We start from the raw sequence: 55,345 nt of genomic DNA, 5'->3' as shown, positions 1-55,345 counted from the left end.
GGCCAGCGGTCTGCTCTCGGGCCGGTACCCGTCCGCCACCGTCTTCGGCGCGGACGACCACCGCACCTACAACCGGCGCGGCGAGTCCTTCGACGTCGGCGAGACCTTCTCGGGCGTGGACTACACGACCGGCCTCGAGGCGGTGGAACGGCTGCGTCCACTGGTCCCGGAAGACGCGACACTGGCTCAGTTCGCCCTGCGCTGGATCATCGACCAGCAGGCGGTGACCGTCGTCATCCCCGGCGCCCGCAACGCCGACCAGGCCCACACGAACGCCGCCACCGCCGCACTGTCACCGCTGGACCAGGCCACGCACCAGGCCGTCCAAGAGGTCTACGACGAACTGATCCGCCCGTAGATCCACCACCGGTGGTGACCGTCCGGCCGACCACCCGCCAGTGGCCGGCCGCGAGACGGACTGTGGAGGCCGTGGCGGGAATCGAACCCGCGTAACTCCCCGCGAGCGGAGCTCGCTGATGGATGCAGCGCAGGCGAGTCCCCAAGCCACTCGGGCACACGGCCGTTCGGTTCTTCTTTGTGGAGGCCGTGGCGGGAATCGAACCCACGTAACTCGCTTTGCAGGCGAGTCCCTAAACCACTCGGGCACACGGCCGTTCATCAGTTCCGTGGGGCTGCGCCCTTCCGAACTGCGTGGAACGACCGTATGGCGAGGGAGGAAGGGGATCCAAGGGAAGCGGCCGGCCTGCAATGGGACTGCCATACGCCGTTCATGAACGGGGGGTGGCCGGGGGGTGGTCGGGCGGTTGGCTTACGACCAAGGGACCAGGGGCGGGCCCGTCTCCGGACAGGGGTCAATGTCAGTTGTGCGCCTTACTCTGGCGGGCATGGCCGTCCTCGAACCTCGCGACACCGGTGTCGCCGACGCATCCGGCAAGTCCCGTCCGCCGTCCTCCGACGAGACCGTGCTCGGCCGGTCGTACCGGGCGCTGAGTGTCGGGATCGTCTCCGTCGTGTTGTTGGTCGCCTTCGAGGCGACCGCGGTGGGGACGGCGATGCCGGTGGCGGCGCGGGAGCTGGACGGGGTGTCCTTGTACGCCTTCGCGTTCTCGGGGTACTTCACGACCAGTCTGTTAGGGATGGTGCTGGCGGGACAGTGGTCGGACCGGCGGGGTCCGCTCGGGGCGTTGACCAGCGGTATCGCCACCTTTGTCGCAGGACTTCTGCTCTCCGGGACCGCCGGGGTCATGTGGCTGTTCATCCTCGGGAGGGCCGTGCAGGGGCTCGGGGGCGGGCTGGTGATCGTCGCGCTGTATGTCGTGGTCGGGCGGGCGTATCCGGAGCGGTTGCGGCCGGCGATCATGGCGGCCTTCGCGGCGAGCTGGGTCGTGCCGTCCGTCGTGGGGCCGCTTGCCTCCGGGGCGGTGACCGAGCATCTGGGATGGCGGTGGGTGTTCGTCGGGATACCCGTCCTCGTCGTGTTCCCGCTGGCCCTCGCGCTGCCGCAGATACGGCGGCGGGCCGGGGGACCGGTCGACGACGGGGCCGCGGGTGCCTCCTTCGACCGGCGCCGTATCCGCCTCGCCCTCGGGATCTCCCTGGGCGCCGGGCTCCTGCAGTACGCCGCCCAGGATCTGCGGCCCCTCTCCCTCCTCCCCGCCGCCGCGGGCGTCGCGCTGCTCGTGCCGGCCGTTCTCGGACTCCTGCCCCGCGGCACCTACCGGGCGGCCCGTGGGCTGCCGTCGGTCGTGCTGTTGCGCGGTGTCGCCGCCGGTTCCTTCATCGCCGCCGAGTCCTTCGTGCCGCTGATGCTGGTCACCCAGCGCGGCCTCAGCCCGACCCTCGCCGGGTTCTCGCTCGCGGCCAGCGGGGCGACCTGGGCGCTGGGTTCGTGGGTGCAGTCCCGGCCGCGGGTGGAGCCGTACCGGGAGCGGCTGATGACCGTCGGGATGGTGCTCGTGGCGGCCGCCATCGCCGCCGTGCCGAGTGTGCTGATCGACGCGGTGCCCGCCTGGACGGTGGCCGTCGCCTGGGGCTTCGGCTGCTTCGGGATGGGCCTGGTCATCTCCTCCACCAGCGTGCTCCTGCTGCAGCTCTCCGCTCCCGAGGAGGCCGGCACCAACTCCGCCGCCCTCCAGATCTCCGACGGACTCTCCAACGCCCTGCTGCTGGCCGCGGGAGGTGCCGCCTTCGCCGCCCTGGGCGGGGGGAGCGTGACCCATACGGCCACCGGAGCCTCCGGTTCGCACCCGGCCGCCTTCGCCGTGGTGTTCCTGCCGATGGCGGGAGTCGCGTTGGTGGGGGCTTGGGTGACGACGAGGCTGAGGTCAGTAGCCAGGTGACACCGAGTGGTACCACGTAGTACCGTCGAACCATGGCTGGACTGAACCTGCGTTTCACGGACGAGGAACTCGACGCCCTGCGTGAGCGTGCGGCGGCCGAGGGGCGCAGCATGCAGGCATTCGCGCACGATGCCGTGATGGGGGCCATCAACGAGCACTCGCGGTTGTTCAACGAGGCCGCGGAACACGTGCTGAAGGCCAGTGCGGAGCTGAACCGCAGGCTGGCCTGATGTATTACCTGACGCTCCCTGAGCTGCTGAACCTCGCGCAGCGACTCGGGGCGGACGAGGTGCGCGACTACGGCCTGCTGGACTCGGCGCTGGCGCGCCCCCGGTCGAGCGTGTTCGGCCAGGACGCCTATCCGGACGTATGGCAGAAGGCCGCGGCGCTGATGGAGTCCCTGGCGCGCAATCACGCGCTCGTCGACGGCAACAAGCGCATCGCCTGGTACGCGACCTGGGTCTTCCTGCACCTGAACGGACACCCGCTGGACCCCGACTTCGATGTGGACGAGGCCGAGAGATTCGTGTTGGACGTCTGTCAGGGCGCCCTGGACGTGCCCAAGATCGCGTCGCAGCTGCCGCGCTTCGCGCGCTGAGTCGGTGTCCGCGCTTTCCCTGTGACGTGGGTCCCACCCGGCCGTGACCCGGCCCCGTTCGCGCGTTGACGGGTCCGGGCCGCCGGTAGGGTGGCCCGGTTGTCATACGTAGCCGAAGCAGCCGAGCCGCCCGCCCGTCATCCACCACCGCCCTACCTGACGCGCTCTGCGCGGCCCCTTTGATTCGACCCCCGTACGGAGACCGTGACTACCACCGCCGCCTCGTCCTCACACCACCTCTCTCCCGCCTTCCCCGGCCGCGCCCCCTGGGGTACCGCCAGCAAGCTGCGTGCCTGGCAGCAGGGGGCGATGGAGAAGTACATCCAGGAGCAGCCGCGCGACTTCCTCGCCGTCGCCACCCCCGGCGCCGGCAAGACGACCTTCGCGCTGACGCTCGCCTCCTGGCTGCTGCACCACCACGTCGTGCAGCAGGTGACCGTGGTCGCGCCCACCGAGCACCTGAAGAAGCAGTGGGCGGAGGCGGCCGCGCGCATAGGGATCCGGCTGGACCCCGAGTACAGCGCGGGCCCGCTCAGCAAGGACTACCACGGTGTCGCCGTGACGTACGCGGGCGTCGGCGTGCGGCCGATGCTGCACCGCAACCGCAGCGAGCAGCGCAAGACGCTCGTCATCCTCGACGAGATCCACCATGCCGGTGACTCCAAGTCGTGGGGTGAGGCCTGCCTGGAGGCGTTCGAGCCGGCCACGCGGCGGCTCGCGCTCACCGGTACGCCCTTCCGGTCCGACACCAACCCCATCCCGTTCGTGACGTACGAGGAGGGGAACGACGGGATCCGGCGGTCGGCCGCGGACTACACGTACGGGTACGGGAACGCGCTGGCCGACCACGTCGTCCGGCCCGTCATCTTCCTCTCCTACAGCGGCAACATGCGCTGGCGGACCAAGGCCGGCGACGAGATCGCCGCGCGGCTCGGCGAGCCGATGACGAAGGACGCGATCAGCCAGGCGTGGCGTACGGCCCTGGATCCGCGCGGCGAGTGGATGCCGAGCGTGCTGCGCGCCGCCGACCAGCGGCTGACGGAGGTCAGGAAGTCGATCCCGGACGCGGGCGCCCTCGTCATCGCCTCCGACCAGGACTCCGCGCGCGCGTACGCCAAGCTGATCCGGGAGATCACCGGGACCAAGGCGACCCTCGTCCTCTCCGACGACGCCGGCGCGTCCAACCGGATCGACGAGTTCAGCAACAACACCGACCGGTGGATGGTCGCGGTGCGGATGGTGTCGGAGGGCGTCGACGTACCGCGGCTCGCGGTCGGGGTGTACGCGACGACGATCTCGACGCCGTTGTTCTTCGCGCAGGCCGTCGGACGTTTCGTACGGTCCCGGCGGCGCGGCGAGACCGCGTCCGTCTTTCTCCCCACCGTGCCCGACCTGCTCGGCTTCGCCAACGAGATGGAGCGCGAGCGGGACCACGTCCTCGACAAGCCCAAGAAGGACGGGGGCGAGGAGGACCCGTACGCCGAGTCCGAGAAGGAGATGGAGGAGGCGAACCGGGAGCAGGACGAGGACACCGGTGAGCAGGACATGCTGCCCTTCGAGGCGCTGGAGTCCGACGCCGTCTTCGACCGGGTCATGTACAACGGGGCCGAGTTCGGCATGCAGGCCCACCCCGGGAGCGAGGAGGAGCAGGACTACCTCGGCATCCCCGGCCTGCTGGAGCCCGAGCAGGTCCAGCTCCTGCTGCAGAAGCGACAGGCCAAGCAGATCGCGCACAGCAAGAAGAAGCCGGACACGGAAGCCGATCTGCTGGAGCTGCCCGCCGAGCGGCGGCCGGTGGTCTCGCACAAGGAGCTGATGGAGCTGCGCCGGCAGCTCAACACGATGGTCGGCGCGTACGTTCACCAGAGCGGCAAGCCGCACGGGGTGATCCACACCGAGCTGCGGCGGGTGTGCGGGGGGCCGCCGAGCGCGGAGGCGACGGCGGGGCAGCTGCGGCAGCGGATCGCCAAGGTGCAGGAGTGGGCGACCCGGATGAAGTGACGGGGTCTGCGTTGCGGTGACGGGGTCTGCGTTGCGGTGACGGGCTCTTTGCCGGGCGTTCGCCGGCTCCGGTCTCCCGGCAGGGGCGCGTGTCCTCGTGGTCGGTCTGTTCACGCGCCGTACATATCGACGCAAAAGACAGGTAGTCCATACCGGCCAGTGACCGGATTCTGGACGGAGCCTTCCGCTCAGCGAACCTGCTTCGCTACTGTCCCGCTACGCACACGCCCCGTGGCAGCGCCGCCGCGGAGCGCAGCCGTGAAGCGACTGGGCCCGGACACGCCGGGCCCATCTGTCGATCGGCGGCCTCTGAAGCGCGTCACTGACGGGACTCGGTGACGCATCCGCCGCGAGGGGGCAGCCGACCTCACCACTTAAGGAGTGGGCGTCGTGACCGCGGAGACCTCCCAGACGCTCGATCGAGGACTGAGGGTCCTCAAGCTGCTGGCCGACACCGACCACGGGCTGACCGTCACCGAGCTTTCCCACAAACTGGGCGTGAACCGGACCGTCGTGTACCGGTTGCTCGCCACGCTGGAGCAGCACGCACTCGTACGGCGTGATCTGGGCGGGCGAGCCCGGGTCGGCCTGGGAGTGCTGAGGCTGGGCCGCCAAGTGCATCCGCTGGTGCGGGAGGCGGCGTTGCCCGCGCTGCGGTCGCTGGCCGAGGACATAGGGGCGACCGCGCATCTGACGCTCGTCGACGGAGCCGAGGCGTTGGCCGTCGCCGTGGTGGAGCCGACATGGACGGACTACCACGTGGCGTACCGGGCCGGGTTCCGGCATCCGCTGGAACGGGGGGCCGCGGGCAAGGCGATTCTCGCTGCGCGGCAGCGGTCGTTGGACGACCCCGGGTACACGCTGACGCACGGGGAGCTGGAGGCGGGGGCGAGCGGGGCTGCGGCTCCGCTGCTGGGGGTGACGGGGGTCGAGGGCAGCGTGGGTGTCGTGATGCTGGCGGACGCCGTCCCGGAGAGGGTGGGGCAGCGAGTGGTGGACGCGGCACGGGAGGTTGCGGAGGCGCTGAGGTGAGCGCCGTGGGTTGAGCGGTGGGTGTCGAGCGGTGCGGGTTGAGCGGTGAAGGTGGGGCGTTGCGGAATGCCGCCGCGCCCATCCGTGCCGCCCTGGTATCCGACCGTCTCGTACCCGAGGCGACCTTCACCTTCCTCTTCGATCGCAGGACATACGACTCGGACAGCGCGGCTGAGCCCTCTTGCCGCGCCCGCCGCCTCCCGTGCCGTGTGCTGGTCACCGTCGGCCGGGGCGACCCCTCGCGTTAGATTGACCCCGTGCTCTCTCGCCTCACGCGTCCCCAGGTCCTCGCTGTCTGTGCTCTGCCCTTTGCCGGGCTGGTCGCGAGCGCCGTGTTCGCGCCGTTGCCGTTCTCGGTGGCGTACCCGGGGACGACGGCGGATGTGCTCGGGGCGTACAAGGGGACGCCCGTCATCACGATCTCCGGCGCGCCCAGCCGGGACACCACCGGGCAGCTGCGGATGACGACCATCGTGGCGACCGGCCCGGACGCGCATGTCTCGCTGGGGGATGTGATCGACGGATGGTTCAAGACCGACCAGGCGGTCATGCCGCGGGACTCGGTGTACCCCAGCGGGGAGAGCACCAAGGAGATCGAGCGGCACAACACCGAGCAGATGAAGAAGTCCCAGGACGCCGCGACCGAGGCCGCGCTGGCGTACCTCGACCGGGACGACGAGAACATCAAGGTCACGCTGAAGCTGGCCGACGTCGGCGGCCCCAGCGCCGGGCTGCTGTTCTCGCTGGGGATCATCGACAAGCTCGACGGCGACGGCAGCGGCGGTGACCTCACGGGCGGTCGTACCGTCGCCGGGACGGGGACCATCGACGCCCAGGGCAGGGTCGGCGCCGTCGGCGGTGTCGCTCTGAAGACGCAGGCCGCCCGGCGGGACGGCGCCACCGTCTTCCTCGTACCGAAGGACGAGTGCTCCGAGGCCAAGGCCGAGCTGCCCAAGGGTCTGCGCCTGATCCCGGTGACCACCCTCCAGGGCGCCGTCGACTCCCTGGTCGCCCTGGAGACGGGCAAGGGCTCCGTACCCGCCTGCTGAAGCCGGCCTGCCGAAACCGCCTCGCTGCACGCATCCCGACGTACGCGGCGTCGAACAGCAGGGCCAGGACGATGATCCCGTGCGTGCCCGCGAGGACCTGGTGGAGCGCGTTCCCGCTGTCCGGCGAGGCGATGCCGCGGAAGATCTCGTTGCCGAGGCCGGGCCCGGAGGCGTAGGCGGCGACGGCGGCGGCACCCGTCGGCATCTGCGGGGATCGTGGAGGTCCCGGTGGTGGCGAGGCTTCTCGCTCTACGCCCTTTCCTGCTTCTCCGCCGCCTGCTCCACCAGCGGGATGATCCGCAGCGGAACGGCGTTCTCCATCACGATCGCGGTGGAGGCCCGGACGATCCCGTCAAAGCCGACAACCCGGTCGATGACCCGCTGGAGATCGGCGTTGGAGCGGGCCACCAGCCGGCACAGCATGTCCCCGCTGCCGGTGGTGGTGTGCAGCTCCAGCACCTCCGGGACGGTCGCCAGGTGCGCCCGTACGTCGGCCCCTTGCCCCTGCCGGATCTGGAGCGTGGCGAACGCGGTGACCGGGTAGCCGAGGGCCGCCGGATCCACCTCCGGCCCGAACCCGCGGATGACTCCGTTCGACTGAAGCCGGTCGAGCCGCGCCTGCACCGTCCCCCGCGCGACCCCCAGCCGCCGGGACATCTCCAGGACGCCGATGCGCGGCTCCCGCGCCAGCAGCACGATGATCCGCCCGTCCAGATGATCGATCGCCACGCCCGCCTCCGAGATGGTCACCCTGTACAGAAAGGCCGTCGATGCCCCCGTGGCGCTGAACAGATTGCCCAGCGCTCAGGCGAAGTGTTGCGCACCTTGCCGGGCGGAGCGAGGCTTCCGCTATGACGCAGACCACACACCACACTCCCGACACCGCCCGGCAGGCCGACCCCTTCCCGGTCAAGGGAATGGACGCGGTCGTCTTCGCCGTGGGCAACGCCAAGCAGGCGGCGCACTACTACTCCACCGCCTTCGGCATGAAGCTGGTCGCCTACTCCGGACCGGAGACCGGCAGCCGCGAGACCGCCGCCTACGTCCTCGAGAACGGCTCCGCCCGCTTCGTCCTCACCTCCGTCATCAAGCCCGCCACCACCTGGGGACACTTCCTGGCCCAGCATGTGGCCGAGCACGGCGACGGCGTGATCGACCTCGCCATCGAGGTCCCGGACGCGCGCGCCGCGTACGCCTACGCCGTCGAGCACGGCGCCCGCTCGGTCGCCGAGCCGTACGAGCTGAAGGACGAGCACGGCACGGTGGTGCTGGCCGCGATCGCCACGTACGGCGAGACCCGCCACACGCTGGTCGACCGCTCCGGCTACGACGGCCCGTACCTGCCGGGCTTCGTACCCGCGAGGCCCCTCGTGGAGCCGCCCGCCCAGCGCACCTTCCAGGCCATCGACCACTGCGTCGGCAACGTCGAACTCGGCCGGATGAACGAGTGGGTCGGCTTCTACAACAAGGTCATGGGCTTCACGAACATGAAGGAGTTCGTGGGCGACGACATCGCCACCGAGTACAGCGCCCTGATGTCGAAGGTCGTCGCGGACGGCACGCTCAAGGTCAAGTTCCCGATCAACGAGCCCGCCATCGCCAAGAAGAAGTCCCAGATCGACGAGTACCTGGAGTTCTACGGCGGCGCGGGCGTGCAGCACATCGCGCTGAACACGAACGACATCGTGCAGACGGTACGGACGATGCGCGCGGCGGGCGTCGAGTTCCTCGCCACGCCCGACTCCTACTACGACACCCTCGGCGAGTGGGTCGGCGACACCCGCGTGCCCGTGGAGACCCTGCGCGAGCTGAAGATCCTCGCCGACCGCGACGAGGACGGCTATCTGCTGCAGATCTTCACCAAGCCGGTCCAGGACCGTCCGACCGTCTTCTTCGAACTCATCGAACGGCATGGCTCGATGGGCTTCGGCAAGGGCAACTTCAAGGCCCTGTTCGAAGCGATCGAGCGGGAGCAGGCCAAGCGCGGCAACCTCTAGGACGGCACGTCCTTCATCGCCGGCTCGCCCAGCTGCGTCAGCGCCGCCCGGGCCCGGGGCACGTGCAGCGGGGAGAAGTGCGGGTTGATCCGCAGCGCCTCCTGAAGGTGCCGCCGGGCCGGCCCGTACCGCTTCAGCCCGAACTCGATCATGCCCAGGTGGTAGGAGTACGGCGCGCTGCGCACCCCGCCGCCCTTCGCCCGGTCGGTGGCGATCGCGGCGAACTTCAGCGCCTCCTTGTCCTGGCCGGCCCGGTGCAGCGCCCATCCCAGCGCGTCCGCGACCGCGATCCCCGGCTGCCGCCGCCACTCGGCGCGCAGCCGCCGGACCGCGGTCTGCGGATCGCCGTGGTCGGCCTCGAACTGGCCGAGCAGCAGCTCCTGGTCGACTCCGCCGGCCGTGTCGAGCCGCACCCGCTCGCGCAGCAGGTCGTACTGCACACGGGCCTTCTGGGTCATCCTCAGCGACTCGTACAGCTCGCCCAGCTCCAGCACGTACTGCGGCAGGGGCTGGCCGGCGAGCGCGGCCTGGTACGCGCTCAGCGCCTCCGAGCTGCGCCCGAGGGCCGCCAGCGTCCGCCCCCGCCCGGCCTGCGCGGCCCGCTGGTCGGGGTCGAGATGCACCGCCTGCTGGAAGTGGCGCAGGGCGGTCCTCAGGTCGCCGCGCTCCCAGGCGAGCTGCCCGGCCCGCTCCCGCCAGGCCGCCTCCTCGGCGGGCGTGGACGCCCCGGCCGCCGCGTCCGACAGCGCCGCCGCCGCGTCCTCACGCCAGCCCTGCTCCCAGTAGACGGCCGCCGCCCGCCCCAGCACCGCCGGGCCCGAGTGCAGCTTCATCAACGTGTCCAGCGCGGCGCGGGCCTTCTTGTAGTCGCCGAGCCCGGTGTAGGCGTCGATGAGCAGCGGATACGTCGTCCACCGCTTCGGCGCCAGTTCGCGCGCGGCCTCGGCCCAGTCGCGGGCCGCCGGGAAGTCGCGGCGCGCGTTGGCGAGGGCGGCCAGGCCGTCGAGGGCCTCGGCGTTGCCCCGGGGGCGCACGTCCAGCGAGGTGCGCAGGGCCCGCTCGGCCCTGGGGTAGCGGACGGCGTCGGCGGTGCGCCGGCCCTGCTCGACGTAGGCCGCGCCGAGGACCGCCCAGGACTGGGCGTCCCGGGGGTGCTTGCGCAGATGGGTCTCGCGCTCGTCGATCAGCGACACCAGGTCGGGCAGTGCGGCCGCCACCCCGGTCCTGACCGCGGCGTGCGCCTGCGCCCCCGGGGCCGGTCCGGGCGGCGCCGGCCTCCTCGCCGGCTGTTCGCCGGGCAGGACGGGCAGGAACAGGAGGACCCCGCCCAGCACCAGGCATCCGCCCAGCACACCGACGAGCACCCGGCGGCGCAGCCGGGAGCGGGCCCCTTCGCTCGGGGCGGGCGTCTGCGGCCGGTCGTCCGCGGCCGTGGTCTCCGTAGCGCTCTCCATGGCGCTTACTGTGCGACAGTACGACGACCGCGCCCCGGCATCCGCCGGGTGCCGCAGACGGGGTTCACACCGATGGCCCCGGGTGCGACGCTGTGATCATGAGCCGTATCGAAGCGCCCCGCGACGAGGAGACCGGCAACCTCCTGGACCGCCTGCTCGACGGCCTGCCCGCCGAGGCGGTCCTCACCGACCCCGACGTCACGGCCTCGTACGCCAACGACATGGCGAGCTTCTGCCCGGCCGGCACCCCGGCCGTGGTCGTGCTGCCGCGCACGGTCGAACAGGTCCAGCACGTCATGCGCACCGCCACCGAGCTGCGCGTCCCGGTGGTCCCCCAGGGCGCCCGCACCGGCCTGTCGGGCGCCGCCAACGCCTCCGACGGCTGCGTCGTGCTCTCCCTGACGAAGATGGACCGGATCCTCGAGATCAGCCCGGTCGACCGCATCGCCGTCGTCGAGCCCGGGGTCGTCAACGCGGTGCTCTCCCGCGCGGTCGGCGAGCACGGCCTGTACTACCCGCCCGACCCCTCCAGCTGGGAGATGTGCACGATCGGCGGCAACATCGGCACCGCCTCCGGCGGCCTGTGCTGCGTGAAGTACGGGGTGACGGCCGAGTACGTCCTCGGCCTCGACGTCGTCCTCGCCGACGGCCGCCTGATGACCACCGGCCGCCGCACCGCCAAGGGCGTCGCCGGGTACGACCTGACCCGTCTGTTCGTCGGCTCCGAGGGCTCGCTCGGCATCATCGTCCGGGCCGTCCTGGCGCTGAAGCCCCAGCCGCCCCAGCAGCTCGTGCTGGCCGCCGAGTTCGCGTCCGGCGCCGCCGCCTGCGACGCGGTCTGCGGCATCATGGCCGGCGGGCACGTGCCGTCCCTCCTCGAACTCATGGACCGTACGACGGTGAAGGCCGTCAACGACCTCACTCACATGGGCCTCCCCGAGACCACCGAGGCCCTTCTGCTCGCCGCGTTCGACACCACGGACCCGGCCGCCGACCTCGCCGCCGTCGGCGCGCTGTGCGAGGCGGCCGGCGCCACCCGGGTCGTCCCGGCCGACGACGCGGCCGAGTCCGAACTGCTCCTCCAGGCGCGGCGCTCCTCGCTCGTCGCTCTGGAGGCCGTCAAGGGCACGACGATGATCGACGACGTGTGCGTGCCCCGCTCGAGGCTCGGCGAGATGCTCGACGGGGTCGAGCGCATCGCCGAGAAGCACCAGCTGACCATCGGCGTCGTCGCCCACGCGGGCGACGGCAACACCCACCCCACCGTCTGCTTCGACGCCCAGGACCCCGACGAGTGCCGCCGCGCCCGCGAGTCCTTCGACGAGATCATGGCCCTCGGCCTGGAACTCGGCGGCACCATCACCGGCGAGCACGGCGTGGGCGTGCTGAAGAAGGAGTGGCTGGCGCGCGAGATCGGCCCGGTGGGCGTGGAGATGCAGCGGGCCGTCAAGCAGGTCTTCGACCCGCTGGGCATCCTCAACCCGGGCAAGCTCTTCTGATGCTCCGTGACGGCTCACTCCCCGTCCGTGGACTCGTCCGACAGCCACGGGTCGCGCAGCCACAGGTCGTCCGCCGGGGTCGGGGTGAGCAGGTCGGCCAGGACGTCGTCGAGGCCGAGCCGCTCGGCCTCGGTCCCCGGGGGCACCGCCCGCAGCGTCCGCTCCAGCCAGGCCGACACCTGGGCCGCGGGCGCCTCCAGCAGCGCGTCACCGGCGGGTGAACTCAGCGCGATCAGCACGACGCCGCGCCCGTCCACCTTCGTCGGCCACACGCGCACGTCCCCGTGCCCGCACGGCCGGAACACCCCCTCCACCAGCAGCTCGCGGGCGAACGTCCAGTCGACGGGCTGCTCGGAGTTGATGTGGAAGGTGATGTGCACGGCGAAGGGGTCGTCGCTGCGGTAGGCGAGCCGCGCCGGCACCGGGATGCTGCGTTCCGGCGACAGGACGAGCCGGAGCTCCAGCTCGCGTTCCACCACGGTGGGGTGCATGTCCGTTCTCCTCTCGGTACTGATCCGTACGGATGGGAGAGCGGGGTCCCGCCGTGAGCATTACGCGGTTCCGAGAACTTTTTTTGCCGGGCGGTCCGAACGTGTGAAGGAGGTGCACGCGGTTGCCCGGAAAGGGGTGGGTACGGCGGGACTGGCGGTGGGGGTTGCGCTCGTCTGATAGATGTGGAGGCCCCCATCCCACCCCCGAGCAGATACGGGACGACGGACATGAGCGCCCCAACCCCGGCCCCCGGCGACGACAGGCCCCGCGAAGGGTATTACCCGGACCCGTCCATTCCTGGATACGTCCGGTACTGGAACGGCGCCGCCTGGGTGCCGGGCACGAGCCGCCCGGCGCCGTCCGGCGGCGAATCGCTCGCGCCCCCGCCCGGCGACGGGCCGGCGGGCGGCTCGGCGTCCGTCGAGGAGACCGGCCCGCACTTCTTCGACGAGGACCCTGCCCCGGCGCAGCAGTACGGCAGCCGCCCCGAACCGGCGTCGGCGTGGGGCGCCGACCGCTCCCAGCAGTCCGGCTTCGGCGGCGACCAGGACCGCAGGGTGTCCTGGGGGAACCCGCAGGGCCAGGACCCGCGGGTGCAGGTCCCGCCGGACGGGCAGTCCCCGCCGGACGGACAGTCCCCGACGGCCGACGGCACGGCGACGGCCCCTCCGGCGGAGCGGGAGCCGGATTCCGGCCCTGGTGACGAGTCCGGGGGCACGTTCGTCTTCCGCCGCCCGACGGCCGGATCCGCCTCCGGAACCACCCCGTCCGCCGCTTCCGGCCCCGGTGGCCCCAACCCCGACCCCGGCACCGTGACCTTCCGTGCGCCGGTCCCGCGCACACCCCGCCAGGGCGGGGCACCGGGGGCGCAGCCCGGGAGCACGGGCGCACCGTCGGCGGCCGGCCAGGGAACGCCGGGGGCCCCGGCGACGGCCGGGACCTCCGGGACGCCCGGTTCCGGTGCACCGGGTGCCGCCGGTGCGGGCGCGGGCACGGGGGCGCAGGGCTCGGCCGGGGCCCTCGGCGGCTCCGGTGCGGCAGCGTTCGGCGGGCCGGGCGGGGCCGGTTTCGCCGCCCAGGGGCCGGTCGGCTCGGCGGGCGCCGGTGGCGGTGCCGCTTCGGGCGGCGGTTTCGGTGCCGAGGGTTCGGCCGGTGCGGCGGGCCCGGGTGCCGCCGCCGCTTCCGGGCAGCCCGGTTTCCCCGCGCAGGGTCCGCTCGGTTCGGCCGGCTCGGGTGGCGGTGCCGGGAGCGCGGAGCCCGGTTTCGGTGCCGCCCCTGCCTCCGGGCAGCCCGGTCTCCCCGCCCAGGGGCCCGTCGGCGCCCCCGCCTCCGGTGCCCCCGCTCCCGCAGCCGGTTTCGGTGCCCCGGCCTCCGCCAAGCCCGGTTTCGGTGCCGGCAAGGCCGCCGCCGAGCGCGCGGCCGCCCAGCCCGCCCAGTCCGTCCAGCCCGCCGCCCAGGCGTCCGCCCCCGCCCTCCCCGGCGCCCCACAGGCCACCCCGGGCGTCCCGGGCGTCCCCCAGCAGTCCGGCGTCCCCCAGTCCCGACCGGAGGCGGCCGCGGCCGCCTCCGCCATGCCCATGAGCACCGGCCTCGGCGGCGGTCAGCAGTCCTGGGCGCAGCAGGTGCACCAGCTGGCGGCGAACGGCGACGACCAGCCCGTCGCGCCCTGGAAGCCGCCGGTCGAGGACGTGTTCCAGGCCGCCGCCCGGCGTCAGGCGGCGGCCCGCCCCGCCGGGCTCGGCAAGCGGCTGGCCGCCCGCCTCGTGGACACCCTCGTCCTCGGCGCCGTCACCTCCGCCGCCGCCTTCCCGCTGGGCACGAGGGCCGTCGAGCACGTCAACGACAAGATCGACGCGGCCAAGCTCAGCGGAGAGACCGTCACCGTCTGGCTGCTGGACGGCACGACCTCGGCGTACCTCGGCATCGTCCTCGCCGTCCTGCTGCTCTTCGGGGTCGTGTACGAGGCGCTGCCGACCGCCAAGTGGGGGCGCACGCTGGGCAAGAAGCTGTTCGGGATCGAGGTGCGCGACATCGAGGGCCACGAGCCGCCGTCCTTCGGCGCGGCGCTGCGCCGCTGGCTCGTCTACATCGTGCCCGGGCTGCTCGCCGTCGGTGTCGTGGGTGTCCTGTGGGGCCTGTTCGACCGGCCGTGGCGCCAGTGCTGGCACGACAAGGCGGCGCACACGTTCGTGGCGGGCTGACCGGCTACCGGCCCGTACCGCAAGCGGCCCACGTGATTTCGTCCCCCGGACGGCCGCTCGCCGGATGCGGAGCCGCGCGGTTCGCGGTCGACTCGGGCCATGACGACCGAACCGCCCCCCGGTTCCGGCGGCGAGCCGCCGGAGGACGATCCGTTCAGGAAGCAGCCCCCGCAGCAGCCCCCGTACGGTCAGGGGCCGGGCTCGTCGGGCTGGCAGGCCGCACCGGGCCCGCAAGGCCCGCAGGGACCGCCGTACGACAGCTCGTACGGCGGCGCGGGCGCCCAGCCACCGCCGTACGGAGGCGGCCCCTACGGGGGTGACCCGTACGGCGGCTATCCGGCCGATCCGCTCGCGGGCATGCCCCCGCTGGCCGACAGCGGCAAGCGGACGCTGGCGAGGATCATCGACATGGTCATGGTGGCCGTCGTCGTCTGGCTGCTGACGTGGGCCTTCCGGGTGAACGAGTACGGGATGGACGGCGAGCGGGTCGAGGTCGGCAAGTCGCTCGCGCAGTCCCTGGTGGCCGCCGTCCTCTACGTCGCCTACGACACCGTCATGACCGCCAGGTCCGGGCAGACGCTGGGCAAGAAGTGGCTGGGCATGCGGGTGGCCAACCTCGACAACGGCTCCACGCCCTCGGTGCAGACCTCGCTGGTCCGGGCGCTGGTGCTGTGGCTGCCGTTCGCGTTCTGCTGCGCCTGTCTGTGGACGGCGATCTGCGGCGGCTGGAGCTTCTTCGACAAGCCCTACAAGCAGGGCCTGCACGACAAGGCCGCCAAGACGGTGGTGGTCAGCACCACCTGACGCACCGACAGCACGACGGCAGCACGACGGAGGGCCCGCGCCGTGTCAGGCGGGGCCCTCCGTCGTGTCGTTCAGGGTGCCGACGGTTCCCGGACCGGCTCCGGCGCCGCGGCGACCGAGGCGGGGACGGGCTGCTCGTCCACGGCGGAGCGTGCCACGACGACGGGGGCGCGCCTGGGCGCCGGGACCGTCAGGGCGACGAGTACGCCGAGGGCGACCGCGGTGATGGTGATGACCGCGATGAGGGAGCCCGAACTCGTCTGTGACAGCAGCAGCATGGCGAGCGTCGAGAAGATGACGGTGCAGGAACCGTACGTGAGCTGTGCGACAGTCGGACGAGGCATGGCAATCGTGTCCTCGGAAGCGGGGGCGGTCTCGACTCTATTCGCCTGCATGCCCGAGTGGAACGAGCGGTAAGCGTGAGCTGACACACGGTGCCGGTGCACAGGGGGCGCACGGAGTCATGACGTCCACTCCGTGGACGGGACCGCGCGCCCGTCACGTTACAGTCACGCGTCCGCAATGCGAACGCCACTCCCCAATAATGCGTTGACCTGTCCAAGTCAAGGTCTGTCTTTTCTTCTGAACCAGTAGTCAAATGACGGCACTTGACTACACGCGTATAACCGCGCGCGGACATCCCTTGACATGGATCCCCCTTCCGCGCGGCCAGGGGCGCGTTAGGGGAGGCAATCAAGTGACCAGCAAATCCTGGACGTTCAGGACGGCCGCCACGGTCGTCGCCCTCGCGGCGGCCTCGGCGACGTTCTCGGCGTTCGCCGTGGCCCAGGCCGCCGACACCGCGCCGGCGAAGGCCCCGGCCGCGGACCGGCAGGACCCGCAGCCGGCCGAGGCCCACGAGCACGACTTCGACGGGCCGCTCAGCAAGACGCAGGAGGCGCAGCGCAAGGAGGCCCTCGAGCAGGTCATATCCGGCGAGGCCACGGTCGAGGAGCGGGACGGCTCCAAGGTCGTCGAGCTCGACAGCCGCAAGGGCGACAGCAAGTACGTCGAACTCGGCCGCGAGAAGACCGACAAGATCTTCACGATCCTCGTCGAGTTCGGCGACCAGGTGGACCCCCGCTACGGCGGCACCCCGGGCCCGCTGCACAACCAGATAGCCCAGCCGGACCGCACCCAGAACAACAGCACGGCCTGGCAGGCGGACTACGACCAGAAGCACTTCGAGGACCTGTACTTCGGCACCGGCAAGGACGTCGAGTCCCTCAAGAAGTACTACGAGAAGCAGTCCTCGGGCCGCTACTCGGTCGAGGGCGAGGTGACCGACTGGGTCAAGGTCCCTTACAACGAGGCCCGTTACGGCCACAACGACGCCACCACCGGCGCCTGGTACGCGGTGCAGGACGGCGTCAACGCCTGGGTCGCCGAGCGCAAGGCCGCCGGTGCCACCCCCGCCGAGATCAAGGCGGAGCTCGCCGAGTTCGACCAGTGGGACCGCTACGACTTCGACGGCGACGGCGACTTCAACGAGTCCGACGGCTACATCGACCACTTCCAGATCGTGCACGCCGGCGAGGACGAGTCCGCCGGCGGCGGCGCCCAGGGCGCGGACGCGATCTGGGCCCACCGCTGGTACGCCTTCGGCACCGACGCCGGCTCCACCGGCCCCGACGGCAACAAGCTCGGCGGCGCGCAGATCGGCGACAGCGGCATCTGGGTCGGCGACTACACCATCCAGCCGGAGAACGGCGGCCTCGGCGTCTTCGCCCACGAGTACGGCCACGACCTCGGTCTGCCCGACGAGTACGACACCTCCGGCGGCGGCGAGAACTCCACCGGCTTCTGGACGCTGATGTCCTCCGGTTCCTGGCTCGGCACCGGCAAGGAGTCCATCGGCGACCTGCCCGGCGACATGAACGCCTGGGACAAGCTGCAGCTCGGCTGGCTCGACTACGACGTCGCCAAGGCGGGCGTGAAGTCCACCCACAAGCTGGGCGTGGCGGAGTACAACACCACGAACCCGCAGGCCCTGATCGTCGAGCTGCCGCAGAAGACGGTCAGCACGGACGTCGTCGTCCCGGCGCAGGGCGCCACACAGTGGTGGAGCGGCAGCGGCGACGACCTGCGCAACACCCTGACCCGCTCGGTGGACCTGACCGGCAAGTCCTCGGCGTCGCTGTCCCTCGACGGCTGGTGGGACATCGAGACCGACTACGACTACCTCTACACCGAGGTCTCCACCGACGGCACCAACTGGACGCCGATCGACGGCAAGCTGGCCGACGGCTCCGCCATCCCGCGTGACGGCAGCGGCAAGCCCGCCCTCACCGGCACGGTCGACGCCTACCAGGAGCTGACGTTCCCGCTGGACGCCTACGCGGGCCAGAAGATCGGCCTGCGCTTCCGCTACGCCACCGACGGCGGCGTGGCCCAGAAGGGCTTCGCGGCCGACCGGATCACCGTGACGGCGGACGGCGCGACCCTGTTCGCCGACGACGCCGAGTCCGCGGACGCGGCCTGGACCGCCAACGGCTTCTCCCGCATCGGCGCGGCCATCACGGACGACTACGCCCAGTACTACATCGCCGAGAACCGCCAGTACGTCTCGTACGACAAGACCCTCAAGGTCGGCCCGTACAACTACGGCTTCTCCACGACCCGTCCGGACTGGGTGGAGCACTACCCGTACCAGAACGGCCTGTTGATCTGGAAGTGGGACACCTCCCAGCCGGACGACAACACCAGCCAGCACCCGGGTGAGGGCCTGATCCTCCCGATCGACTCGCACCCGACCCCGCTGAAGTGGTCCGACGGCACGCTGATGCGCAACCGCATCCAGTCCTTCGACTCCACCTTCAGCTGGTACCCGACCGACGCGATCACGCTGCACAACGCCGACGTCGCCACGAAGATCAAGGCCCGTCCGGGCGTTCCGGTCTTCGACGACGGCAAGTCGAGCTACTACGACGCGTCGACCCCGCTGGCCGGTGTCAAGGTCACTGACACCAACACCTCCATCAAGATCGCCAATGAGCCCCTGAGCGGCTCGACGATCACGGTGAAGGTCGGACCGTCGGCGAAGTAGTCGACGTTTCCGCAGGTCAAACGTGCATCGGCGGTGACCCCCTGGCGGGTCGCCGCCGATCGTGTTTAGGTGCCTCCTGTGCTCTTCTTATTGACAGGCTCATTGACAGCAGCATCGACACCGAGACACACGGGGGAGTGACCACATGGCCGCAGGAGGCTTCTGCAAGCTGCCGGACGGCATGGTGGTGGTGGCATTGAACCTGCCCAGCCCCACCGCCGAGGCCGGCGTCGGGGTGCGCGTCCTCGTCCTCGCCCAGAACCGCGCCCGAGCCCTGACCAGGCTCCGCAACCTGGGTCTGCGCGCCGTCTACCTCCGCGGCAACGCGGCCCCGCCCACGCCGGACGAGATCACAGCGGTCCTGCACCACCCCGACGGCCTGATATGGCGCACGGCCCCGGACAACGGTGTCGTCGCGACGGTCCCGGAGCTGTGGCGCCCGATCAGGTCGCTGCTGCGCAGACCGGCGGCGCAGGCGTAGGGGCCGTCCCCGGCCGGACGCGCGGGCCGGTCAGTCGTAGAAGAACAGCTCGAGATCCTCGACGGACCCGGGGCCGGTCAGGAAGGCCTCGGCCCGGGCGATCTCGTCCTCGGGCGGCGGCCCGTCCTCGCGGAGCCGCCGCATCCACAGCTCGCCCTGCTCGCCGATCGCGTAGATGCCCGACAGCAGCTCGGCCATGCCCGCGGGACGCGGCGGCCCGTGCCCGACCACGGGGTGCAGCCGCCGCCCGCCCGCCCGGGCGGCCAGCCGGAGCACACCGGCCCAGTTGGCGATCCGGCCGATGCGGACATGCCACGAGTCGCCGGTGAACGGGGGCAGCCGGCCGTCGTGCAGGGCGTTGGTGGCGGCCCTGATGTCCGCCATCACCTGCCGCTCCACGGCGTCCCGCACCCAGCGCCCTTCCTGGGCGTCCTCGATGGCGGCGGACCACCACTCCCAGGCGCCGTCGAGCCGGTCGGCGAAGGTGCTCATGAGGTGCCCGTGCGTACGGTTCCGGGCGCCTACTGAACGACCGGCTTGCCGGACAGTTCCACGCCGGCCTCTCTCATCTCCTCGATCGCCCGCTCGGTCGTCTCCTGGGCCACGCCGGCGGTCAGGTCGAGGAGGACCTGGGTGCGGAAGCCCTCGCGGGCCGCGTCCAGGGCGGTGGCCCGGACACAGTGGTCGGTGGCGATGCCCACGACGTCGACCTCGTCGATCTCCCGGGCGCGCAGCCAGTCGCCCAGGGCCACGCCGTTCTCGTCGGCGCCCTCGAAGCCGCTGTAGGCGGCTGCGTAGGCGCCCTTGTCGAAGACGGCGTCGATGGCGCCGGAGGCGACCGCCGGGGCGAAGTTCGGGTGGAAGCCCACGCCCTCGGTGCCGGCGACACAGTGCGCGGGCCAGGAGTGGACGTAGTCGGGATTGTCGGCGAAGTGGCCGCCGGGGGCGATGTGGTGGTCGCGGGTGGCCACGACATGCCGGTATCCGGCGGGGGCCTGCCCGATCAGCTCGGTGATCGCGGCGGCCACGTCGGCACCCCCGGCCACCGCGAGGCTGCCCCCTTCGCAGAAGTCGTTCTGCACGTCAACGACGATCAAGGCGCGGCGCATGGTGGGTGTCCTTCGACTATGGGTGAAACTACGAGCCTAGAGACTTCGGCGGCGGTACGGGAGGGGGCATCGCGGGGCGTGACGGGCGTGCGGGTCGGCACGCGTCCTAGTTACCCGAGCGCCCCTGTACATACTCCGTCGGAATGACGGGTTCCCCGCGCGAGAGCTGTGTCGCGGACAGCGGCAGACCGGCCCGGGCGGCGATGTGCCGGTCGCGGACGACGTCCAGGGGCTCGCGGGCCACTATCTCGCCGCCCTTGACCAGCTCCACCAGCAGCTGACGGTCGGCCAGCGCGTCGGGGACCGGGCCCGTGCCGACGACCTCGGCCTCCGCCACGCCGTCCGCGTCCAGGCGCCGCGCGGCCCACTTGCGGCCGCCGATGGAGGTCTTGCCGCCCGTCGACTTCTTCGCCACCGGCACCAGCGGCCCCTTCGGACCGGCGGACTCGGCGCGGGCGACCAGCTTGTAGACCATCGAACAGGTCGGGTGCCCGGAGCCGGTCACCAGCTGGGTGCCGACGCCGTACGCGTCCACGGGGGCCGCCGCCAGCGAGGCGATGGCGTACTCGTCGAGGTCCGAGGTGACGATGATCCGCGTGCCGGCCGCGCCCAGCTCGTCGAGCTGCTGGCGCACCCGGTGGGCGACGAGCAGCAGGTCGCCCGAGTCGATGCGCACCGCGCCCAGCTCGGGCCCGGCGATGTCCACCGCCGTCCGGACCGCCTCGGCGACGTCGTACGTGTCCACGAGGAGGGTGGTGCCACGGCCCAGCGAGTTCACCTGGGCCTGGAAGGCGTCGCGCTCGGTGTCGTGCAGGAGCGTGAAGGCGTGGGCGGAGGTGCCGACGGTCGGGATGCCGTAGCGGAAGCCGGCCGCCAGGTCGGAGGTGGTGGCGAAACCGCCGACGTACGCGGCGCGGGAGGCGGCCACCGCGGACAGCTCGTGCGTGCGGCGGGCGCCCATCTCGATCAGCGGGCGCTCCCCGGCGGCGGAGGCCATCCGGGAGGCGGCCGCGGCGATCGCCGAGTCGTGGTTGAGGATCGACAGGATCACGGTCTCCAGGAGCACGCACTCGGCGAAGGAGCCCTCGACCCGCATGATCGGCGAGCCCGGGAAGTACACCTCACCCTCCGGATAGCCCCAGATGTCACCCGAGAAGCGGTACGCGCCGAGCCAGTCCAGCGTCTCCTCGTCGACGATCTTCCGCTCGCGCAGGAAGCCCAGGACACCCGCGTCGAAACGGAAGTTCTCCACGGCGTCCAGGACGCGGCCGGTGCCCGCCACCACGCCGTAGCGCCGCCCCTCCGGCAGCCGCCGGGTGAAGACCTCGAACACGCTGCGCCGCCCGGCGGTACCCGCCTTCAGCGCGGCCTGCAGCATCGTCAACTCGTACTGGTCCGTGAACAGTGCCGTCGAGGGGACGTCCACGGGCAACCCAAGGTCCGCTACGTTCACGAAAGCCCTCCTCGCCATGACTCTCCGGTACCCCAGCGACGGCCGGGGGTCCGGGGGTTGTCCCCCCGTGCATGCGGTATGACGACAGATCGTACTCCCTTTTCGTCGGTGTGACGATTTCCGCGATGCGTGGCAGCATGGGCCCTGTGACGTCACCCGCTCCCGTAGAGATCGAACGCACCGAGTCGGCGGAGGAGGTCTTCGCCGTACCCGAGCCGGACGTCCCCTGGGTCACCATCGTCCACAACGACCCGGTCAACCTCATGAGCTATGTGACGTACGTCTTCCAGACGTACTTCGGCTACTCCAAGGACAAGGCCACCAAGCTCATGCTCGATGTCCACCACAAGGGCCGGGCGGTCGTCTCCAGCGGTACCCGCGAGGAGATGGAACGCGACGTGCAGGCGATGCACGGCTACGGTCTGTGGGCCACCCTCCAGCAGGACCGGAAGTAGTCACCTCACCCATGCCCGGACACTTCGAACCGCTCCCCGGCGGCGGCGCGGCCGTCGCCCTCGACGTCGTCGAGATCTCCATCATCCGGTCGCTGGCCGTGCAGCTCCTGGAGCTGATCGGCCCCGGCCCCGCCGAGGACGCCCCCGACGACCCGCTCGCCGAGCTGTTCGCCGAGGGCCCGAGCGAACCCCCCGCCGACCCGGTCCTCAGGCGGCTCTTCCCCGACGCCTACACCGACCCCGAGGCGACTCCGGGGCCCGCTCAGGCGCAGGAGCAGCGGACCTACTCCGCCGAGTTCCGCCGCTACACCGAGAACGACCTGCGGGCCGGCAAGCGCGAGAACGCCCTCGCGATGGTGCGTTCCCTGGACGCCCTGACCGTCGAGGGCCAGGACGTGGCGGTGCTGACGCTGTCGCCCGAGGAGTCCCGGCAGTGGCTCGGCGCGCTCAACGACCTGCGCCTGGCGATCGGCTCCCGTCTGGAGATCACCGACGAGGAGGACACCGACCTCCTCTACCGGCTGCCGGACGAGGACCCGCGCAAGCCGATGGTGATGGCGTACCTGTGGCTGGGCGGGCTTCAGGAGACGCTCGTGACCACCCTTATGCCCGACATGTGAGGATTTCGTGTTCGCTCAGCGGACGCTCAAATCCGGATAACGATCGCGTTACCAGCACGGCCGACTGTGTCCCTTTTGTGCCCTGTTTGGCCGCTTCTTCTTGTGTGATGCGCCACAGCTCCCCCCGGCGATCAATATTGCGGGCGTGATAAATCTTCACGACCGCCCGGCGAACACCACCCGAATGTCCGCCGGGTGCGCCACGTGGCCGACGGATCGTCGGCCAGGCACGGGCGGGCCCGCGAAGTCCGCCCAGCTCCATCAATCCGGGGGGATCGAGACCCGATCCGAGGCCGACGAGAGGCCGCGGGTCGGCATGGAGAAAGGCGCACCACAACATGACCTCCGCTCAGGTCGACACGGAGAAGACCCCCGAAGAGGGGTACGAGCGCGGACTCGGCAGCCGCCAGGTCCAGATGATCGCGATCGGCGGCGCCATCGGCGTCGGCCTGTTCCTGGGAGCCGGGGCGAACATCGCCAAGGCCGGCCCCAGCCTCATCTTCATGTACGCCCTCGCGGGCGTGATCATCTTCTTCATCATGCGGGCGCTCGGTGAGCTCCTGCTCTACCGCCCGGTCTCGGGCTCCTTCGCCGAGTACTCCCGCGAGTTCCTCGGCCCGTTCTTCGGCTACTTCACCGGCTGGACGTACTGGCTGATGTGGGTCGTCACCGGCATGGCCGAGCTCACGGCCGCCGCGATCTACGTCAACTACTGGTTCCCGTCCATCCCGCAGTGGGTGACGGCCCTGGTCTTCCTGGTGATCCTCTTCGGGGTCAACCTGATCTCCGTGAAGCTCTTCGGTGAGCTGGAGTTCTGGTTCTCGATGGTCAAGGTCACCGCGCTCATCGGCATGATCGTGATCGGCCTGGGTGTGCTCACCTTCGGCTTCAGCTCCGCCGGCGACACCGCCGCCGTCTCCAACCTGTGGGCCTTCGACGGCTTCTTCCCCAAGGGCATCGGCTCGTCCCTGATGACCCTGCAGGGCGTCATGTTCGCCTACCTCGCCGTCGAGCTGGTCGGTGTCACGGCCGGCGAGTCCGAGGACCCGGAGAAGACCCTCCCCAAGGCGATCAACACCCTGCCCTGGCGTATCGCCCTGTTCTACGTGGGTGCCCTCACCGTCATCCTGTGCGTGGTGAAGTGGACCGAGTTCGCGCCGGGCGTCAGCCCCTTCGTCGCGGCCTTCGCCAAGATCGGCATCCCGGCCGGCGCCGGCATCGTCAACTTCGTCGTGCTGACCGCCGCCCTGTCCTCCTGCAACTCCGGCATGTACTCCACGGGCCGCATGCTGCGGAACCTGGCCGAGAGCGGCGAGGCCCCCGCGGCCTTCAAGAAGCTGTCCTCGACCAAGACCCCGGCCTTCGGCATCACCGTCTCGGTCCTCTTCATGGGCATCGGCGTGGTCCTGAACTACATCGTCCCGGAGAAGGCCTTCGGCTACGTCGTCTCCGTCGCCACCGCGGCCGGCATCTGGACCTGGCTGATGATCCTGATCAGCCACGTCCTCTACCGCCGCGCGGTCGACGCGGGCCGCCTGCCCGCCTCGTCCTTCCCGGCCCCCGGCGGCGCGGTCTGCTCGTACATCGCCATCGCGTTCCTGCTCTTCGTCACGGGCCTGATCGCGTACGACGCCGACTCCCGCGTCTGCCTGTACGTGATGGCCGGCTGGGCCGCCGCCCTCGCGATCGGCTGGGCCGTGCTGAAGTCCCGCAACCCCGAGGTCACCCAGCGCCGTCAGTCGGAGTTGGAGAAGGTGGGCTGACCGCCACCGAGGACGTCCAGCCGTAGGGAGCACTCGTGGCGCCCCCTCCGGCTGCCGCTCAGGACGTCCGGTATATGGGCCGTTCCGTACCGCACCCCGGTACGGGACGGCCCTTTGCTTATCCTGGCGACCATGCTGACCATCACCCAGGCCCTCGTCGACGAGATCGTCGCGCACGCGCGCAAGGACCACCCCGACGAGGCATGCGGCGTCGTCGCGGGCCCGGCGGGCTCGGACCGCCCCGAGCGCTTCATCCCCATGCTGAACGCGGCCATGTCGCCCACGTTCTACGAGTTCGACTCCGGCGACCTGCTCAAGCTCTACCGCGAGATGGACGACCGCGACGAGGAGCCGGTGGTCATCTATCACTCCCACACCGCGACCGAGGCCTACCCCTCCCGCACCGACATCTCCTACGCCAACGAGCCCGGCGCCCACTACGTGCTCGTCTCCACCGCCGACACCGACGGCCTCGGCGAGTTCCAGTTCCGCTCCTTCCGGATCGTCGAGGGCGAGGTCACCGAGGAAGAGGTCAAGATCGTCGAGGCCTACTGAGGGGGCTCGCGCAGCTCGCAGCGGGGAGCAGACCGCACATGTCTCACTGTCCGGCCGAAATCCGTCCACCATGTGGGATCACACTCGGGAGCCCGGGACGGGAATCGATACGATGAGCCCATGGTTTTGAACGACGTGAGCGAGAAGACGCCGGGCGCACTGCTCGTGGCGCGGCTGCACGTCGACCTGTGCAGGCTCGCCAGCGCCATCTGTTGACGCTGCCCCTGCCGCCGTACGGCCCGTGAGCCGCGGCGCGACGCACCACCCGGCTGTACCTGCGCTGCCGCGCGCTTACCGACCTGACCACTCCCGACAGGAGCCCTGAGCCATGGCCATCGAGGTCCGCGTCCCCACGATCCTCCGCCAGTACACCGACGGTCAGAAGGCGGTGGAGGGCAGCGGTGACACCCTCGCCGACCTGTTCGCCGACCTCGAGACCCGGCACGCGGGCATCCAGGCCCGCATCGTGGACGACGGTCAGCTGCGCCGCTTCGTCAACGTGTACCTGAACGACGAGGACGTCCGCTTCGTCGACGGCATCAACACCAAGCTGACCGACGGCGACACCGTGACGATCCTGCCGGCCGTGGCCGGCGGCATGGCCTGACAGGTCGCTGACCGCTCATGCGTTACGACTCCCCGCTGGCCGCGGTGGGCAACACCCCTCTGGTGCGCCTGCCGCGGCTCTCGCCGTCCCCCGAGGTCCGCATCTGGGCCAAGCTGGAGGACCGCAACCCCACCGGCTCGGTCAAGGACCGCCCCGCCCTGCACATGGTCGAGCAGGCGGAGAAGGACGGCCGCCTGACGCCCGGCTGCACCATCCTGGAGCCGACCAGCGGCAACACCGGCATCTCCCTCGCCATGGCGGCCAAGCTCAAGGGCTACCGCATGGTCTGCGTGATGCCCGAGAACACCTCCCAGGAACGCCGGGACCTGCTCGGCATGTGGGGCGCCGAGATCATCTCCTCCCCGGCCGCGGGCGGCTCCAACACCGCCGTACGCGTCGCCAAGGAGCTGGCCGCCGAGCACCCCGACTGGGTGATGCTCTACCAGTACGGCAACCCCGACAACGCGGGCGCCCACTACGCCACGACCGGCCCGGAGATCCTCGCCGACCTCCCCTCCGTCACCCACTTCGTCGCGGGCCTCGGCACCACCGGCACCCTGATGGGCGTCGGCCGCTACCTCCGCGAGCACAAACCGGACGTCAAGATCGTCGCCGCCGAACCGCGCTACGACGACCTGGTCTACGGCCTCCGCAACCTCGACGAGGGCTTCGTGCCCGAGCTGTACGACGCCTCCGTCCTCACCACCCGCTTCTCCGTCGGCTCCGCGGACGCGGTCACCCGCACCCGCGAGCTGCTCCAGCAGGAGGGCATCTTCGCCGGCGTCTCCACGGGCGCCGCGCTGCACGCCGCGATCGGCGTCGGCAGGAAGGCGGTCAAGGCGGGCGAGAGCGCCGACATCGTGTTCGTCGTGGCCGACGGCGGCTGGAAGTACCTCTCCACCGGCGTCTACACCGCGGCCACCACGGAGGAGGCCATCGAGACGCTCCAGGGCCAGCTCTGGGCCTGAGCCCCGCGGCCCTCCTGGAAAAGGCCCTCCTGGAAAAGCCTTCCGCGAAAGGTCCTAGTTCGTCAGGTGACGGACCTGGTCCCACAGGACCGGGTCCACCACACCCACCCGGCGCCGGAACTGCGCCACCGGCACCTGGCGCAGTTCGTCCGTCTCCAGAAAGCTCGGCCGCCCCTGCGCGTCGCCGACGGCGCCCGGCGGCAGCGGGATCACCCCGGACCGCTCGTCGCGATATCTGCTGGTGATCTTCGCGACGGTCACCCGGTCCCCGCGCACCACCAGCACCAGACACGGCCGGTCCTTCGCGCCGGGGCCGTCCTCGAACGGCACGTTCGCCCACCAGATCTCCGCCGGCTGCGGCCGCCCCGCCACCCCGTGACCCCGCGTCGGCCGGCCCGGCGGCCGTGACCTGCGCCCCGCCGGGCGACGGCCGCGTCCCCAGCCGTCGACGAGCGTGGCGACGAGCGCGAGCAGTACCACCGCCGCGAGTGCCAGCCACCAGGACGTGTCCATGCGGACGACGTTACCGGCGCACGTCCCACAACGCGCGCCCTCTCACGCTTCGTACGCGCCCCGCGTCCAGCCGAACCGGTGACAGCACAGGTGAGTTCGCCCACAACGGCCCCTGGCGGAGGAGCGACCAGACGTTTTGCGCCTTACGCTCGACGGACCGCACGACCCCTGTCGCCCCTTTCACGACCGTTCGTTTCACGATCTTTCCCGGCATTCCGTATCTCTTCGGATCCCGCCAACGGAGGTTTCTGTTCTATGAAGCTCACCGTCGTCGGCTGCTCGGGGTCGTTCCCGTCCGCGGAATCGGCCTGCTCGAGCTACCTCGTCGAGGCCGACGGCTTCCGGCTGCTTCTCGACATGGGCAACGGCGCCCTGGGCGAGCTGCAGCGCCACTGCGGTCTCTACGACCTCGACGCGATCTTCCTGAGTCATCTGCACGCCGACCACTGCATCGACATGTGCGCGTACTTCGTGGCGCGCTACTACCGGCACGACGGCGGCCGCTGCGACCCCATCCCGGTCTACGGACCGGAGGGCACCGAGCACCGCCTCACCACGGCCTACGCCGACACCCCCTCGGCCTCCTCCATGAGCGAGGTCTTCGACTTCCACACGGTCAAGCCCTCCACCTTCGACATCGGCCCCTTCACGGTCCACACCGAGCGCGTGGCCCACCCGGTGGAGGCGTACGGCATCCGTGTCGAGCACGGCGGGAAGGTGCTGACCTACTCCGGCGACACCGGCGTCAGCGCGGCCCTCGACGAACTCGCCCGCGACGCCGACCTGTTCCTGTGCGAGGCCGCCTTCACGCACGGCAAGGAGAACATCCCCGACCTCCACCTCAACGGCCGTGAGGCAGGCGAGACGGCGGCCCGCGCGGGCGCCCGCCGCCTGGTCCTCACCCACATCCCCCCGTGGACCGACCCGCAGGTCAACCTCGCGGACGCGCGGGAGGTCTACGACGGGCCCGTGGAGCTGGCGGTGCCGAGGAAGACGTACGAGATCTAGGCAGCACAGGACGTCAGCCGTACGAGGTTCAGGCGTACGGCACGAGGAAGGCCCCCGGAGCTCTGGTGAGCACCGGGGGCCTTGTCGTGCGCGGGGCCTTGGGCCGTGCGGGCCTACGCCTTGGTGAGGTCCTCGACCTCCTCCTCGGGCTCGCGGCCCGGGGTGGGGAGGTTGAACTTGATGATCGCGAAGCGGAAGACGAAGTAGTAGATGGCGGCGAAGACCAGGCCTATGGGGATGATCAGCCAGGGCTTGGTGGCCAGGTTCCAGTTCAGGGCGTAGTCGATGGCGCCCGCGGAGAAGGTGAAGCCCGCGTGGACACCGAGCGCCCAGGTGACCGCCATGGACAGGGCGGTGAGGACCGCGTGGATCGCGTACAGCACCGGCGCGATGAACAGGAACGAGAACTCGATCGGTTCGGTCACACCGGTCACGAACGAGGTCAGCGCGAGCGAGACCATCATGCCCATCACGGCCTTGCGGCGCTCGGGACGAGCAGCGTGGGCGATCGCGATCGCGGCGGCCGGCAGCCCGAACATCATGATCGGGAAGAAGCCGGACATGAACTGACCGGCGGTCGGGTCCCCGGCGAAGAAGCGGTTCAGGTCACCGTGGACGATCTCGCCCGCCGCGTCCTTGAAGTCGCCGAGCTGGAACCAGGAGACGGTGTTCACGAACTGGTGCATGCCGATCGGGATCAGCGCACGGTTGATGAGGCCGAACAGAGCCGCGCCGAAGGCGCCGAGGCCGGTCATCCACTCGCCGAAGTCGGAGATGACCTCACCGATCGGCTCCCAGACCAGGCCGAAGAAGACGCCCATGAGAGTGCCGACGAAGGCCATGATGATCGGTACCAGACGGCGGCCGTTGAAGAAGCCGAGCCAGTCCACCAGCTTGGTGCGGTGGAAGCGCTGCCAGAGCACGGCGGACAGCAGGCCCATGACGATGCCGCCGAGGACACCGGGGTTGTTGTAGGTCGCGGCTATGTCCGCACCTGCCTGGACCTTGGCCTCGGTGACCGGAAAAGCCTTCAGGACGTTGCTGTAGACCAGGAAGCCGACCAGGGCGGCCAGCGCGGTCGAGCCGTCCGCCTTCTTGGCGAAGCCGATCGCGACACCGATGCAGAACAGCATCGGCAGATTGTCGAAGATCGCCCCACCGGCAGTGGCGAACACGGCCGCGACCTTGTCCCAGCCGAGGCCGTCCTTGCCGAACACGTCGGCCTGCCCGAACCGGAGCAGCAGACCCGCCGCCGGCAGCACGGCGATGGGCAGCTGCAGGCTGCGGCCGACCTTCTGCAGGCCCTGGAACAGGCCGGATCCCCACTTCTTCGCGGGGGCCGCCGTTGGCGCGGTGGCGGTGCTCATAGCTTTCCTCCATCGTGGTGGTCTACACCACTCAGTGGTGTAGACCATGTTCTAGCACGATGAGGGCGATATAAGGAACCCGTCAGGAAGCGCAATCGGAGCGCTACGCTCAGCACCCTTTTTCAGGCCTTGGTGACGTCCTCCCGCTCCTCCTCCGGCTCCCGCCCCGGCGTCCTCAGATCGAACTTCGTGATCGCGAAACGGAAGATCACGTAATAGAGGACGGCGAAGCACAGCCCGATCGGGATGATCGCCCACGGCCTCGTCGCCAGGTTCCAGTTGATGACGTAGTCGATGAGACCGGCCGAGAAACTGAACCCGTCGTGCACCCCCAACCCCCACGTCACCGCCATCGACGCACCCGTCAGCAGCGCGTGCACCACGTACAGCAGCGGTGCGACGAACAGGAACGAGTACTCGATCGGTTCCGTGATGCCCGTGACGAACGACGTCAACGCCACCGACAGCATCAGACCGCCGATCTCCTTGCGGCGGTCCGGCCGGGCGCAGTGGGTGATGGCGAGGGCGGCCGCCGGCAGGGCGAACATCATGATCGGGAAGAAGCCCGAGGTGAACTGGCCCGCGTCCGGGTCGCCCGCCAGGAACATGTTGATGTCACCGTGCACCACCGTCCCGTCCGGCTTGGTGTAACTGCCGAACTGGAACCAGATGGGCACGTTCAGGAACTGGTGCAGGCCGACCACCAGCAACGCCCGGTTCGCTACACCGAAGATGCCCGCACCCCAGGCGTCCAGCCCGTCCAGCCAGTCGCTGAAGCTCTCCAGCGCGTCACCGACGGGAGGCCAGATCCACAGGCACAGCGCGGCGAACGCGATCGCCACGAACGCCATGATGATCGGCACCAGCCGCCGCCCGTTGAAGAAACCCAGCCAGTCGACCAGCCGCGTACGGTGGAAACGCGCCCAGAACCAGGCCGCCAGCAGACCCATGACGATGCCGCCGAAGACACCCGGGTTCTGGTAGGTGAATGCCGTCGCCGTGCCCTCGACCGTGGCCAGACAGCCGATGTTGGGGATGGCCTTCGCCCCCTCGGGACAGTCGTCCGGGAACTGCCGCAGCACGTTGTAGTAGACGAGGAACCCCGTCACCGCCGCGAGTGCCGTCGAACCGTCGGCCTTCTTCGCCATGCCGATGGCCACGCCCACGCAGAACAGCAGCGGCAGCCCCAACTGGCCGTCGAGCAGCGCGCCACCGGCGCCCGTCATCACCTTCGAGACGTCCGTCCAGCCCAGACCGTCGGCCCCGAACACGTCCGGCTGGCCGAGCCGGTTGAGGATGCCGGCGGCCGGCAGCACCGCGATCGGCAGCTGAAGACTGCGTCCCATCTTCTGCAGTCCCTGGAACAGGTTGTTCCAACGGGCCCGCCCGGGACCGACCCTGGTGTCGGCGCTCTCGGCACTCATGGTTTGGCGACCGCCTGTCAGGTGGTGTAGACCAGCTACGGACGATTTCGTTGGTGTGACGTCATCTTTCGGTACGTCCAGCACGATCGCTCGCGAAGTTGGGCCAACTGTGGGTTACTGCGGCAAAGCGGTTCGCATCAGGGAATTCAGGGAGACGGAACATGGCCAGCAAACTTTCCAGCAAGGCTGAGAAGATCGTCGCCGGGCTCGGTGGCATCGACAACATCGAGGAGATCGAGGGCTGCATCACCCGGCTCCGCACCGAGGTCTCCGACCCCGCCCTGGTCGACGAGGCCGCCCTGAAGGCCGCCGGCGCCCATGGCGTCGTGAAGATGGGCACCGCGATCCAGGTCGTCATCGGCACCGACGCCGACCCGATCGCCGCGGAGATCGAGGACATGATGTGAGCCCCGCTCACTCGAGGACATGAGCTGAGCCCCGCTCACTCGTCTCCCTCGTCTCACGAGTCTCACTCGGCAGGGGCCCTTCCCACCGCGGGAGGGGCCCCTGCCGCAGCTACGGCTAGGCTCAGCGGCATGTCTCGAATCGACGGCCGCACCCCCGAACAGCTCCGCCCGGTCACCCTCGAACGCGGCTGGAGCAAGCACGCCGAGGGCTCCGTCCTCGTCTCCTTCGGCGACACGAAGGTCTTCTGCACGGCCTCCGTCACCGAAGGCGTCCCCCGCTGGCGCAAGGGCAGCGGCGAGGGCTGGGTCACCGCGGAGTACTCCATGCTGCCCCGCGCCACCAACACCCGTGGCGACCGGGAGTCCGTCAAGGGCAAGATCGGCGGCCGTACCCACGAGATCTCCCGCCTCATCGGCCGCTCCCTGCGCGCCGTCATCGACTACAAGGCACTCGGCGAGAACACCATCGTCCTCGACTGCGACGTGCTCCAGGCCGACGGCGGCACCCGCACCGCGGCGATCACCGGCGCGTACGTCGCCCTCGCCGACGCGATCGGATGGGCCCAGCGCAAGAAGCTGATCAAGGCCGGCCGCCAGCCGCTCACCGGCACGGTCTCGGCGGTGTCGGTGGGCATCGTCGGCGGCGTCCCGCTGCTGGACCTCTGCTACGAGGAAGACGTCCGCGCCGAGACCGACATGAACGTCGTCTGCACCGGTGACGGCCGCTTCGTCGAGGTCCAGGGCACCGCCGAGGCCGCGCCGTTCGCCCGCGAGGAACTCGACGCCATGCTCGACCTGGCGGTTTCCGGCTGCGCGGAACTCGCTGTCCTGCAGCGCACGGCCCTTGATACGGTCCTGGAAAAGTAAAGAGCACGCCAAAGAGGGCCGGGCGCGCGGGCAACCCCGCCCCCCGACCCGGCGTCTTGGGCAGTACACGACGGGGGCCTCGGAAGGCCTGCACAAGGGGAGGAACACCGCCATGTCCATGGCCGCTAGCCGACGACACCGAGGCCGCCGTACCGCCATCGCCGCCGCCACGGCGGCCGTCGCCCTCACCGTGGGACTGACGACCACCGGCTGCGACGCCGTCAACAAGGCACTCGACTGCGTCCAGACCGCCGACGCCATCGCCGACAGCGTCACCGAACTCCAGCAGGCCGTGGAGAGCGCGTCGAACGACCCCACCCAGCTCGAGGAGTCCCTCGACTCCATCGACAAGAACCTCGACCAGATAGGCGACAAGACCGACAACGCCGACGTCAACAAGGCGGTCGACGACCTGACCAAGGCCGTCGACAACGTCCGTACGGCGGTGAAGAACGGCGACGAGACCCCGGACCTCTCCCCGGTCACGGACGCGGCGGGCGAACTGACGAAGGTCTGCACCCCGTAGCGCACCACGGGCACCGGCCCCCGCGATACTGGGGGCCATGACCCGCCTGATCCTCGCCACCCGCAACGCCGGAAAGATCACCGAACTCAGGTCGATCCTCGCCGACGCAGGCCTGCCCCACGACCTCGTCGGCGTGGACGCCTACCCCGACGTCCCCGACGTCAGGGAAACGGGCGTCACCTTCGCCGAGAACGCCCTCCTCAAAGCCCACGCCCTGGCCCAGGCCACCGGCCTGCCCGCCGTCGCCGACGACTCAGGTCTGTGCGTGGACGTCCTGAACGGCGCCCCCGGGATCTTCTCGGCCCGCTGGGCCGGCAAGCACGGCGACGACCGGGCGAACCTGGAACTGTTGCTGGCCCAGCTCTCGGACATCGCGGACGAACACCGCGGCGCCCACTTCGCCTGCGCCGCGGCCCTCGCCCTGCCGGACGGCACCGAGCGGGTGGTCGAAGGCCAACTGCGCGGCGTCCTCCGCCACGCCCCGGCCGGCACGAACGGCTTCGGCTACGACCCGATCCTCCAGCCGGAGGGGGAGACGCGTACCTGCGCGGAGCTCACGGCGGAGGAGAAGAACGCGATCAGCCACCGGGGGAAGGCGTTCCGGGCGCTGGTGCCGGTGGTGCGGGAGTTGCTGGGCTGACAACGGCCGGGGCACCCCCTCAGCGCCGGGCCGCGCACCCTCACCCCCAGCAGCAGTACGCCGGTTCAGTGCCCCAGGTGCCCCCGCCTGTCCTCCCGGTCCCCGTGGAGGTCGCCGCCGTGCAGCTCCCGCCGCGCCCGGCGTTCCTCATCACGGGCCTGCCGCCGCTCCAGCCTGGCCCGCCGCTCCTCCTCACGGACCCGCTTGCGCTCCAGCTTCGCCAGCTTCCGCTCCTCGCGCGTCAGCTTGCGCTCGACCCCGACCCCGCCCCAGAAGGCGAACCCGGTCACCACCACCCGTGGCGCGCCGGGGTCGCCGGGGATGCCCGTCTCGCCGTCGTCGAAGCCGCCCATGATGCCGATGCCACGCACGTCGACCTCGACGCCCGGCGGCACGATGATGTTCATCCCGCCCATGATCGCCACGCAGCTGATCACGACCTCGCCGTCGGCGAAGTTCGCCTCGCGCAGGTCCAGCTCCCCGCCGCCCCAGAAGGCGAAGCAGGTGAAACGCCGAGGCACCGTCCAGCGCCCCTTGCGCTGAAAGCCGGACATCACGGCCACGGCCCAGGTCGACGTCCCCTCGCCGCCCACGATCCGCCCGGCCCAACTCCCGGCCGGCTGCGGCCCCTTGCGCAGGGACACGGCGGGCGGCGCGGCAACGTCCGAGACCGGCAGGTCACGCGTGATCGGGGCCAGCTCGCCATACGTCCGCGCCTGGTACGTCGCCTCCAGCCGCTCCTCGAACTCCGCCATGTCGAGCCGGCCCTCGGCGAGGGCGTCCCGCAGAACCTCGGCGACCCGTTCACGATCGGTGTCGGAGGCACGGAGGTCCGGGACTGCGTCGTCGGTCATACAGAGCAGCCTACGAGTTCACCTGTGCGAGGGCCACGGAGGAGCCCCGCCGTTCAGGAAGCCGCTTTCCCGGCCCGGTCCGCCTGTTCCGCCCGCTCCGCGTACATCTTCGCGATCACCGCCTCGATGTCCGGCTCCCGCACCGACAGGTCCACCAGCGGATACGCCGCCGCGATCCGCGCGACCAGCGGCGCCGCCGACTCCGACGCGGGGAACGCCAGCCACTGCCGGGGCCCGTCCACCCGTACCACCCGGGCCGCCGGGCCCGCCTCGATCGGCGGGAGCTCCCGCTCCAGGTCCACCACCAGGGTCCGCTCGCTCTCGCCCGCCTCGTGCAGCCCGGTGAGGGCACCGTCGTACACCAGGCGCCCGTGGTCGATGACCATCACCCGGGAGCAGAGCTGCTCGATGTCCTGGAGGTCATGGGTGGTCAGCAGGACCGTGGTGCCGCGCTCGGCGTTCAGCTCACGCAGGAACTCCCGCACGCGCCCCTTGGAGACGACGTCCAGGCCGATCGTCGGCTCGTCGAGGTAGAGGACGTCGGGATCGTGCAGCAGGGCCGCCGCGATGTCGCCGCGCATCCGCTGACCCAGCGACAGCTGCCGTACGGGCACGTCCAACAGGGCGGACAGGTCGAGGAGTTCCACGAGCCGGTCGAGGTTCTCGCGGTAACGGCCGTCCGGGATGCGGTACATGCGGTGCATCAGCCGGTAGGAGTCGATCAGCGGGAGGTCCCACCACAGGGTCGTACGTTGCCCGAACACCACCCCGATGCGGTGCGCCAGGCGCGTCCGCTCCCGGGACGGGTCGATGCCCGCCACCCGCAGCCGTCCGCCGCTCGGGGTCAGGATCCCCGTCAGCATCTTGATCGTCGTCGACTTCCCGGCGCCGTTCGGCCCGATGTAGCCGACCATCTCGCCGCGCGCCACGGTGAAGGAGATCGAGTCGACCGCCCGCACCTGCCGCCGCTCCCGCTTGAGGAAACCGGTCTTCTTCCGCACGTCGAAGACCTTCTCCACGCGGTCCAGTTCGATGAACGCCGCCGCCATGACAGACCCCTAACTCCCCGTACTCCGATACGACCGCAGCCCCGCCCGCCACGCCAGCCCGGCCGACGCGCAGCACGCCACCGCCACGAGCGGCGGCGCGAACGCCGCCCACTCCGGCAGCCCCAGCGGATACGGCCGCCCCAACACGTAGGCGGCGGGCACCCAGTTGACGAAGGCCAGCGGGAACATGAACGTCACCCCGCGCACCAGCTCCTTGCCGAAGACGGTCGGCGGGTACTGGAGCAGGGTCTGACCGCCGTACGTGAACGCGGCCTGCACCTCCGACGCGTCCTGCGCCACGAACTGGAAGGCCGCACCCGCCACGAACACGGCACTGAAGATCACCCCGCCGCACACCAGCATCACCGGCACCAGCAGCACCTTCACCGGCGTCCAGTCGACGTCCAGCGCGACCAGCGCACCCCCCAGCACCAGCGCCCCCTGGGTGATCCGGCCGATCCGGCGCAGCGCGAAACGGTCCGCCGCGACTTGGGCCAGCACCGGCGCCGGTCGTACCAGCAGCGTGTCCAGCGTGCCGTCCCGCACCCGCGCGCCCAGCCGGCCCGCCGAGCCGATCGCCAGATCCGCGAACCCGAAGGACGTCGCGGACAGCCCGTAGAGGAAGGCGATCTCCGGCAGCGTGTAGCCGCCGAGCACATCGACCTGCGAGAACATCAGCAAGATCGCGACAAAGTCCAGCCCGGTCACCACCACACCGCCGAACGCGGTCATCGCGAACGACAGCCGGTAGGCCATGGTCGAGCGGATCCACATCCCGGCGATCAGCCGGTAGGCCCGCAGCCCCTCCCGTGCCCTGCTCTTCTCACCCACCCTGGACCACCACCCGCCGGGTCGCCGCCGACTGCACCAGCCGCCCGGCCGCCAGCAGCACCACCGCCCACGCCGCCTGGAAGGCGAAGGCGGGCAGCGGATCGGCCTCTCCCATCAGCACATCGGCCGGCATCTGCAGCTGCGCCGCCCACGGCAGCGCCCGCACGATGTCACCGAGCGGCCCCGGGAACGCGTTCAGCGGCAGCGTCATCCCCGAGCAGAAGATGCCGGTGACCATCAGCACCTGCAGCGCACCCGTGCCGTCCAGCAGCCAGAACCCGCTCAGCGCCACCAGGAAACGGATCGCGAAGCTGACGACCATCGCGAGCAGGACGGTCACCAGGAACGCCAGCCACGTCCCCGCATCGTCCGGCAGCGCCGTGGGAAACACGAGCACCCCGAACGCGAACGGGATCACCCCGCGCCCCAGCAACTGGAACAGCGCCCGCCCCACGTCGTTCGCCAGCCACCACATCTGGAGGTCGGCCGGCCGGTACAGATCGATCGCGACGTCACCCGTACGGATGCGTTCCATGAGCTCCGTCTCGAAGCCGCCGCCCTGGATCGCCAGCGTCGCGTACAACGCCTGCCCCAGCCACACGAACGTGACCGCCTGCGCCTGGTCGTAGCCCCCGAGGTGCGGCCGCTCGTCCCACAACGCCAGGTATGTGTAGACGAGGATCAGGCCGAAAACGGTATTGGTGAACACCCCCGCGGCCGTGGCCGCCCGATAGGTCGCGTACCTTCGGAAACCCCCTGCTGCGACGGCCGCGTACAACCGCGCCGAACCCACGGCAACCGTCCTCCCGGACCTCCCGACACCGAAGCGCAGGAGCCTAGTGCGCCGGTGCGGTCGTGTGCCACGCGTTTTCCGCGGCACGACGGGTGACGCAACACGCGCCGATTGTCGGGAACGGAACGCTTGGTGCGAGAGTCTTCAACAGGGGGCGCAGAAGGCGTACGAGGCGTACGGGAACGTACGACGCGACACAGGAGTCCGAGCTACACATGAGCGACGAGCCGCAGCCGCAGCAGCCGACCGAGGGCTGGGCGGCATCCAGAGAGCCCGAGGCGGCCGAGCCGGCGGACGGCAAGAAGCCCAAGCGGCCCAGGCGCACGGGCTGGCGCCGCCTCCTGCCGACCTGGCGGATGGTGCTCGGCGCCTTCGTCCTCGGAGTCCTGCTGCTCTTCGGCCTGTTCTTCCTCGGCTACTCGATGGTCAAGATCCCGCCGGCCAACGCGCTCGCCACCAAGCAGAGCAACGTCTACCTCTACGCCGACGGCACCGAGATCGCCCGCGACGGCGAGGTCAACCGGGAGAACGTCGGCCTCGCGCAGATCTCCAAGGCCGCCCAGCACGCCGTCCTGGCCGCCGAGGACCGCGACTTCTACACCGAGTCCGCCGTCGACCCCAAGGCGATGCTCCGCGCCGGCTGGAACACCGCCACCGGCAAGGGCAAGCAGTCCGGCTCCACGATCACCCAGCAGTACGTCAAGAACTACTACCTCGCGCAGGAACAGACCGTCACGCGCAAGGTGAAGGAGTTCTTCATCGCGATCAAGCTGGACCGCGAGAAGTCCAAGGACGACATCCTCGAGGGCTACCTCAACACCAGCTACTTCGGCCGCAACGCCTACGGCATGCAGGCCGCCGCCCAGGCCTACTACGGCATCGACGCCGCCGAACTCACCGCCGCCCAGGGCGCCTACCTCGCCGCGCTGGTCAACGCGCCGAGCGAGTACGACGTGACCGCGCACCCCGAGAACAGGAAGGCCGCCGAGGCCCGCTGGAACTACGTCCTCGACGGCATGGTCACCAAGAACTGGCTGAGCAAGTCCGAGCGGGCCGGCATGAAGTTCCCCAACCCGCGGGAGACCACCGGCACCGACATCGGCATGTCCGGGCAGCGCGGCTACATCGTCCGCGCCATCAAGGACTACCTGATCCAGAACAAGATCGTCGACGAGAACGAGCTCGACGCCGGCGGCTACCGCGTCACCACCACCCTGGAGAAGAAGAAGCAGGACGCCTTCGTCGAGGCCGTCGACGACCAGTTGATGAAGAAGCTCGACAAGGACCGCAAGGTCGACACCTACGTCCGCGCGGGCGGCGCCGCGGTCGACCCCAAGACCGGCAAGGTCCTCGCCATGTACGGCGGCATCGACTACATCAAGCAGTACACCAACAACGCCACCCGCCGGGACTTCCAGGTCGGCTCCACCTTCAAGCCGTTCGTGTTCACCTCGGCCGTCGAGAACGGCTCCGAGACCCAGGACGGTCGCACCATCACCCCCAACACCATCTACGACGGCACCAACAAGCGCCCCGTCCAGGGCTGGAGCGGCGCCTACGACCCCGCCAACGAGGACGACGTGTCCTACGGCGACATCACCGTGCGCGAGGCCACCGACAAGTCGGTGAACTCCGTGTACGCGCAGATGGCCGTCGACGTCGGCCCCGAGAAGGTCAAGCAGACCGCGATCGAGCTCGGCCTGCCCACCAACACCCCCGACCTCAACCCGTACCCGTCGATCGCTCTCGGCACCGCCACCGCGAGCGTCCTGGACATGGCGGAGGCGTACGCGACCCTCGCCAACCACGGCAAGCACGGCACCTACACCATGATCGAGAAGATCACCAAGGACGGCTCGGACGTCATCGAGCTGCCCGAGCGCAAGTCCTCCCAGGTCATCAGCCGCGAGGCCGCCGACACCACCACCTCGATCCTGCGCAGCGTCGTCCAGAACGGCACCGCGACCGAGGCCCTGGCCATCGGCCGCCCCGCCGCCGGCAAGACCGGCACCGCCGAGGAGGACACCGCCGCCTGGTTCGCCGGCTACACCCCCGACCTCGCCACGGTCGTCGCCGTGATGGGCCAGGACCCGGTCACCGCCGCCCACAAGTCGCTGTACGGCGTGATGGGCCTGGACCGCATCAACGGCGGTGGCGCGCCCACGAAGATCTGGGCCCAGTTCACCGAGGAGGCACTGAAGGACACCCCACCCAGTGACTTCAACCTCCAGCTCCAGGAAGGCTCCGAGGAGACCGCCTACCCGTCCACCGAGCCCTCGCAGGAGAACACCACCGAGCCCGAGGACGACGACCCCTCGGCCGGCCAGTCCACCCCTGGCCAGGACCAGGGCCGGACCCAGGGCCAGACCAACGGCGGCACGACGACCGGCGGCACCACGGGCGGCACCACCGACGGCGGCACCACCACGGGAGAGACATCGACCGGCGGCACCACGGGAGACCCGACCGACGGCGGCACCACGGGTGAAACCGACGACGGCGGCACCACGGGCGAAACCGACGACGGCGGCACGACCACGGACGGCGGAACGAGCGACGGCGGCGCGACGGGCCTGCCGGGCGGCGGCGGCACCAGCCCACAGCTCACGACGCGCAGGCCACTGGACGAGTAGCCGTCGGCGCCCGTCGGCGCCCATGAGAAAGGGGCTGGTGACCATGGTCACCAGCCCCTTTTCGAGCTTCGAGCTTTCGAGCCGATCAGAGGTACAGGCCGGTGGAGTCCTCCGACCCCTCGAACCGGTCCGCCGCCACCGCGTGCAGATCACGCTCGCGCATCAGCACGTACGCGATACCCCGCACCTCCACCTCGGCCCGGTCCTCCGGGTCGAACAGAACCCGGTCGCCCGGCTCCACGGTCCGTACGTTCTGCCCCACCGCGACGACCTCGGCCCACGCCAGCCGACGACCGACGGCCGCCGTCGCCGGGATCAGGATCCCGCCACCGGAACGCCGCTCGCCCTCACTGGTGTCCTGCCGCACGAGAACACGGTCGTGCAGCATCCGGATGGGGAGCTTGTCGTGCTGGCTGCTGTGCTCGTCTCTGTTACCGCTCACGCCTTTGAACCTACCTGCCTCGGCCGGACGGGGACTCTCCCGGGTCAGCCCTTACGACGCCGGGTACCCAGGGCCAGCAGCCCCACGACCCCCACGACGACGAGCGCGACCGGCACGACCCGCTCCAGCCGCGGCGCGCCCTTCTCGTCCACGAACTGCGCCTTCACATCGGTCACGACCCGGTTGACCTGGACGTAGGCCTTCCCGATGGTGTGGTCGACGTTGGCGACGACCTTGGCCTTGGCATCCCCGACGATCGTCTTCGGATGCACCCGCACCCCGATCTCGTCGAGCGTCTCGGCCAGCACTTCTCGGCGGCGCCTGATGTCCGCCTCGATCTGCGCCGGGGTTCTGGTGTCCGACGTGTCCGCCACGGTAGGGCCTCCGAAGTCAGCCGATGCCTGTTGCTGGGTTGCCGATACTTGATGCGGACAGTCTGTCAGCTCCACGGGTGCCTGCACCGCCAGGACCCCCGGTTACGCTGGACCGATGAGCGAGCGACTCCAGCCCGGGGACGTGGCCCCCGCCTTCACCCTCCCCGACGCCGACGGCAACGAGGTGTCCCTGTCGGACCACAAGGGCCGCAAGGTCATCGTCTACTTCTACCCGGCCGCCCTGACCCCCGGTTGCACCAAGCAGGCCTGCGACTTCACCGACAACCTCGACCTCCTGGCCGGTGCCGGCTACGACGTCATCGGCATCTCCCCGGACAGCCCCGAGAAGCTGGGCAAGTTCCGCGAGAAGGAATCCCTGAAGGTCACCCTCCTCGCCGACCCCGACAAGAAGGCCCTCGACGCCTACGGCGCCTTCGGCGAGAAGAAGAACTACGGCAAGACCTACATGGGCGTCATCCGCTCCACGATCGTCGTGGACGAGGAGGGCAAGGTCGAGCGGGCGCTGTACAACGTCCGGGCGACGGGGCACGTGGCCAAGATCATCAAGGACCTGGGGATCTGAGGACGCCCCTTTCCGCTGGTGAGCGGTCCCTGCCGGGATGACCGACACTGTTGGCGGATCCGTGTCCGGCCCCCACAAACCCTTCGCGCCCCGGGCGGACCAAGCCGCCTGGGGCGCCGAGTTCCTCGGCGTGACCTAGTAGGTGTTGTCCAACCTCTGAGGGCCCCAGTTGGTCCGCTCACGTAGGTACGCTTCCAGCTCTGCGGCTCCGGCCAGCATCGTCCGTCCGCGGGCGGACAGCCGACCGTGCCATTCGCGCAGGGCTGTCTCCAGCGGCTCCAGCCCGCCGGCCGCCCGCACCTGGGCGATCAGCGGGGCGATCTGCTCCAGCAGGTAGCCGCCTTTCCTGAGCTGGTGGGCCAGCCGGGCATCCCGGACGTCGGCCTCGTCGTAGATGCGGTAGCCGGTCTGCGGGTCGCGGCGTGGGCGCACGAGCCCGGCCCGCTCCCATTTGCGCAGCGTCGCGGGTCGGATCCCGAGCTTCCCCGCCAGCGGCCCGATGAAGGTGCCGTCGGCCCCGGGCACCGCGGTCGGCTCGGGCTCGGACGCCCCCGTGCGCCCCAACTCGCTGAGGGCGCTCTCCACGGCATGGAGGGTCCGCCGGTCGTCGAGCAGTTGGGCGTGGCTTTCGTCGATGAGGCGGAACGCCTCGTCGACCGCGCCCCGGTTCACCGCCCGCATGATCGACGTTGCCGTCTGGTGGCCGTGGCCGGGCACCAGGGCAAGAAACGCGCGCAGGGCTCCCGCGTGCAGCGGGGTGTAGATGCGGTAACCGTGGGGTGTGCGACCGGCAGCCGGAAGGATGCCGGCCTCCTCGTAGTTCCTGATCGCCTGCGTGGACAGACCGTGCCCGCGCGCCAGATCAACCGGCCTGAGCCGCTCGCCGCTTTGAAGGTTTCGCACCATGGTGCTGACGGTATCGCGCAAAAGTTTCCACCGAAGGTTCAACGATAGCGTTCAAGGCATGGTTACCGACATCAAGGACACCGCCCATGCCGTCGAGGCTGCCGCCGTCATGAGGCTGCTCCCGGCCCGGCCCCGGGTGCTCGCCCTGGGCGAGCCCACCCACGGCGAGGACGCTCTGCTCGAGGTGCGCAACGAGCTCTTCCAGCAGCTCGTCGAGCAGGAGGGCTACCGGACCATCGCGATCGAGAGCGACTGCATGATGGGCCTGGTCGTGGACGACTACGTCACCTCGGGCACAGGCACCCTCGACGAGGTCATGGAGCACGGGTTCAGCCATCCGGAGCTTGGGCTCGGCGCGTCTGCGGCCAACCGCGAGCTCGTGCGCTGGATGCGCGCCTACAACGTCCGCGCCGACAACGACGGCCGGCCCGCGTCCGAGCGGCTCCGCTTCGCCGGTTTCGACGGCCCGCTGGAGATCACCCACGCCGCGAGCCCCCGGCAGGCCCTCACCGCACTCCACGGCTACCTCGCGGCCCGGGTGGACGCGGACCTGCTCCCCTGCACCGCGGACACACTCGACCACCTGCTCGGCACCGACGACCGGTGGACCGATCCCGCCGCGATGATGGACCCAGCCCAGTCCGTGGGGCAGTCGGCCGAGGCCGGCCGGCTGCGGCTGCTCGCCGACGATTTGGTGGCGCTGCTCGACCAGCAGACGCCGCACCTGATCACGGCGACCTCGCGGGACGACTGGGACCGGGCGCGCCTGTACGGGCGCACCGCCACCGGCCTGCTGCGCTACCACTACTGGATGGCCGACACCTCACCGGCCCGCATGACGCGGCTGTGCGCGTTGCGGGATTCGATGATGGCCCACAACCTCCTCGCCGTCGCCGCTCGTGGCCCGGCACTCGTCCATGCCCACAACTCCCATCTCCAGCGGGAGAAGAGCGCGATGCAGATGTGGGAGGGGCCGGTGGAGTGGTGGAGCGCCGGTGCGCTCGTGAGCGCCCAGCTCGGCGAGGAGTACGCCTTCGTGGCCACGGCCCTCGGCACGATCCGGCACGAGGGAGTGGACACGCCGCCGCCGGACACCGTCGAAGGACTCCTGTACGCCCTCCCGGCGGACCGCTGCGTCATCGACGCCCCGCGGCTGGCCACCGCCCTCGGCGACACACGGCCCGCGCCTCGCGTATCCCCCTGGTTCGGCTACGCCTCGCTCGACCCGGCCCACCTGGCGGACAGCGACGGGATCTTGTTCCTCAAGGACATCCCGCAGGGCTAAGGGCCTGTTGCGCAAGTGGATCGTCTGTCAGACCTGCCTGGGATGCTCCGAGCATGGAGATGACAGTGCAGCTGACGATCGACTGCTCCGATCCGCAGAGAATGGTGACTTTCTGGGCCGAGGCCCTGGGCTACGTGCCTGAGCCTCCGCCGGGCGGGCATGCCACGTGGCGTGCTTACTGGGCGGCGGTGGGGGTGCCCGAGGCAGAGTTGCCGGCCGGCGCCGGGGATGTTGCGGAGTCGATCATCGATCCCGTGGGACGTGGACCGAGGGTGTGGTTCCAACAGGTTCCGGAGCCGAAGGTCGCCAAGAACCGGTGGCACTTCGACCTGAAGGTCGGCGGTGGCCGTGACGTCCCACTGGACGTCCGCACACAGCGGGTCAAGGCTACGGTGGAACGGCTGGTCAAAGCTGGTGCCACCGTGCTGCGGATCAAGGATGAGCCGGACATGGGGCTCTACGCCGCCGCCATGCAGGACCCCGAGGGCAACGAATTCGACGTCGTCTGAGGGCCGTTGCGACGGTGCTGGTCACAGCCACTCGTTCACGGCTGCGACCAGCACAGTCGCTTCGTGGCGGACGGAGAACCTCCATCACGGAGGTGCTGCGTCGCCTGGGCCGCAGGAACAGCGCGGCGCAGCGGAAGAAGCTGCGGCAGTGGATCATCGACGACCACCTGACGACGGCACACTGCCTGGGGCAGGCGCACCAGCGGGGAAGGCCGGCCCCGAATGCCAAACGGCCTGAGGATGTTCCGGTACAGCACAAGAGGAACCATCGGACGGCGACAAAGCGCCTACGCCAAGCGCTGGTGCCGGGGCGGCAGAAGGCGGCCGACGACTCCCGGTACGATGGCAGGCGGCTAGCGGCGGTGGCGCAACGGCGACGCAGCAGACTTAGGATCTGTGGCCCTTGATCGGGCTTGAGGGTTCGAATCCCTTCCGCCGCACATCAAACGGCCTGCGAATCGAAGGAATGATGCGCAGGCCGTTTTCCGTGTACGGATCAGCCCGACCCGCCCGCTACAGCCGCGCTGGCGCCGCCCCCTCCAATTGCCCCAGCTCGATGACCTCCGCCATCCTCCGGTACCCCTTGTCGCTGGGGTGCAGATGGTCCCCCGAGTCGTAGTCCGAGCGCAGGCGCCGAGGGTCGTAAGGATCGCGGAGCTCCTTGTCGACGTCCGCGACCTCGTCGAAGACCGAGCCCGAGCGGATGCCCTCGTTGATCTGCCGGCGGACGCCCTCGCGGGCGACGGTGTAGCCGCGGTGGCCGTAGAAGGGCATGAGGGTGGTGCCGACGACCTTGATGCCGCGGGCGTGGGCGCGGTCGACGAGGGTGCGCAGGCCGGTGAGGACGGCGTCGGGATCGGCGAGGGTGCGGTTGCGCAGGATGTCGTTGACGCCGAGGTCGATGACGACGACCCTGACGTTCGGGCGGCCGAGGACGTCCCGCTCGAAGCGTCCCAGCCCGCTGGGGTTGTTCGCGGGCCGGCCGCGTCCGTCGGCGAGGACCTGGTTGCCGCTGATGCCCTCGTTGACGACGCCGTAGCGGGGCGCGTCCGCGCCGGAGGCGAGCGCGGCGCGCAGCCGGTCGGAGAGCACGTCGGGCCAGCGGCGGTTGGCGTTCATGGTGGAGGTGACGCCGTCGGTGATGGAGTCGCCGAAGGCGACGACGGTGCCGTCGGCCTCGTTGCTGAGGACGTCCAGGGCGGTCAGGTAACGCCAGTAGGCGCTCTGCCCGGTGTACGCGGCTCCTGTCGTGTCCTCGGTGTGCTCGCCGTCGGCGACGTAGCTGGTCTGCCGGGCGCGCGGATGGAAGGTGACGGGGCCGGAGGACGTGGGTGTGTAGGTGCTGACCAGGATGTCGGAGTCCTGGGGGACGGCGAGGGCGACGGCGTCGCTGACGGTCTGGCCGCCCACCGGGACGACGACCGTGAGGGCACCGCCGAAGGTGAGCCGGCGCAGGGTGCCGGCGGCCGCGGCGGGGGTGTCGTCGCCGGCCGCGACGGCGAGGGTGGCGGCGGTGACGGTCAGCGGCTGGGTGCCGTAGAGGTTGGACAGGGTGATGCGGGCGCTGGTGCCGCCGACGCTGGTGTGGACGACGTTGCGGACCGTGCGTCCCGCCATGCCGTCCGTCTCGGTGAGGGGCTCGCCGCCGACGGGGGCGGCGGCCCAGGTGCCGACCCAGACGCCGGTCGAGACGGGGGCGGCGGGGTTGTGGGCCGAGCGGGGTGCGGCGAGGGTGTCCTCGGTACGGCCGTGTCCGGCGTCGACCCCTATGTAGATGGCTGCTGAAAGGGCCACGATCACGGCGATGATCGCGGACAGCAGGGCATAACCGTGATGAGGCTTGGTCATGCGGGTGTGGTTCTCCTAGGCGAGGGAGCGGCGAGGCTCCGAAAAGACATGCAGGAGGTCACCGTTGAGCTCCCCCGGCTGATAGACGCCGGGAACTCTTGTTTTGTTCCAGGAGTCGGTCATGTAGGGACAATGTTTGCGTGGGTGACGCGGGGGATCCGGAACGGGTGGAGTGGATGGATCGTACGGAAACGGTAGAAGCGGAAGAAAAGGTGCTGGGTGCGGCCCGCGCCATGACCGTCTTCAGCGCCGCCGACGAGGAGCGGCAGCGCGGGGTACGGCGGATGAAGCTCACCGCGACCGGGATGCTGCTGTTCGTGGCCGTGGTGTACGTCCTCGCCGAGTGGGCCTCCCATCAGGGCGCCGGCGCCTGGGCGCGGTATGTGGCGGCGGCCGCCGAGGCCGGCATGGTCGGCGCGCTCGCCGACTGGTTCGCGGTCACGGCGCTCTTCCGCCATCCGCTGGGCCTGCCCATCCCGCACACGGCGATCATCCCCACCAAGAAGGACCAGCTGGGCGTCACCCTGGGCGACTTCGTCGGTGAGAACTTCCTCTCCGAGGACGTCGTACGGCAGCGGCTGCGCGCGGTCGGCATCGGCAGCCGGCTGGGCGCGTGGCTGGCGGAGCCGGGGAACGCGGACCGGGTGACGTCGGAGCTGGCGACGGCCCTGCGGGGCGCGCTGACGGTGCTGCGCGACTCTGACGTGCAGGCGGTGGTCGGCGAGGCGATCACGCGGCGGGCGGACGCGCAGGAGGTCGGGCCGGGGCTGGGGAAGATGCTGGAGGGGATCGTCGCGGACGGCGGTCACCGCCGGGCCGTCGACCTGGTGGTGACCCGGGCGCACGACTGGCTGGTGCTGCACGCCGACTCCGTGATGGACGCGGTGCAGGGCGGCGCGCCCGGCTGGACGCCGAGGTTCGTCGACCGGAAGGTCGGTGAGCGCGTCTACAAGGAGCTGCTGCGGTTCTGCGCGGAGATCCGGGACATGCCGTCCCACCCGGCCCGTGGTGCCCTGGACCGCTTCCTCACCGACTTCGCCTCCGACCTGCAGTCCGACACCGACACGCGCGCGCGGGTGGAGCGGCTCAAGGGCGAGGTGCTGGGCCGCGGTGAGGTCCAGGACCTCATCGCCTCCGCCTGGACCGCCGTACGAGCCATGATCGTGTCGGCGGCGGAGGACGAGCGCAGCGAGCTGCGCCTGCGGGTGCGGGCCGCCCTGCTCTCCCTGGGCACGCGCATGGCCACCGAACAGAAGGTCCAGGACAAGGTCGACAGCTGGGTCGAGGGCGCGGCGGTGCACGTCGTGACGACGTACCGCAAGGAGATCACCTCCCTCATCACGGACACGGTGGCCGGCTGGGACGCCGAGCACACGACCCGCAAGATCGAGGCACACATCGGCCGTGACCTGCAGTTCATCCGGATCAACGGCACGGTGGTGGGGTCGTTGGCGGGGTTGTTGATCTATACGGTGAGCCGGGGGCTGGGGGCGTAGCCACTCCTCCTCGGGGCACCCGACCGGGGTTCCGCTCGACGAGGAGGGAGCCCATGAGCACCGCCGCACAGGCAGCGACCGGCCGAACCGTCACCACGAACATCCCCGCCCGTCTCGACCGTCTCCCATGGTCGCGCTGGCACTGGACGATCGTGATCGGTCTCGGCACCGTGTGGATCCTCGACGGCCTCGAAGTCACGGTCGTCGGCAACATCGCGAGCCGGCTGTCGGAGCCGGGCAGCGGACTGCCGATCACCTCCGGGGAGGTCACCGGCATCGCGGCCGCGCTGTACGTGGCGGGTGCCTGCGTCGGTGCCCTCTTCTGGGGCAGGCTGACCGACCGCTGGGGTCGTAAAAAACTCTTCATGATCACGCTCGCGGTGTACCTCGCGGCCACCGCCCTCACCGCGTTCTCCTTCGACACCTGGTGGTTCCTGCTCTTCCGCTTCCTCACCGGCTTCGGCATCGGCGGTGAGTACGCGGCGATCAACTCCGCGATCGACGAGCTGATCCCGGCGGAGTACCGGGGCCGCGTCGACCTGATGATCAACGGCAGCTTCTGGCTGGGCGCGGTCGGCGGTTCGCTGCTGTCGATCGTCGCGCTGAACACGGACGTCTTCGCGGCGAACGTGGGCTGGCGTCTGACGTTCGCCCTCGGCGCCGTCCTCGCCCTGGTGATCCTCCTCGTACGACGACACGTCCCGGAGAGCCCACGCTGGCTGCTGATCCACGGCCGGGACGGCGAGGCGGAACGGATCGTCTCCGCCATCGAACGGCAGGTCGAGGCCGAGAAGGGCGAGCCGCTGCCGCCGGCCGAGGGCGAGATCACCATCCACCAGCGCCGCAGCGTGTCCTTCGTGGAGATCGGCCGCACGGTCTTCTCCGAGTACCGCCGGCGCGCGATCCTCGGCTTCTCCCTCTTCATCGGCCAGGCCTTCCTCTACAACGCGATCACCTTCGGGTTCGGCGCGATCCTGACGACGTTCTTCGACGTGCCGAGCGGCGACACCGGCTACTACTTCGCCGTCATCGCCCTCGGCAACTTCTGCGGCCCGCTGCTGCTGGGCAAGCTGTTCGACACGGTCGGCCGCAGGGTGATGATCTCGTCGACGTACCTGCTCTCGGGCCTGTTCCTCTTCGGCACGGCCTGGCTGTTCGACCAGGGTGCGCTGAGCGCGAGCACCCTGACGGCCTGCTGGTGCGCGGTGCTGTTCTTCGCGTCGGCGGGCGCCTCCAGCGCCTACCTCACGGTCTCCGAGGTCTTCCCCATGGAGACCCGCGCGATGTCCATCGCCTTCTTCTACGCCCTCGGCACCGCCGCCGGCGGCATCAGCGGCCCCCTGCTCTTCGCCGACCTCACCAGCACGGGCAAGGTCGGCGACACGGTCCTCGCCTTCCAGATCGGCGCCACCCTGATGTGCGCGGCGGGCCTGGTCGCCGCCTTCCTCGCCGTCCACGCCGAACGCCGCTCCCTGGAGGACATCGCCAAGCCCCTGACAGCGGCGGCGACAAAGGCAAGGACGAAGGTGACAGCCGCCGGAACGCCCGGCTCACGGGACTCCCAGGGCCCCCGGGGCCCACAGGGCCCGAAGACAGCGACGGCGTAACGGCCGGGCCCCGAGCGGCACCCCTGGCCGACGTTCCAACTGCCGCAGGGGCGCAACCGGCGGGGGAGGGACGCGCGGGCCTCGGGGCTCCCAGGGCCCCGGGGGCCCACAGGGCCCCAAGACAGCGACGGCGTAACGGCCCGGCCCCGAAGTGCACCCCTGCCCGGCGTTCCAACTGCCGCAGGGGCGCAACCGGCGGGGGAGGGACGCGCGGGCCTCGGGGCTCGCAGGGCCCCGGGGGCCCACTGGGCCCGAAGACAGCGACGGCGTAACGGCCGGGCCCCGAGGACTGCAGCGCCCGAAGACAACCGTGATGGCCCCGGCCAGCGCCCCTGGCCGACGTGTCAACCGCCTGCAGGGGCGCAACCGGCCGGGGCGCAGTGGCGGCAGTGGCCCCGTGTGAAGTGCAGGGGGTGCGGCCTGCGGGGGTCAGGTGGCGGAAGCCCCCTGGTGAGGTCGAAGGGGCGGAGCCCTGCGTGGAGTGCAGGGGCGTAGCCCCGCTGGAAGTTCAGGGGGAGGCCCGCGCGGGTTCAGAGGCGGAGGCCTGCGTGGGGTTCAGGGGCGGAGCCCCGCTGGGGGTTCAGGGGGCGGAGCCCCCTGGTGGGGTTGAAGGGGCGGAGCCCCTGGAGGTCGGGAAGGGTAGGGGCGGCGGGGGCGAGGAAACCCTGGCTCAGCCGACCCCCTCCGCCCCAGCCGCCACGGGGCCTACTTGCTGTGGGCCCCGCCCCCCGTCCGCCCCCTCCGCCGCAGCAACAGCAGCCCGCCCGCTAGGGCGGTGACCCCCGTCGCGGCGGTCCAGGCGACGACATCGGTGGAGCCGGTGGAGGCGAGGTCGCCGCTCCTCCCGCCGGCCGGGCTGGGGGCCGACCCGGCCACGGCGCTCGAGCCGGACGCCGAAGCCGACGCCGACGCCGACGGGCTCGCCGAGGAGTCGGACGCCGCAGCGGCCTCCGAGGCCGACGGCGACGGCACCCCGCCCCCACCACCGGAGGTCCCCGCCGACTTGTCCCGCGTGAACGCCAGCGTCCCGAAGCCGAGTTGGTCGTAGCCGCCGCTGTTGGGCCCGTAGTCGCCGCCACCGCCCTCGGGGGCGGCCTTGGCGGCGATACGGGTGAGGTACGGGGCGGACAGCCCACGCCGCTTGGTGTAGTGGTTCGCGATCATCGCCCAGATCGGACGGGTCATCGTCGGATCGACGGCGGCCGCGTCGGAGGCGGTCTCCGTCCCCGACCAGCCGCCGATCGCCCCCTTCTTGCGGGTGTTGGCCGTGTAGGCGACATCCCCGCCGAGGCTCCACTTGGCCACGTACTGGGCGCCCTTGAAGAAGCGGCTGTCGTCGTAGCCGTAGAGATCGATGCCCTGGTTCCAGGCCATCTCGCAGACGGTGCCCATGAGGCCGACGCCGAGCAGGGCGTGGCCCTGGTCGCGCCCGGCCTCCAGCCACTCGCCGAGGCCGTCGTCGTGGACGACGGGAATGGCGTTCTTGACGGAGCCGAGGCCCGCGCCGTTCTTGAAGTACTCCACGGCCCGCTCCACCCGCGCGCTGTCGTCGCAGAAGATGCCGGTGGCGAGGACGCAGGCGAGGGCGGTGAGGTCCCAGTTGGGCCAGTAGTTGGTGACGACCGCGTTGTTGTGGTCCTTCAGGAAGCTCTCGCTGAGCGGCGCGAAGACGCCGGTCAGCATCTTCTGGAAGCGCTCGAGCTCGAAGTCGTCGCGGTCGCGGACGAGTTCGGCGGCGTTGGCGATCTGGTAGCCGTACAGCCCGGCAGCGAGAAACCGGTCGGCGGAGCCCGCGAGCGAAGTCAGCTTCGCCGACCAGGCGTTGAGGATCGCGACGGCCGTGTCGGCGTGGGCGGTGTCGCCGCCGACGTGGTAGCGCAGGGCGTTCTGGTAGGCGGCGTGCACGTCGTTGTAGAGGGTCCGGTAGTTCTGCGGGCTGCCCGAGCCCCGGTACACGGTCGCCTGCGGATTGGCCGTCCAGCCGCTCTGCGCGTGCCGGTTGGCGGTCAGCTTGGCGTATCCGGCGACGTAGGGCGCGGCGACCGCCTTCACCTTGGCGGCCATGCGGTCCAGGTCGGCGCGGGTGTGCAGCAGCCCGGGGTGGGCGTAGGCGGCGGTGCCGGCGGCGGACGCGGTCCCGGTGGCACCGATACCCACGGCGGTGGCTCCGGCCGCCACGCCCGCGGCCTTCAGCATGCTCCGGCGGCTGATCTGTCGAGGTCGAGTCCCGTACATGCCCCGGGAGACGTACGGGATCGCGGGCCGATAACGAAAACTGGGCGCCGAAGCCAGTCAACGCGCCCGTCCCCGCCCCCGTCCCCGCCCCGTCCACACCTCCGACTACTCGGTCTGCTCCGTCTGCTCCGTCTACGCGCCGGTCGTAGACCCCGGCCGCACGATCATCAGCACCGTCACCACCGCCCACAGCAGGTTGAACACCCCGGTGAACATGGCGAGTTGGACGGTCGCCTCCCGCGTCCCGTCGCCCTCGACGAGCGTTTCCTGACGGGGCAGCACCAGGACGACGAGGACGACCGCCGCCAGGAAGGTCAGCACCGTCGACACGATCAGCCAGGCGTCGCCCATCACCCCCATCGCGCTCGCCGTGAAGAACCCGAAGACGGGGACGGCGATGCCGACGCCCGCGTACACCCGGCAGATGCGGTGCAGCAGCCGTACGGTCTCGGTCGCGCGGGTGTCGTCGGGTGCGGCCAGGGCCCGGCGGGCGGCGGGCGGGAACATGCTGGCGGCGACGGTGACGGGACCGATCGCGACGATCGCGGCGAGGACATGGACGGCGAGGAGGAACTTGGTCACGGGCCGACGGTAGGCGGGCCGAGGATCTTGCAGAAGTGGCGGGAATGCCAGAGAGCAACGGATTTCCGCCAGGGGCCTGGGCGGCGGCGGACGGGCAGCGGCAGATGGCATACGGGCTGGTGGAGGGGATCGGTGGACGGGACCGGTGGACGGACCGGTGGACGGGACCGGTGGACGGGACCGGTGGACGGACCGGTGGAGGGACCGGTGGACGGACCGGTGGACGGGGTTGGCCGCAATCCGTCGCACGCCTACGATCCCGCCATGCACACCGTCGCCGTCCTCGCCCTCCACGGGGTCATCCCCTTCGACCTGTCCGCCCCGATCGACGCCTTCGGCTGGGCGCGGCTGCCCGACGGCCGGGAGGCGTACCGGGTGCGGGTCTGCTCGCCGTACCCCGCGGGCGAGGTCAGCGCGGGGGCGTTCACGGTGCGGGCGCCGTACGGGCTGGAGGCCCTCGCGGAGGCGGACACGATCATCCTGCCCGGCGTGGAGAACCCGCCCGACCCGCTGCCGGCCGGCGTCACGGAGGCTTTGCGCGACGCGGCGGCGAACGGTACGCGCATCGCCTCGATCTGCGTCGGCGCGTTCCTGTTCGCCGCGACGGGCCTGCTCGACGGCCTGCGCGCGACGACCCACTGGATCGCGGCACGCGACCTGACCGAGCGCTACCCGAAGGTGACCGTCGACCCGAACGTCCTCTACGTCGACAACGGCCAGTTCCTCACCTCCGCGGGCGCCGCCGCGGCCCTGGACATGTGCCTGCACATGATCCGCAAGGACCACGGCTCGGCCGTGGCCGCCCAGGCCGCCCGCATGTCCGTCATGCCGCTCGAACGGGAGGGCGGCCAGGCCCAGTTCATCGTCCACGACCTGCCGCCCGCCCCCGCCGGAGCCACCCTCGAACCGGTGCTGCGCTGGCTGGAGGAACACTGCGACCGCGACCTCACCCTGGACGACATCGCCGCCCACGCCGGCATGAGCACCCGCACCCTCAACCGCCGCTTCCGCGAACAGGCCGGCACGACACCGCTGCAGTGGCTGCACCGGGCCCGGGTGCGGCGGGCGCAGTACCTGCTGGAGACGACGGCGTACCCGGTGGAACGGATCGCCGCCCGGACGGGCTTCGGCTCCCCGACGGCCTTCCGGGAACGCTTCCGCCGGGTGGTGGGGACGAGCCCGCAGGGGTATCGGCGGGCGTTCCGGTCGGGGACGGTGGAAGGGGCTGCGCAAGGCTCGGTGCAGGGGACGGCGCCGGGCTCGGTGCAGGGGGCCGCGCGAGTCTCGGTGCAGGGGGCGGGCGCCGGGCCCGATGCAAGAGGCGGCGCAGGCTCGTGACGGGCTGACCCGAGCCCTGCGAGGCTCAGGCCCGCCGGTCGGCCGCGCGGGGACGCAGCCACGCCGCCGAAGCGGGGCGGCAGCTCAGCCGCTCAGCCGCGCTGCTCAGCCGCGCTGCTCAGCCGCGCCGGTCCGCCACCGCCCACGAGGCCAGCGCCACGGCACCCGCGACCCCGAACACCGACGGCCAGGCGCCCACCTTCTTGGCCAGCGGATGCGACCCGGCGAAGGCGGCGACGTACGCCGCGGTCAGCGCCCCCGCGGCCTTCCCGCCGGCCGCCTGCCGCCACTGCTGCGCGGCAGCGGCCCCCGCGGCGGCCAGGACGACCCCGCCGAGCTGCCGCTTCTTCGTCCACCGCGCCACGCCGTACCCACCGACGAGCCCACCCGCGGCGATCACCGCACTGGGAACCTTCGCCATCCCGCCTCCTCAGCCTGAGAGCCGTCCGTCGTCCCGAGGCTAACGCTCAGGCCAGGCCCCGCATCGAACCTGAGTCGAGGCTTGTCAAGTTTCCTCCTCGGAGTTATATAAGTACTCGTAAGGGCATCGCACACAGTTCCTGAAGAGAGGAGTGGACCGTGATGCTCATGCGAACCGACCCGTTCCGCGAATTCGACCGACTCGCGCAGCAGGTCTTCGGCACCGCCAACCGACCCGCCGCGATGGCGATGGACGCCTACCGGTCCGGGGACGACTTCATCGTCCACTTCGACCTCCCCGGCATCGACCCCGAGACGATCGAGCTGGACGTCGAACGCAACGTCCTCAGCGTCCGCGCCGAGCGCCGTTCCCCCGCCCCCGAGGGCGCGGAACTGCTGGTCGCCGAGCGCCCGACGGGCACCTTCACCCGCCAGCTCTTCCTCGGCGACACCCTCGACACGGACCGCATCGACGCCTCGTACGAGGCGGGCGTCCTGACCCTGCGCATCCCCGTGGCCGAACAGGCCAAGCCGCGCCGGATCCAGATCTCCGGCGGCGACAGCGGGCGCAAGCAGCTGAGCGGCTGAGCGGCTGAACGGCTGAACGGCCGAGCCGGCGCGCGACCGCCCCCTCCCCCCGCGTCCCGTGGGCCCGGAGTCCTCCTGGACCACGGGACGCGCCCACGCCCCTGCCCGCCGCCCCCGGACACACCGGATCCAGGCTTACCCGGCCCCAGAGGAGGAGCACCGAAGGATGACCGCGACGACGACCACCCCGCAGCCGGCGAGGACCGTGATCCCCCGCCCCCACAGGAGGCGTCCCCCCGCTGACGACGGCTGGGCGGAACTGATCGCGGCCGTGCAGGAGGCGGGCCAGTACACGACCACCGCCGAGGCCGAACGCATCACCCGCATCGTCCTGTCCGCCCTCGGCGGCCACGTCACCGGCGACGAACGCGTGGCCCTCGCCCGGGCGCTCCCCACGGAGGCGGCCGCAGTGATCGCGTCCCAGATCCCGGCGACCCGCCCCCAGCCGGCACCGGAATTCGTGGAAACGGTCGCCGCCCGCATCGAGGGGGCCACGCCCGCCACGGCCCGCTGGGACGTCAGCTCGGTCCTGAGCGTCCTGCCGAAGCTGGTCGGCGAGGACCTGACCAGCCGCGTCCTGGACCAACTCCCGCCCGGCTACGCCCTGTTGTTCGGCAGGGCGGAGCTGGCATCCCGCACCTGACCGGCTGAGAACGGCCGCCGCCGCCGGCGTACGCACGCGGGTACGGCAATTCGCTGGCGGCGGCGGTGGGGGAGGGGAGAGGCTGTCGAAGTCGACGTTGCCCAGGCTTCCTTGCCTTCCTCGAGGGGACTGACGCCGTGTGACCGGCCCCGTGTCCGACTCCGAGCCGCCGGAACACGCGAGGTTCGCCGAGTACCTCCGTGCCCTCGGCGAGGTGTCACCGGCGGAGGAGGCAGATCTGATCCGCCACATCCTCACGGACCCGGACCGCCAGATGGCGCGTTCGGCGGTGATCCGTCATCTGGACCGCAGGGCGCCGGCCGTCCATGAGGCAGGGGAAGCGTGGGAGAGCTGGGCGGAGCCACTGCGCGAGGTCATGGGCAAGGACCCCTTCCTGGTGACGCGCCTCCAGGAATGGACCCTTCTCCACACTCTCACCCTCTCCGACCGGCCCTGGGCCCCCGCCGCCCTGGCCTCCGCCTCGGACTGGCTGCACCGCAGACTCACCGAGACTCCGGACGTCCCCGCCCCCGTACTCGCCTTCCTGGCCGAGCACGGGCGTACGCGGAGGATCCGCACGGCGGCGGCGAGGCGCGGCACGGGCTGATGCGGAAAGGCTGATGCGGCAAGGCTGATGCGGCACGGGCTAGTTCCGCGCGGCCCGGCGACGCTCGTCGGGTTCCTGACCGCGCTTGTCGACGACGGCACGCTCCAGCACGGCGGTCGTGTCGATCACCGTCCCCGCCTTGCCGCGCTTGGTGTCCCGGCTGAAGACGGTGCGTTCGCCGAGGTAGTCGAGGGTGGTCCGGTCGAAGATCCACTCCGTACGGGTTCCGTCCGCGGTGTCCTCACGAGCGATGGCGATCCCGTGCCGCCCCGCCGCGTCCACGGCGTCGGGCAGTTCGGTCACCCCGGGGATCCTCGCGGCGGCCTTGTAGAAGGCGGCGGCGGTCGCGGAGGGCATGATCTGCTCTCTGATGAGGTCTCCGATCTGCCCGAAGACGGCCTGGTCCCGGTCCCCGTCGTCCCAGGTGTGCGGTGTCTCCTTGTAGAGCAGCTTCAACAGTTCGCCGGGATCGGTGGGCAGTGAGGC

The 55,345-nt window shown here is 70.8% G+C and carries 57 protein-coding genes, 3 tRNA genes and 1 pseudogene (2 of these 61 only partly in view); 36 read left to right on the top strand and 25 right to left on the bottom strand.

Annotated elements, in window-relative coordinates:
* Positions 1-358, top strand: partial view of an aldo/keto reductase gene (locus IE263_RS33215; RefSeq protein WP_189941556.1) — the end only. It extends 617 nt beyond the left edge of the window; 358 of the gene's 975 nt are visible here — the last part of the coding sequence; the start codon falls outside the window, past its left edge; it ends in the stop codon at positions 356-358.
* Between the two features lie 63 nt (positions 359-421).
* Here IE263_RS33215 and IE263_RS33210 read toward each other — a convergent pair.
* Both IE263_RS33210 and IE263_RS33205 read right to left on the bottom strand, forming a co-directional pair.
* Positions 422-522: transfer RNA gene (locus IE263_RS33210), tRNA-OTHER, on the bottom strand.
* A gap of 16 nt (positions 523-538) precedes the next feature.
* Positions 539-613, bottom strand: a tRNA-Cys gene (locus IE263_RS33205).
* Between the two features lie 232 nt (positions 614-845).
* Here IE263_RS33205 and IE263_RS33200 point away from each other — a divergent pair.
* From IE263_RS33200 to IE263_RS33175, 6 genes are all read left to right on the top strand, one after another.
* A complete protein-coding gene (locus IE263_RS33200; protein WP_189941554.1) occupies positions 846-2,300 on the top strand; it encodes an MFS transporter in 1,455 nt (484 codons plus the stop codon).
* A 32-nt stretch (positions 2,301-2,332) separates the two neighbouring features.
* Positions 2,333-2,530: a hypothetical protein gene (locus tag IE263_RS33195; RefSeq protein WP_189941552.1), complete on the top strand. Its 198-nt coding sequence runs from the start codon at positions 2,333-2,335 to the stop codon at positions 2,528-2,530.
* Entirely contained in the window at positions 2,530-2,898 is a 369-nt protein-coding gene (locus tag IE263_RS33190; protein WP_189941550.1) for a type II toxin-antitoxin system death-on-curing family toxin, read from the top strand. The genes IE263_RS33195 and IE263_RS33190 overlap by 1 nt, the downstream gene beginning before the upstream one ends.
* Positions 2,899-3,102: 204 nt before the next feature.
* Complete coding sequence (locus IE263_RS33185) at positions 3,103-4,899, top strand: DEAD/DEAH box helicase (protein ID WP_189941549.1); 1,797 nt, start codon at positions 3,103-3,105, stop codon at positions 4,897-4,899.
* Positions 4,900-5,289: 390 nt separating this feature from the next.
* Positions 5,290-5,931, top strand: a complete 642-nt coding sequence (locus IE263_RS33180) for an IclR family transcriptional regulator (protein WP_189941548.1) — start codon at positions 5,290-5,292, stop codon at positions 5,929-5,931.
* Positions 5,932-6,188: 257 nt separating this feature from the next.
* Positions 6,189-6,980: a S16 family serine protease gene (locus IE263_RS33175; RefSeq protein ID WP_189941547.1), complete on the top strand. Its 792-nt coding sequence runs from the start codon at positions 6,189-6,191 to the stop codon at positions 6,978-6,980.
* 37 nt (positions 6,981-7,017) lie between these two features.
* Here the strand turns inward: IE263_RS33175 and IE263_RS33170 are convergent.
* Positions 7,018-7,194 (bottom strand): annotated as a pseudogene (locus tag IE263_RS33170) (ABC transporter permease); the annotation flags it as partial.
* A 35-nt stretch (positions 7,195-7,229) separates the two neighbouring features.
* The gene (locus IE263_RS33165) at positions 7,230-7,709 is read right to left on the bottom strand and encodes an Lrp/AsnC family transcriptional regulator (protein WP_189941594.1); all 480 of its coding nucleotides are present in this window, start codon (positions 7,707-7,709) and stop codon (positions 7,230-7,232) included.
* Between the two features lie 122 nt (positions 7,710-7,831).
* Between IE263_RS33165 and hppD the strand changes: the two genes are divergently transcribed.
* Positions 7,832-8,977 carry a 4-hydroxyphenylpyruvate dioxygenase gene (gene hppD / locus IE263_RS33160; protein ID WP_189941546.1) on the top strand — a complete coding sequence of 382 codons (1,146 nt, stop codon included), beginning with the start codon at positions 7,832-7,834 and terminating at the stop codon, positions 8,975-8,977.
* On the opposite strand, the gene IE263_RS33155 is transcribed toward hppD, so the two are convergent.
* Complete coding sequence (locus tag IE263_RS33155; protein ID WP_189941545.1) at positions 8,974-10,431, bottom strand: tetratricopeptide repeat protein; 1,458 nt, start codon at positions 10,429-10,431, stop codon at positions 8,974-8,976. The two genes, hppD and IE263_RS33155, sit on opposite strands and share 4 nt — an antisense overlap.
* A 92-nt stretch (positions 10,432-10,523) precedes the next feature.
* Between IE263_RS33155 and IE263_RS33150 the strand changes: the two genes are divergently transcribed.
* Complete coding sequence (locus IE263_RS33150) at positions 10,524-11,930, top strand: FAD-binding oxidoreductase (RefSeq protein WP_189941544.1); 1,407 nt, start codon at positions 10,524-10,526, stop codon at positions 11,928-11,930.
* Between the two features lie 14 nt (positions 11,931-11,944).
* Here the strand turns inward: IE263_RS33150 and IE263_RS33145 are convergent, their stop codons facing one another.
* Entirely contained in the window at positions 11,945-12,421 is a 477-nt protein-coding gene (locus tag IE263_RS33145) for an SsgA family sporulation/cell division regulator (RefSeq protein ID WP_189941543.1), read from the bottom strand.
* 228 nt (positions 12,422-12,649) lie between these two features.
* Between IE263_RS33145 and IE263_RS33140 the strand changes: the two genes are divergently transcribed.
* Together IE263_RS33140 and IE263_RS33135 are read left to right on the top strand one after the other, a co-directional pair.
* Positions 12,650-14,623, top strand: a complete 1,974-nt coding sequence (locus IE263_RS33140) for an RDD family protein (RefSeq protein WP_189941542.1) — start codon at positions 12,650-12,652, stop codon at positions 14,621-14,623.
* A gap of 99 nt (positions 14,624-14,722) precedes the next feature.
* Complete coding sequence (locus IE263_RS33135) at positions 14,723-15,427, top strand: RDD family protein (RefSeq protein ID WP_189941541.1); 705 nt, start codon at positions 14,723-14,725, stop codon at positions 15,425-15,427.
* Positions 15,428-15,498: 71 nt separating this feature from the next.
* Here the strand turns inward: IE263_RS33135 and IE263_RS33130 are convergent, their stop codons facing one another.
* Complete coding sequence (locus IE263_RS33130; RefSeq protein ID WP_189941540.1) at positions 15,499-15,771, bottom strand: hypothetical protein; 273 nt, start codon at positions 15,769-15,771, stop codon at positions 15,499-15,501.
* A gap of 353 nt (positions 15,772-16,124) precedes the next feature.
* Here IE263_RS33130 and IE263_RS33125 point away from each other — a divergent pair, with 353 nt between their 5' ends.
* Positions 16,125-18,473, top strand: coding sequence for an immune inhibitor A domain-containing protein (locus tag IE263_RS33125; RefSeq protein WP_189941539.1), 2,349 nt, complete (start codon positions 16,125-16,127; stop codon positions 18,471-18,473).
* A 145-nt stretch (positions 18,474-18,618) separates the two neighbouring features.
* Positions 18,619-18,954, top strand: a complete 336-nt coding sequence (locus tag IE263_RS33120; RefSeq protein ID WP_189941538.1) for a hypothetical protein — start codon at positions 18,619-18,621, stop codon at positions 18,952-18,954.
* Between the two features lie 30 nt (positions 18,955-18,984).
* On the opposite strand, the gene IE263_RS33115 is transcribed toward IE263_RS33120, so the two are convergent.
* The 3 genes from IE263_RS33115 to IE263_RS33105 form a co-directional block, all read right to left on the bottom strand.
* On the bottom strand, positions 18,985-19,446 hold the full coding sequence (locus IE263_RS33115; RefSeq protein ID WP_189941537.1) for a hypothetical protein: 462 nt from the start codon (positions 19,444-19,446) through the stop codon (positions 18,985-18,987).
* 29 nt (positions 19,447-19,475) lie between these two features.
* A complete protein-coding gene (locus tag IE263_RS33110) occupies positions 19,476-20,063 on the bottom strand; it encodes an isochorismatase family protein (RefSeq protein WP_189941536.1) in 588 nt (195 codons plus the stop codon).
* 106 nt (positions 20,064-20,169) lie between these two features.
* Positions 20,170-21,516, bottom strand: coding sequence for a nicotinate phosphoribosyltransferase (locus IE263_RS33105; RefSeq protein ID WP_189941535.1), 1,347 nt, complete (start codon positions 21,514-21,516; stop codon positions 20,170-20,172).
* 137 nt (positions 21,517-21,653) lie between these two features.
* Here IE263_RS33105 and clpS point away from each other — a divergent pair, with 137 nt between their 5' ends.
* From clpS to IE263_RS33075, 7 genes are all read left to right on the top strand, one after another.
* Complete coding sequence (clpS, locus tag IE263_RS33100) at positions 21,654-21,971, top strand: ATP-dependent Clp protease adapter ClpS (protein WP_058925046.1); 318 nt, start codon at positions 21,654-21,656, stop codon at positions 21,969-21,971.
* A gap of 11 nt (positions 21,972-21,982) precedes the next feature.
* Entirely contained in the window at positions 21,983-22,591 is a 609-nt protein-coding gene (locus tag IE263_RS33095) for a DUF2017 domain-containing protein (RefSeq protein WP_189941534.1), read from the top strand.
* A 338-nt stretch (positions 22,592-22,929) separates the two neighbouring features.
* A complete protein-coding gene (locus IE263_RS33090) occupies positions 22,930-24,354 on the top strand; it encodes an amino acid permease (RefSeq protein ID WP_189941533.1) in 1,425 nt (474 codons plus the stop codon).
* Between the two features lie 132 nt (positions 24,355-24,486).
* The gene (locus IE263_RS33085; protein WP_189941532.1) at positions 24,487-24,909 is read left to right on the top strand and encodes a M67 family metallopeptidase; all 423 of its coding nucleotides are present in this window, start codon (positions 24,487-24,489) and stop codon (positions 24,907-24,909) included.
* Between the two features lie 120 nt (positions 24,910-25,029).
* Complete coding sequence (locus IE263_RS50120; RefSeq protein WP_020132206.1) at positions 25,030-25,125, top strand: putative leader peptide; 96 nt, start codon at positions 25,030-25,032, stop codon at positions 25,123-25,125.
* Between the two features lie 112 nt (positions 25,126-25,237).
* Positions 25,238-25,516, top strand: a complete 279-nt coding sequence (locus IE263_RS33080) for a MoaD/ThiS family protein (RefSeq protein WP_189941531.1) — start codon at positions 25,238-25,240, stop codon at positions 25,514-25,516.
* A 17-nt stretch (positions 25,517-25,533) separates the two neighbouring features.
* Positions 25,534-26,484 (top strand): PLP-dependent cysteine synthase family protein, encoded by a 951-nt coding sequence (locus IE263_RS33075; RefSeq protein WP_189941530.1) that lies wholly within the window; start codon positions 25,534-25,536, stop codon positions 26,482-26,484.
* 54 nt (positions 26,485-26,538) lie between these two features.
* On the opposite strand, the gene IE263_RS33070 is transcribed toward IE263_RS33075, so the two are convergent.
* Entirely contained in the window at positions 26,539-26,997 is a 459-nt protein-coding gene (locus tag IE263_RS33070; RefSeq protein WP_189941529.1) for a type II toxin-antitoxin system PemK/MazF family toxin, read from the bottom strand.
* A gap of 255 nt (positions 26,998-27,252) precedes the next feature.
* Here IE263_RS33070 and IE263_RS33065 point away from each other — a divergent pair, with 255 nt between their 5' ends.
* Positions 27,253-28,005: an MBL fold metallo-hydrolase gene (locus tag IE263_RS33065; protein WP_189941528.1), complete on the top strand. Its 753-nt coding sequence runs from the start codon at positions 27,253-27,255 to the stop codon at positions 28,003-28,005.
* A gap of 113 nt (positions 28,006-28,118) precedes the next feature.
* On the opposite strand, the gene IE263_RS33060 is transcribed toward IE263_RS33065, so the two are convergent.
* Together IE263_RS33060 and IE263_RS33055 are read right to left on the bottom strand one after the other, a co-directional pair.
* Positions 28,119-29,372 carry a PTS transporter subunit EIIC gene (locus tag IE263_RS33060; protein ID WP_189941527.1) on the bottom strand — a complete coding sequence of 418 codons (1,254 nt, stop codon included), beginning with the start codon at positions 29,370-29,372 and terminating at the stop codon, positions 28,119-28,121.
* A gap of 122 nt (positions 29,373-29,494) precedes the next feature.
* Positions 29,495-30,796: a PTS transporter subunit EIIC gene (locus IE263_RS33055; RefSeq protein WP_189941526.1), complete on the bottom strand. Its 1,302-nt coding sequence runs from the start codon at positions 30,794-30,796 to the stop codon at positions 29,495-29,497.
* A gap of 161 nt (positions 30,797-30,957) precedes the next feature.
* Between IE263_RS33055 and IE263_RS33050 the strand changes: the two genes are divergently transcribed.
* The 4 genes from IE263_RS33050 (at position 30,958) to rdgB (ending at position 33,236) form a co-directional block, all read left to right on the top strand.
* Positions 30,958-31,203 (top strand): PTS sugar transporter subunit IIB, encoded by a 246-nt coding sequence (locus IE263_RS33050; RefSeq protein WP_189941525.1) that lies wholly within the window; start codon positions 30,958-30,960, stop codon positions 31,201-31,203.
* A 129-nt stretch (positions 31,204-31,332) separates the two neighbouring features.
* Complete coding sequence (gene rph, locus IE263_RS33045) at positions 31,333-32,070, top strand: ribonuclease PH (protein ID WP_189941524.1); 738 nt, start codon at positions 31,333-31,335, stop codon at positions 32,068-32,070.
* Positions 32,071-32,188: 118 nt separating this feature from the next.
* Positions 32,189-32,596, top strand: a complete 408-nt coding sequence (locus IE263_RS33040; protein WP_189941592.1) for a hypothetical protein — start codon at positions 32,189-32,191, stop codon at positions 32,594-32,596.
* A 37-nt stretch (positions 32,597-32,633) separates the two neighbouring features.
* Entirely contained in the window at positions 32,634-33,236 is a 603-nt protein-coding gene (gene rdgB / locus IE263_RS33035; protein ID WP_189941523.1) for an RdgB/HAM1 family non-canonical purine NTP pyrophosphatase, read from the top strand.
* A gap of 65 nt (positions 33,237-33,301) precedes the next feature.
* Here rdgB and IE263_RS33030 read toward each other — a convergent pair whose 3' ends face one another.
* The 4 genes from IE263_RS33030 to IE263_RS33015 are packed head-to-tail and all read right to left on the bottom strand — an operon-like array spanning position 33,302 to position 36,763.
* A complete protein-coding gene (locus tag IE263_RS33030) occupies positions 33,302-34,090 on the bottom strand; it encodes a DUF1707 SHOCT-like domain-containing protein (RefSeq protein ID WP_189941522.1) in 789 nt (262 codons plus the stop codon).
* 53 nt (positions 34,091-34,143) lie between these two features.
* Positions 34,144-35,139, bottom strand: a complete 996-nt coding sequence (locus IE263_RS33025; RefSeq protein WP_189941521.1) for an ABC transporter ATP-binding protein — start codon at positions 35,137-35,139, stop codon at positions 34,144-34,146.
* Positions 35,140-35,148: 9 nt separating this feature from the next.
* Complete coding sequence (locus tag IE263_RS33020; RefSeq protein ID WP_189941590.1) at positions 35,149-35,913, bottom strand: ABC transporter permease; 765 nt, start codon at positions 35,911-35,913, stop codon at positions 35,149-35,151.
* Between the two features lie 49 nt (positions 35,914-35,962).
* Positions 35,963-36,763, bottom strand: a complete 801-nt coding sequence (locus IE263_RS33015) for an ABC transporter permease (protein WP_229911299.1) — start codon at positions 36,761-36,763, stop codon at positions 35,963-35,965.
* A gap of 215 nt (positions 36,764-36,978) precedes the next feature.
* On the opposite strand from IE263_RS33015, the gene IE263_RS33010 reads away from it, so the two are divergent.
* Positions 36,979-39,396 carry a transglycosylase domain-containing protein gene (locus IE263_RS33010; protein ID WP_189941520.1) on the top strand — a complete coding sequence of 806 codons (2,418 nt, stop codon included), beginning with the start codon at positions 36,979-36,981 and terminating at the stop codon, positions 39,394-39,396.
* A gap of 85 nt (positions 39,397-39,481) precedes the next feature.
* Here the strand turns inward: IE263_RS33010 and IE263_RS33005 are convergent, their stop codons facing one another.
* Both IE263_RS33005 and IE263_RS33000 read right to left on the bottom strand, forming a co-directional pair.
* Positions 39,482-39,784 (bottom strand): GroES family chaperonin, encoded by a 303-nt coding sequence (locus IE263_RS33005; RefSeq protein WP_189941586.1) that lies wholly within the window; start codon positions 39,782-39,784, stop codon positions 39,482-39,484.
* 98 nt (positions 39,785-39,882) lie between these two features.
* The gene (locus tag IE263_RS33000; protein WP_189941519.1) at positions 39,883-40,212 is read right to left on the bottom strand and encodes a DUF3618 domain-containing protein; all 330 of its coding nucleotides are present in this window, start codon (positions 40,210-40,212) and stop codon (positions 39,883-39,885) included.
* Positions 40,213-40,327: 115 nt separating this feature from the next.
* Here IE263_RS33000 and bcp point away from each other — a divergent pair, with 115 nt between their 5' ends.
* On the top strand, positions 40,328-40,795 hold the full coding sequence (gene bcp, locus IE263_RS32995) for a thioredoxin-dependent thiol peroxidase (RefSeq protein ID WP_189941518.1): 468 nt from the start codon (positions 40,328-40,330) through the stop codon (positions 40,793-40,795).
* Positions 40,796-40,930: 135 nt separating this feature from the next.
* On the opposite strand, the gene IE263_RS32990 is transcribed toward bcp, so the two are convergent.
* Positions 40,931-41,701, bottom strand: a complete 771-nt coding sequence (locus IE263_RS32990) for a TioE family transcriptional regulator (protein WP_189941517.1) — start codon at positions 41,699-41,701, stop codon at positions 40,931-40,933.
* Positions 41,702-41,759: 58 nt separating this feature from the next.
* Here IE263_RS32990 and IE263_RS32985 point away from each other — a divergent pair, with 58 nt between their 5' ends.
* From IE263_RS32985 to IE263_RS32975, 3 genes are all read left to right on the top strand, one after another.
* The gene (locus tag IE263_RS32985; RefSeq protein ID WP_189941516.1) at positions 41,760-42,986 is read left to right on the top strand and encodes an erythromycin esterase family protein; all 1,227 of its coding nucleotides are present in this window, start codon (positions 41,760-41,762) and stop codon (positions 42,984-42,986) included.
* A gap of 53 nt (positions 42,987-43,039) precedes the next feature.
* Positions 43,040-43,495 carry a VOC family protein gene (locus IE263_RS32980; RefSeq protein ID WP_189941515.1) on the top strand — a complete coding sequence of 152 codons (456 nt, stop codon included), beginning with the start codon at positions 43,040-43,042 and terminating at the stop codon, positions 43,493-43,495.
* Positions 43,496-43,851: 356 nt separating this feature from the next.
* Positions 43,852-43,935 (top strand) — tRNA-Leu (locus tag IE263_RS32975).
* 73 nt (positions 43,936-44,008) lie between these two features.
* Here IE263_RS32975 and IE263_RS32970 read toward each other — a convergent pair.
* Positions 44,009-45,343 (bottom strand): SGNH/GDSL hydrolase family protein, encoded by a 1,335-nt coding sequence (locus IE263_RS32970; RefSeq protein ID WP_189941514.1) that lies wholly within the window; start codon positions 45,341-45,343, stop codon positions 44,009-44,011.
* A gap of 176 nt (positions 45,344-45,519) precedes the next feature.
* Between IE263_RS32970 and IE263_RS32965 the strand changes: the two genes are divergently transcribed.
* Complete coding sequence (locus IE263_RS32965) at positions 45,520-46,839, top strand: DUF445 domain-containing protein (protein WP_189941513.1); 1,320 nt, start codon at positions 45,520-45,522, stop codon at positions 46,837-46,839.
* Positions 46,840-46,892: 53 nt separating this feature from the next.
* Entirely contained in the window at positions 46,893-48,446 is a 1,554-nt protein-coding gene (locus tag IE263_RS32960) for an MFS transporter (RefSeq protein WP_189941512.1), read from the top strand.
* 705 nt (positions 48,447-49,151) lie between these two features.
* On the opposite strand, the gene IE263_RS32955 is transcribed toward IE263_RS32960, so the two are convergent.
* Together IE263_RS32955 and IE263_RS32950 are read right to left on the bottom strand one after the other, a co-directional pair.
* The gene (locus IE263_RS32955; RefSeq protein ID WP_189941511.1) at positions 49,152-50,642 is read right to left on the bottom strand and encodes an alginate lyase family protein; all 1,491 of its coding nucleotides are present in this window, start codon (positions 50,640-50,642) and stop codon (positions 49,152-49,154) included.
* Between the two features lie 171 nt (positions 50,643-50,813).
* Entirely contained in the window at positions 50,814-51,263 is a 450-nt protein-coding gene (locus tag IE263_RS32950) for a hypothetical protein (protein ID WP_189941510.1), read from the bottom strand.
* Positions 51,264-51,527: 264 nt separating this feature from the next.
* Here IE263_RS32950 and IE263_RS32945 point away from each other — a divergent pair, with 264 nt between their 5' ends.
* Positions 51,528-52,601, top strand: a complete 1,074-nt coding sequence (locus IE263_RS32945) for a GlxA family transcriptional regulator (protein WP_189941509.1) — start codon at positions 51,528-51,530, stop codon at positions 52,599-52,601.
* A 118-nt stretch (positions 52,602-52,719) separates the two neighbouring features.
* Here IE263_RS32945 and IE263_RS32940 read toward each other — a convergent pair whose 3' ends face one another.
* The gene (locus IE263_RS32940; RefSeq protein ID WP_189941508.1) at positions 52,720-53,022 is read right to left on the bottom strand and encodes a hypothetical protein; all 303 of its coding nucleotides are present in this window, start codon (positions 53,020-53,022) and stop codon (positions 52,720-52,722) included.
* Between the two features lie 161 nt (positions 53,023-53,183).
* Between IE263_RS32940 and IE263_RS32935 the strand changes: the two genes are divergently transcribed.
* The 3 genes from IE263_RS32935 to IE263_RS32925 all read left to right on the top strand — a co-directional run bounded on the left by IE263_RS32935 (position 53,184) and on the right by IE263_RS32925 (position 54,859).
* The gene (locus IE263_RS32935) at positions 53,184-53,609 is read left to right on the top strand and encodes an Hsp20/alpha crystallin family protein (protein WP_189941584.1); all 426 of its coding nucleotides are present in this window, start codon (positions 53,184-53,186) and stop codon (positions 53,607-53,609) included.
* A gap of 166 nt (positions 53,610-53,775) precedes the next feature.
* Positions 53,776-54,252 (top strand): DUF2267 domain-containing protein, encoded by a 477-nt coding sequence (locus IE263_RS32930; protein ID WP_189941507.1) that lies wholly within the window; start codon positions 53,776-53,778, stop codon positions 54,250-54,252.
* A gap of 139 nt (positions 54,253-54,391) precedes the next feature.
* Positions 54,392-54,859, top strand: coding sequence for a hypothetical protein (locus IE263_RS32925; protein WP_189941506.1), 468 nt, complete (start codon positions 54,392-54,394; stop codon positions 54,857-54,859).
* Between the two features lie 39 nt (positions 54,860-54,898).
* Here IE263_RS32925 and IE263_RS32920 read toward each other — a convergent pair whose 3' ends face one another.
* Positions 54,899-55,345, bottom strand: the 3' end of a protein-coding gene (locus IE263_RS32920) for a CU044_5270 family protein (protein ID WP_189941505.1). It continues 654 nt past the right edge of the window; only the last 447 of its 1,101 coding nucleotides appear in the window; the start codon falls outside the window, past its right edge; it ends in the stop codon at positions 54,899-54,901.

Origin of the sequence: Streptomyces aurantiogriseus (genome assembly GCF_014649375.1) — a bacterium.
Taxonomy (GTDB): Bacteria; Actinomycetota; Actinomycetes; order Streptomycetales; family Streptomycetaceae; genus Streptomyces; species Streptomyces aurantiogriseus.
This window is presented reverse-complemented; position numbering and strand designations above follow the sequence as displayed.

Bases quoted from the DNA above. Each gene is read 5' to 3' on its own strand.
- bcp (WP_189941518.1), top strand. From the start codon at position 40,328: ATGAGCGAGCGACTCCAGCCCGGGGACGTGGCCCCCGCCTTCACCCTC.
- IE263_RS50120 (WP_020132206.1), top strand. From the start codon at position 25,030: ATGGTTTTGAACGACGTGAGCGAGAAGACGCCGGGCGCACTGCTCGTG.
- IE263_RS33155 (WP_189941545.1), bottom strand. From the start codon at position 10,431: ATGGAGAGCGCTACGGAGACCACGGCCGCGGACGACCGGCCGCAGACG.
- IE263_RS33120 (WP_189941538.1), top strand. From the start codon at position 18,619: ATGGCCGCAGGAGGCTTCTGCAAGCTGCCGGACGGCATGGTGGTGGTG.
- IE263_RS33005 (WP_189941586.1), bottom strand. From the start codon at position 39,784: ATGCTGCACGACCGTGTTCTCGTGCGGCAGGACACCAGTGAGGGCGAG.
- IE263_RS33070 (WP_189941529.1), bottom strand. From the start codon at position 26,997: ATGGACACGTCCTGGTGGCTGGCACTCGCGGCGGTGGTACTGCTCGCG.
- IE263_RS33025 (WP_189941521.1), bottom strand. From the start codon at position 35,139: ATGGCGGCGGCGTTCATCGAACTGGACCGCGTGGAGAAGGTCTTCGAC.
- IE263_RS32930 (WP_189941507.1), top strand. From the start codon at position 53,776: ATGACCGCGACGACGACCACCCCGCAGCCGGCGAGGACCGTGATCCCC.
- IE263_RS33200 (WP_189941554.1), top strand. From the start codon at position 846: ATGGCCGTCCTCGAACCTCGCGACACCGGTGTCGCCGACGCATCCGGC.
- IE263_RS33065 (WP_189941528.1), top strand. From the start codon at position 27,253: ATGAAGCTCACCGTCGTCGGCTGCTCGGGGTCGTTCCCGTCCGCGGAA.
- IE263_RS32970 (WP_189941514.1), bottom strand. From the start codon at position 45,343: ATGACCAAGCCTCATCACGGTTATGCCCTGCTGTCCGCGATCATCGCC.
- IE263_RS33110 (WP_189941536.1), bottom strand. From the start codon at position 20,063: ATGCGCCGCGCCTTGATCGTCGTTGACGTGCAGAACGACTTCTGCGAA.
- IE263_RS32955 (WP_189941511.1), bottom strand. From the start codon at position 50,642: ATGCTGAAGGCCGCGGGCGTGGCGGCCGGAGCCACCGCCGTGGGTATC.
- IE263_RS32985 (WP_189941516.1), top strand. From the start codon at position 41,760: ATGGTTACCGACATCAAGGACACCGCCCATGCCGTCGAGGCTGCCGCC.
- clpS (WP_058925046.1), top strand. From the start codon at position 21,654: ATGGGCCCTGTGACGTCACCCGCTCCCGTAGAGATCGAACGCACCGAG.
- rph (WP_189941524.1), top strand. From the start codon at position 31,333: ATGTCTCGAATCGACGGCCGCACCCCCGAACAGCTCCGCCCGGTCACC.
- IE263_RS32935 (WP_189941584.1), top strand. From the start codon at position 53,184: ATGCTCATGCGAACCGACCCGTTCCGCGAATTCGACCGACTCGCGCAG.
- IE263_RS33010 (WP_189941520.1), top strand. From the start codon at position 36,979: ATGAGCGACGAGCCGCAGCCGCAGCAGCCGACCGAGGGCTGGGCGGCA.
- IE263_RS32990 (WP_189941517.1), bottom strand. From the start codon at position 41,701: ATGGTGCGAAACCTTCAAAGCGGCGAGCGGCTCAGGCCGGTTGATCTG.
- IE263_RS33060 (WP_189941527.1), bottom strand. From the start codon at position 29,372: ATGAGCACCGCCACCGCGCCAACGGCGGCCCCCGCGAAGAAGTGGGGA.
- IE263_RS33080 (WP_189941531.1), top strand. From the start codon at position 25,238: ATGGCCATCGAGGTCCGCGTCCCCACGATCCTCCGCCAGTACACCGAC.
- IE263_RS32945 (WP_189941509.1), top strand. From the start codon at position 51,528: ATGCACACCGTCGCCGTCCTCGCCCTCCACGGGGTCATCCCCTTCGAC.
- IE263_RS33145 (WP_189941543.1), bottom strand. From the start codon at position 12,421: ATGCACCCCACCGTGGTGGAACGCGAGCTGGAGCTCCGGCTCGTCCTG.
- IE263_RS33020 (WP_189941590.1), bottom strand. From the start codon at position 35,913: ATGTGGATCCGCTCGACCATGGCCTACCGGCTGTCGTTCGCGATGACC.
- IE263_RS33195 (WP_189941552.1), top strand. From the start codon at position 2,333: ATGGCTGGACTGAACCTGCGTTTCACGGACGAGGAACTCGACGCCCTG.
- rdgB (WP_189941523.1), top strand. From the start codon at position 32,634: ATGACCCGCCTGATCCTCGCCACCCGCAACGCCGGAAAGATCACCGAA.
- IE263_RS32960 (WP_189941512.1), top strand. From the start codon at position 46,893: ATGAGCACCGCCGCACAGGCAGCGACCGGCCGAACCGTCACCACGAAC.
- IE263_RS33115 (WP_189941537.1), bottom strand. From the start codon at position 19,446: ATGAGCACCTTCGCCGACCGGCTCGACGGCGCCTGGGAGTGGTGGTCC.
- IE263_RS33050 (WP_189941525.1), top strand. From the start codon at position 30,958: ATGGCCAGCAAACTTTCCAGCAAGGCTGAGAAGATCGTCGCCGGGCTC.
- IE263_RS33090 (WP_189941533.1), top strand. From the start codon at position 22,930: ATGACCTCCGCTCAGGTCGACACGGAGAAGACCCCCGAAGAGGGGTAC.
- IE263_RS33095 (WP_189941534.1), top strand. From the start codon at position 21,983: ATGCCCGGACACTTCGAACCGCTCCCCGGCGGCGGCGCGGCCGTCGCC.
- IE263_RS32965 (WP_189941513.1), top strand. From the start codon at position 45,520: ATGGATCGTACGGAAACGGTAGAAGCGGAAGAAAAGGTGCTGGGTGCG.
- IE263_RS32980 (WP_189941515.1), top strand. From the start codon at position 43,040: ATGGAGATGACAGTGCAGCTGACGATCGACTGCTCCGATCCGCAGAGA.
- IE263_RS33085 (WP_189941532.1), top strand. From the start codon at position 24,487: ATGCTGACCATCACCCAGGCCCTCGTCGACGAGATCGTCGCGCACGCG.
- IE263_RS33190 (WP_189941550.1), top strand. From the start codon at position 2,530: ATGTATTACCTGACGCTCCCTGAGCTGCTGAACCTCGCGCAGCGACTC.
- IE263_RS33075 (WP_189941530.1), top strand. From the start codon at position 25,534: ATGCGTTACGACTCCCCGCTGGCCGCGGTGGGCAACACCCCTCTGGTG.
- IE263_RS33030 (WP_189941522.1), bottom strand. From the start codon at position 34,090: ATGACCGACGACGCAGTCCCGGACCTCCGTGCCTCCGACACCGATCGT.
- IE263_RS32940 (WP_189941508.1), bottom strand. From the start codon at position 53,022: ATGGCGAAGGTTCCCAGTGCGGTGATCGCCGCGGGTGGGCTCGTCGGT.
- IE263_RS33055 (WP_189941526.1), bottom strand. From the start codon at position 30,796: ATGAGTGCCGAGAGCGCCGACACCAGGGTCGGTCCCGGGCGGGCCCGT.
- IE263_RS33040 (WP_189941592.1), top strand. From the start codon at position 32,189: ATGGCCGCTAGCCGACGACACCGAGGCCGCCGTACCGCCATCGCCGCC.
- IE263_RS33140 (WP_189941542.1), top strand. From the start codon at position 12,650: ATGAGCGCCCCAACCCCGGCCCCCGGCGACGACAGGCCCCGCGAAGGG.
- IE263_RS33130 (WP_189941540.1), bottom strand. From the start codon at position 15,771: ATGCCTCGTCCGACTGTCGCACAGCTCACGTACGGTTCCTGCACCGTC.
- IE263_RS33135 (WP_189941541.1), top strand. From the start codon at position 14,723: ATGACGACCGAACCGCCCCCCGGTTCCGGCGGCGAGCCGCCGGAGGAC.
- hppD (WP_189941546.1), top strand. From the start codon at position 7,832: ATGACGCAGACCACACACCACACTCCCGACACCGCCCGGCAGGCCGAC.